The organism is Sphingobacterium alimentarium (assembly GCF_004342685.1).
GTDB classification, from domain to species: Bacteria; Bacteroidota; Bacteroidia; order Sphingobacteriales; family Sphingobacteriaceae; genus Sphingobacterium; species Sphingobacterium alimentarium.
This window is the reverse complement of sequence record NZ_SMBZ01000009.1, coordinates 1-57,671: the sequence shown is the minus strand read 5'-3', so window position 1 is coordinate 57,671 and position 57,671 is coordinate 1. Positions and strand designations below refer to the sequence as shown.

51 protein-coding genes (1 of these 51 running past the window's edge) are annotated in these 57,671 nt (G+C 39.6%); 24 read left to right on the top strand and 27 right to left on the bottom strand.

Features of this window, described 5'->3' with window-relative positions; translation table 11 throughout:
- From EDC17_RS05135 to thrA, 5 genes are all read right to left on the bottom strand, one after another.
- A protein-coding gene (locus EDC17_RS05135; protein WP_132777077.1) for a RagB/SusD family nutrient uptake outer membrane protein crosses the window boundary here: on the bottom strand, positions 1-217 show its 5' portion. The gene continues 1,208 nt to the left of window position 1, outside the view; the window shows 217 of its 1,425 coding nt (coding positions 1-217); it begins with the start codon at positions 215-217; its stop codon lies off the left edge, out of view.
- A gap of 35 nt (positions 218-252) precedes the next feature.
- The gene (locus EDC17_RS05130; protein ID WP_132777076.1) at positions 253-3,396 is read right to left on the bottom strand and encodes a SusC/RagA family TonB-linked outer membrane protein; all 3,144 of its coding nucleotides are present in this window, start codon (positions 3,394-3,396) and stop codon (positions 253-255) included.
- 116 nt (positions 3,397-3,512) lie between these two features.
- Positions 3,513-4,820 (bottom strand): threonine synthase, encoded by a 1,308-nt coding sequence (gene thrC / locus EDC17_RS05125; protein ID WP_132777075.1) that lies wholly within the window; start codon positions 4,818-4,820, stop codon positions 3,513-3,515.
- A gap of 6 nt (positions 4,821-4,826) precedes the next feature.
- Complete coding sequence (locus EDC17_RS05120; protein ID WP_132777074.1) at positions 4,827-5,825, bottom strand: homoserine kinase; 999 nt, start codon at positions 5,823-5,825, stop codon at positions 4,827-4,829.
- A gap of 29 nt (positions 5,826-5,854) precedes the next feature.
- Complete coding sequence (gene thrA, locus EDC17_RS05115) at positions 5,855-8,302, bottom strand: bifunctional aspartate kinase/homoserine dehydrogenase I (RefSeq protein ID WP_132777073.1); 2,448 nt, start codon at positions 8,300-8,302, stop codon at positions 5,855-5,857.
- 451 nt (positions 8,303-8,753) lie between these two features.
- Between thrA and EDC17_RS05110 the strand changes: the two genes are divergently transcribed.
- Positions 8,754-9,317, top strand: a complete 564-nt coding sequence (locus EDC17_RS05110) for a C40 family peptidase (protein WP_132777072.1) — start codon at positions 8,754-8,756, stop codon at positions 9,315-9,317.
- An 88-nt stretch (positions 9,318-9,405) separates the two neighbouring features.
- A complete protein-coding gene (locus tag EDC17_RS05105) occupies positions 9,406-9,921 on the top strand; it encodes a phosphoribosyltransferase family protein (RefSeq protein WP_132777071.1) in 516 nt (171 codons plus the stop codon).
- Positions 9,922-9,959: 38 nt separating this feature from the next.
- Here EDC17_RS05105 and EDC17_RS05100 read toward each other — a convergent pair whose 3' ends face one another.
- The 5 genes from EDC17_RS05100 to EDC17_RS05080 all read right to left on the bottom strand — a co-directional run bounded on the left by EDC17_RS05100 (position 9,960) and on the right by EDC17_RS05080 (position 15,604).
- Positions 9,960-11,393: a LysM peptidoglycan-binding domain-containing protein gene (locus tag EDC17_RS05100; protein ID WP_132777070.1), complete on the bottom strand. Its 1,434-nt coding sequence runs from the start codon at positions 11,391-11,393 to the stop codon at positions 9,960-9,962.
- A gap of 105 nt (positions 11,394-11,498) precedes the next feature.
- A complete protein-coding gene (locus tag EDC17_RS05095; protein ID WP_132777069.1) occupies positions 11,499-11,702 on the bottom strand; it encodes a twin-arginine translocase TatA/TatE family subunit in 204 nt (67 codons plus the stop codon).
- An 81-nt stretch (positions 11,703-11,783) separates the two neighbouring features.
- Positions 11,784-13,049: a murein hydrolase activator EnvC family protein gene (locus EDC17_RS05090; RefSeq protein ID WP_132777068.1), complete on the bottom strand. Its 1,266-nt coding sequence runs from the start codon at positions 13,047-13,049 to the stop codon at positions 11,784-11,786.
- Between the two features lie 91 nt (positions 13,050-13,140).
- Positions 13,141-13,917: a DUF4292 domain-containing protein gene (locus tag EDC17_RS05085; protein WP_132777067.1), complete on the bottom strand. Its 777-nt coding sequence runs from the start codon at positions 13,915-13,917 to the stop codon at positions 13,141-13,143.
- Entirely contained in the window at positions 13,907-15,604 is a 1,698-nt protein-coding gene (locus EDC17_RS05080) for a tetratricopeptide repeat protein (RefSeq protein WP_132777066.1), read from the bottom strand. The genes EDC17_RS05085 and EDC17_RS05080 overlap by 11 nt, the downstream gene beginning before the upstream one ends.
- 230 nt (positions 15,605-15,834) lie before the next feature.
- On the opposite strand from EDC17_RS05080, the gene rplM reads away from it, so the two are divergent.
- From rplM to tsf, 4 genes are all read left to right on the top strand, one after another.
- Positions 15,835-16,278: a 50S ribosomal protein L13 gene (rplM, locus tag EDC17_RS05075; RefSeq protein WP_132777065.1), complete on the top strand. Its 444-nt coding sequence runs from the start codon at positions 15,835-15,837 to the stop codon at positions 16,276-16,278.
- 11 nt (positions 16,279-16,289) lie between these two features.
- Complete coding sequence (gene rpsI / locus EDC17_RS05070; protein ID WP_132777064.1) at positions 16,290-16,676, top strand: 30S ribosomal protein S9; 387 nt, start codon at positions 16,290-16,292, stop codon at positions 16,674-16,676.
- Positions 16,677-16,694: 18 nt separating this feature from the next.
- Complete coding sequence (gene rpsB, locus EDC17_RS05065) at positions 16,695-17,498, top strand: 30S ribosomal protein S2 (RefSeq protein ID WP_132777063.1); 804 nt, start codon at positions 16,695-16,697, stop codon at positions 17,496-17,498.
- Between the two features lie 164 nt (positions 17,499-17,662).
- Positions 17,663-18,499, top strand: a complete 837-nt coding sequence (gene tsf / locus EDC17_RS05060) for a translation elongation factor Ts (protein ID WP_132777062.1) — start codon at positions 17,663-17,665, stop codon at positions 18,497-18,499.
- A gap of 83 nt (positions 18,500-18,582) precedes the next feature.
- Here tsf and EDC17_RS05055 read toward each other — a convergent pair whose 3' ends face one another.
- The 8 genes from EDC17_RS05055 to EDC17_RS05020 form a co-directional block, all read right to left on the bottom strand.
- Complete coding sequence (locus EDC17_RS05055) at positions 18,583-21,225, bottom strand: glycoside hydrolase family 78 protein (RefSeq protein ID WP_165894366.1); 2,643 nt, start codon at positions 21,223-21,225, stop codon at positions 18,583-18,585.
- Positions 21,226-21,349: 124 nt separating this feature from the next.
- Positions 21,350-21,553: a dodecin family protein gene (locus EDC17_RS05050; RefSeq protein ID WP_132777061.1), complete on the bottom strand. Its 204-nt coding sequence runs from the start codon at positions 21,551-21,553 to the stop codon at positions 21,350-21,352.
- Between the two features lie 224 nt (positions 21,554-21,777).
- Positions 21,778-22,419 (bottom strand): hypothetical protein, encoded by a 642-nt coding sequence (locus tag EDC17_RS05045; RefSeq protein ID WP_132777060.1) that lies wholly within the window; start codon positions 22,417-22,419, stop codon positions 21,778-21,780.
- Between the two features lies 1 nt (position 22,420).
- Complete coding sequence (locus tag EDC17_RS05040; protein ID WP_132777059.1) at positions 22,421-23,503, bottom strand: aminotransferase class V-fold PLP-dependent enzyme; 1,083 nt, start codon at positions 23,501-23,503, stop codon at positions 22,421-22,423.
- Positions 23,469-24,149: a leucyl/phenylalanyl-tRNA--protein transferase gene (aat, locus tag EDC17_RS05035; RefSeq protein WP_132777058.1), complete on the bottom strand. Its 681-nt coding sequence runs from the start codon at positions 24,147-24,149 to the stop codon at positions 23,469-23,471. Before aat ends, EDC17_RS05040 begins: the two co-directional genes overlap by 35 nt.
- A 20-nt stretch (positions 24,150-24,169) precedes the next feature.
- Positions 24,170-24,541, bottom strand: a complete 372-nt coding sequence (rbfA, locus tag EDC17_RS05030) for a 30S ribosome-binding factor RbfA (RefSeq protein WP_132777057.1) — start codon at positions 24,539-24,541, stop codon at positions 24,170-24,172.
- Positions 24,542-24,862: 321 nt separating this feature from the next.
- A complete protein-coding gene (locus EDC17_RS05025; RefSeq protein ID WP_132777056.1) occupies positions 24,863-25,921 on the bottom strand; it encodes an AI-2E family transporter in 1,059 nt (352 codons plus the stop codon).
- A gap of 1 nt (position 25,922) precedes the next feature.
- Positions 25,923-26,321, bottom strand: coding sequence for a hypothetical protein (locus tag EDC17_RS05020; protein ID WP_132777055.1), 399 nt, complete (start codon positions 26,319-26,321; stop codon positions 25,923-25,925).
- 317 nt (positions 26,322-26,638) lie between these two features.
- Here EDC17_RS05020 and hemA point away from each other — a divergent pair, with 317 nt between their 5' ends.
- The 8 genes from hemA (at position 26,639) to EDC17_RS04980 (ending at position 36,477) form a co-directional block, all read left to right on the top strand.
- On the top strand, positions 26,639-27,880 hold the full coding sequence (gene hemA, locus EDC17_RS05015) for a glutamyl-tRNA reductase (protein WP_132777054.1): 1,242 nt from the start codon (positions 26,639-26,641) through the stop codon (positions 27,878-27,880).
- 112 nt (positions 27,881-27,992) lie between these two features.
- A complete protein-coding gene (gene hemC, locus EDC17_RS05010) occupies positions 27,993-29,582 on the top strand; it encodes a hydroxymethylbilane synthase (RefSeq protein ID WP_132777053.1) in 1,590 nt (529 codons plus the stop codon).
- Between the two features lie 52 nt (positions 29,583-29,634).
- Positions 29,635-30,606: a porphobilinogen synthase gene (gene hemB / locus EDC17_RS05005; RefSeq protein ID WP_132777052.1), complete on the top strand. Its 972-nt coding sequence runs from the start codon at positions 29,635-29,637 to the stop codon at positions 30,604-30,606.
- Positions 30,607-30,797: 191 nt separating this feature from the next.
- Positions 30,798-32,105, top strand: coding sequence for a glutamate-1-semialdehyde 2,1-aminomutase (hemL, locus tag EDC17_RS05000; protein ID WP_132777051.1), 1,308 nt, complete (start codon positions 30,798-30,800; stop codon positions 32,103-32,105).
- 69 nt (positions 32,106-32,174) lie between these two features.
- Complete coding sequence (locus EDC17_RS04995; protein ID WP_132777050.1) at positions 32,175-32,987, top strand: hypothetical protein; 813 nt, start codon at positions 32,175-32,177, stop codon at positions 32,985-32,987.
- 142 nt (positions 32,988-33,129) lie between these two features.
- Positions 33,130-33,552, top strand: a complete 423-nt coding sequence (locus tag EDC17_RS04990; RefSeq protein ID WP_132777049.1) for a hypothetical protein — start codon at positions 33,130-33,132, stop codon at positions 33,550-33,552.
- Positions 33,553-33,773: 221 nt separating this feature from the next.
- A complete protein-coding gene (locus EDC17_RS04985; protein ID WP_132777048.1) occupies positions 33,774-35,954 on the top strand; it encodes an ATP-binding protein in 2,181 nt (726 codons plus the stop codon).
- A complete protein-coding gene (locus EDC17_RS04980; protein ID WP_132777047.1) occupies positions 35,947-36,477 on the top strand; it encodes a biliverdin-producing heme oxygenase in 531 nt (176 codons plus the stop codon). Before EDC17_RS04985 ends, EDC17_RS04980 begins: the two co-directional genes overlap by 8 nt.
- Before the next feature lie 6 nt (positions 36,478-36,483).
- Here EDC17_RS04980 and recN read toward each other — a convergent pair whose 3' ends face one another.
- Positions 36,484-38,142 carry a DNA repair protein RecN gene (gene recN / locus EDC17_RS04975; RefSeq protein WP_132777046.1) on the bottom strand — a complete coding sequence of 553 codons (1,659 nt, stop codon included), beginning with the start codon at positions 38,140-38,142 and terminating at the stop codon, positions 36,484-36,486.
- Between the two features lie 121 nt (positions 38,143-38,263).
- Here recN and EDC17_RS04970 point away from each other — a divergent pair, with 121 nt between their 5' ends.
- The 3 genes from EDC17_RS04970 to EDC17_RS04960 are packed head-to-tail and all read left to right on the top strand — an operon-like array spanning position 38,264 to position 41,060.
- Positions 38,264-38,878 carry a SprT family zinc-dependent metalloprotease gene (locus EDC17_RS04970; protein ID WP_132777045.1) on the top strand — a complete coding sequence of 205 codons (615 nt, stop codon included), beginning with the start codon at positions 38,264-38,266 and terminating at the stop codon, positions 38,876-38,878.
- 60 nt (positions 38,879-38,938) lie between these two features.
- Entirely contained in the window at positions 38,939-40,594 is a 1,656-nt protein-coding gene (locus EDC17_RS04965; protein ID WP_132777044.1) for a M28 family metallopeptidase, read from the top strand.
- A gap of 49 nt (positions 40,595-40,643) precedes the next feature.
- On the top strand, positions 40,644-41,060 hold the full coding sequence (locus EDC17_RS04960) for a hypothetical protein (protein WP_132777043.1): 417 nt from the start codon (positions 40,644-40,646) through the stop codon (positions 41,058-41,060).
- 44 nt (positions 41,061-41,104) lie between these two features.
- Here EDC17_RS04960 and EDC17_RS04955 read toward each other — a convergent pair whose 3' ends face one another.
- Positions 41,105-42,715, bottom strand: a complete 1,611-nt coding sequence (locus EDC17_RS04955; RefSeq protein WP_132777042.1) for a DUF4139 domain-containing protein — start codon at positions 42,713-42,715, stop codon at positions 41,105-41,107.
- Between the two features lie 326 nt (positions 42,716-43,041).
- Between EDC17_RS04955 and EDC17_RS04950 the strand changes: the two genes are divergently transcribed.
- From EDC17_RS04950 to EDC17_RS04930, 5 genes are all read left to right on the top strand, one after another.
- Entirely contained in the window at positions 43,042-43,890 is an 849-nt protein-coding gene (locus EDC17_RS04950; RefSeq protein WP_132777041.1) for a transketolase, read from the top strand.
- 111 nt (positions 43,891-44,001) lie between these two features.
- Positions 44,002-44,958 carry a transketolase family protein gene (locus EDC17_RS04945; protein ID WP_132777040.1) on the top strand — a complete coding sequence of 319 codons (957 nt, stop codon included), beginning with the start codon at positions 44,002-44,004 and terminating at the stop codon, positions 44,956-44,958.
- A gap of 3 nt (positions 44,959-44,961) precedes the next feature.
- A complete protein-coding gene (locus tag EDC17_RS04940; protein ID WP_132777039.1) occupies positions 44,962-45,507 on the top strand; it encodes an RNA polymerase sigma factor in 546 nt (181 codons plus the stop codon).
- A gap of 35 nt (positions 45,508-45,542) precedes the next feature.
- The gene (locus tag EDC17_RS04935) at positions 45,543-46,514 is read left to right on the top strand and encodes a hypothetical protein (protein WP_132777038.1); all 972 of its coding nucleotides are present in this window, start codon (positions 45,543-45,545) and stop codon (positions 46,512-46,514) included.
- A gap of 53 nt (positions 46,515-46,567) precedes the next feature.
- Complete coding sequence (locus EDC17_RS04930; RefSeq protein WP_243646050.1) at positions 46,568-46,939, top strand: hypothetical protein; 372 nt, start codon at positions 46,568-46,570, stop codon at positions 46,937-46,939.
- Positions 46,940-47,147: 208 nt separating this feature from the next.
- On the opposite strand, the gene EDC17_RS04925 is transcribed toward EDC17_RS04930, so the two are convergent.
- On the bottom strand, positions 47,148-47,699 hold the full coding sequence (locus EDC17_RS04925) for a hypothetical protein (protein WP_132777036.1): 552 nt from the start codon (positions 47,697-47,699) through the stop codon (positions 47,148-47,150).
- A gap of 132 nt (positions 47,700-47,831) precedes the next feature.
- Between EDC17_RS04925 and EDC17_RS04920 the strand changes: the two genes are divergently transcribed.
- Together EDC17_RS04920 and EDC17_RS04915 are read left to right on the top strand one after the other, a co-directional pair.
- The gene (locus EDC17_RS04920; RefSeq protein WP_132777035.1) at positions 47,832-49,670 is read left to right on the top strand and encodes a DEAD/DEAH box helicase; all 1,839 of its coding nucleotides are present in this window, start codon (positions 47,832-47,834) and stop codon (positions 49,668-49,670) included.
- A gap of 72 nt (positions 49,671-49,742) precedes the next feature.
- The gene (locus tag EDC17_RS04915) at positions 49,743-51,512 is read left to right on the top strand and encodes an AMP-dependent synthetase/ligase (RefSeq protein ID WP_132777034.1); all 1,770 of its coding nucleotides are present in this window, start codon (positions 49,743-49,745) and stop codon (positions 51,510-51,512) included.
- A gap of 32 nt (positions 51,513-51,544) precedes the next feature.
- Here the strand turns inward: EDC17_RS04915 and EDC17_RS04910 are convergent, their stop codons facing one another.
- From EDC17_RS04910 to EDC17_RS04885, 6 genes are all read right to left on the bottom strand, one after another.
- The gene (locus EDC17_RS04910; protein WP_132777033.1) at positions 51,545-53,068 is read right to left on the bottom strand and encodes a glutamate racemase; all 1,524 of its coding nucleotides are present in this window, start codon (positions 53,066-53,068) and stop codon (positions 51,545-51,547) included.
- Between the two features lie 72 nt (positions 53,069-53,140).
- Positions 53,141-53,743 carry an HPP family protein gene (locus EDC17_RS04905; protein WP_132777032.1) on the bottom strand — a complete coding sequence of 201 codons (603 nt, stop codon included), beginning with the start codon at positions 53,741-53,743 and terminating at the stop codon, positions 53,141-53,143.
- A 3-nt stretch (positions 53,744-53,746) separates the two neighbouring features.
- Complete coding sequence (gene rlmB, locus EDC17_RS04900) at positions 53,747-54,526, bottom strand: 23S rRNA (guanosine(2251)-2'-O)-methyltransferase RlmB (protein ID WP_132777031.1); 780 nt, start codon at positions 54,524-54,526, stop codon at positions 53,747-53,749.
- An 82-nt stretch (positions 54,527-54,608) separates the two neighbouring features.
- Positions 54,609-56,390, bottom strand: coding sequence for a DNA polymerase III subunit gamma/tau (locus tag EDC17_RS04895; protein WP_132777099.1), 1,782 nt, complete (start codon positions 56,388-56,390; stop codon positions 54,609-54,611).
- Between the two features lie 110 nt (positions 56,391-56,500).
- Positions 56,501-57,226 carry an MIP family channel protein gene (locus tag EDC17_RS04890; protein WP_132777030.1) on the bottom strand — a complete coding sequence of 242 codons (726 nt, stop codon included), beginning with the start codon at positions 57,224-57,226 and terminating at the stop codon, positions 56,501-56,503.
- Positions 57,227-57,250: 24 nt separating this feature from the next.
- A partial coding sequence (locus EDC17_RS04885; RefSeq protein ID WP_165894365.1) for an IS66 family transposase occupies positions 57,251-57,671 on the bottom strand: 421 nt, incomplete at its 5' end.

Below are 57,671 nucleotides of genomic sequence, written 5' to 3'. Positions count from 1 at the left end.
AAAGTACTTCGTCCGATACGATGGCCGCAGCCTCTATCAGGGAGGTGGACAATGGCGCATACGCACCTAGCACACCCATATTGACATCTTCTAAATTTCGGAAAGCCTTGCTGGGATCGATAGAATCCGTAGGCGCAAGGTTCAACTTATTACAGGACTGTAATACCAGCCCTACAATAGAAAATGCAATTAATATATTCTTATTGACACTAATCATACGTTCAATTCATTAAAGTTGAGCAATTCATGCTGTTAAAAATTAACATTAATTCCAGCCGTATATTTTCGAGCATTCGGATATTCGAAGCGACCATACTGGCGGTTATTTTCAGGATCTAAACCTCTCCATGTGGTCCACGTAATGAGATTCTCACCCTGCGCAAACACAGATACGGATTTCAAAAATTTCTGGTTAAGCAAGTGTACCGGAACTTTATAAGCTAACTTAACATTCCTCAACCGCATAAATGCCGCATCTTGAATATCTTTGGAAGTAAAATTCCGCGGAATATCTATCCGTTGCAGATCCACTATATCACCTGGTTTCTTCCATCTGTCGTACAACATACGTTTACTTTGATTACTCGTCATATACGCTTGATTTTCATTGTAAAAATCAATATTGTTCCAGCGCTGCACGTCAGAAACAAAAGAAAGCAATCCGCTTAATGTCAACTCTTTCCAACTCAAGGAAGTTGAAATACCTCCAGTCAGCTTTGGATAGAGGCTGGCATCTAATGGCACGGCTTGATCCTCTTCATTGTATACATTCACGATGGTTCCATCAGCATTATAATATTGTGCTTCTCCATTTTCTGGATTTACACCCGCCCATCTTGGCGCAAAATAAGTTCCATACGGTAATCCAACCTTGATGATACGCGTATCGCCATCCGGCAATTCGTCTGTAATGTCTGTAACGCGCAATATCGTATTGCTATTATATCCGCCGTTGATACTCACGTTCCAAGTTAACTGGTCATTTTTGATAATATCTGCACTGACCTTTAGTTCAATACCTCTGTTACGCATCTTACCTGTACTTAGCAATGCCGACGAAGCTCCGGAAGTAGCAGACAATGGTTGGTCGATAAACATATTTTTGGTAATACGATTGTACCAATCAAACTCGATGTTAATTCTGCGGCTTGGCAATAGGGACAAATCAAATCCCGTATTGAATTCATCCACATATTCCCAATCAAAATCCGGATTACCAATATTATTTGGACGAATACCTTGCTGACCACCATAACTCGTGTTCACACCATAGGTCGGCAAATAGGCAAAACTGCTTCCAAAAGGACTCGCCGTCTGTCCAAAACTAGCGCGGATGCGTAAGTCTGCGATAAGATCCGATGCTTGCAAAAATTCTTCTTGCTTCACATCCCACATAGCTCCCAAAGAATAGAATCCATGCCAACGGTTCTTGTCAGGCACCGATGATAAGGATGCACCATCATAGCGGTAACTGCTTGTAAAAGTATATTTATCCGCATACGTATAACGCGCTGCACCGATGTACGACATCATCGCACTAGCCGACCGACTTCCACTTAGCGAAGGAAGAAATGTTTCGCTCACCGTGATTCCAGCAGGAGTTTCCGGCAATCGATCATCTAAGCCGTAGCCGCGGTAGCTAAATGCGCGGTAATTGTCAAATAAATACTCGAAAAAACCAGAAATCTCAAATTCATGTGCATCAAGCTTTTTCTTGTATGTAATTCCTGTGGTAGACACGAAATTCACATTACGTCTATATCCTTCGCCAAAAGATCCTTTCTGTCCGGATTGGCGACTGCCAATATAGGATAATGGATTGATAAATACCTGATCGGCAGAGTGACGAAAATCAACACCAGCACGCGTGCTCACACTCCATTCAGGCGATATCTCATAACCCATATTAAAGCCCACAATGGTTTTTACCTGTTCAGTTTTGTCAGATGTTCCGAAAAGCACGTCCAAACCTCTACTTCCTTCCCGCGTATCCAGAAATGATACATCCTCGTTGGTAGCATGAAAAGCCCCATCCGGCGTATATGGATATTCATAAGGCAGTCCATAATAGACAGAAGCCATCGGGGTACCTACGCTAGTACCTCCCTCATTATAGGTAAATCTAGAGTTCGAATAACCTAAATTCAGGTTTACCCCGGCGGTGAATTTTCCATATTTTATGTTCGTATTGCTACGAAGTGTATAGCGCTCCATCCCAGTCTCCCGCACGATACCGTCTTCTTTCCAATAACTTAATGCATTGTACGTTTGTACATTTTCATTTCCTCCGCTCAGGTTTACCTGCTGTTCCATGAAGTTAGCATTCTGGAAAAATAGATCTCTCCAATCGGTATTGATACTACGAAGACTGTCTAATAGTTGATTTGCATTTTGCTGCCATGCAGCATCCTGTGTATTATAGAACGGATTACGGGAGGAATAACGCCAGCCCGGACCGATGTCTTTACCTGTTTCTAACCCAATTTCCTCCTCAAAACGCAAGCGTTCTCGGCCATCCATCATTTCAAAATTCGGTCTTGTCAGCGTTGAAGTACCATATTGCGATGAATAATTGACAGCCAATCGACCTTGCTTCCCTTTTTTTGTCGTAATCAATATGACCCCGTTCGAACCTCTCGAACCATATAAGGCTTTAGCTGAAGCATCTTTCAGCACATTCACGGATTCTATATCTTGAGGATTTATCGTCTGAAAATAGCCCCCTTCAATGGGTATACCATCCATAACGTATAAAGGAGTATTGGAACCACTAATTGAGCCAATACCACGGATGACTACAGCAGCGCTTTGCCCAGGCTGACCGGAGCTAGAAATCACACTCATTCCCGGAACCTTCCCTTGGAGAATCTGATCCAACGAACTCATAGGCACCTGATTGATATCTTCAGCACGCACTATAGAGGACGAACTCGGACTTTTGCCTTTTGAATAATTGGTATAGCCTGTTATGGTCACCTCTTCTATCGCCGTATTTAAGTCATCGAGCGTAATGGTCACGTTGCGATCTCCGCCGAGTGTAATAATTTTTGATTGATAGGCCAAATGTTTAACCTCAATTTCATCACCGACATTGGCTTCTATTGTAAACTGTCCATTGGATGAGGTTAATGTTTTGGTGCTTTTACCTTTGATGGCAATAGATACACCAGGTATGGGATTTCCGGCTGCGTCAACTACTCTTCCCGAAAAAGAACTTTGTGCCTGCTGCACGAAAACGGTTCGACTAGTGGATGACGAAACATTCAAACTGTTGGTCTTCGCGAATACCGAAAAAGAAGGAGACAGCAGAAGTCCACACAGCATAATACCTATCGGTATCTCGCCTTTATAGGGCACACATCCTCCATATCTTTTGATAAATTGGTTAATTTTCATATAAGCTTTATTGGTAGTATTATCAACCTCTAATATAAAGTTTTATTAATTAGAAGTTTAAAAAAATAACAGTAAAAGGATTTTCTGTGGCTACAGAAAATCCTTTTATCACTTTCCTATTTATTTTTCAACAAATAGTCTTTAAAATCATCATAGTTAACGGCTAGTGATTCCGCCAATTTTGGCTTGTCTGCCAACAGTTCAGCTCCTTCAGGATATTGCACTGCGGAGAAAATATCCGCATCTATGCCTTCGGGAAATTTACATGGATGTGCCGTTGACAAAAATATGGAGGCATACTCACCAGGGTTAGTATCTTGGTAAGATTTAGCCGCTAAATAAGCAATAGCTGTATGCGGACAAGCCACATAATTATATTGTTCAAAAATATCCCGCATTGCCACAAGTGTCTCTTGATCATCGTAGGTGTAGGAAGTAATGGTCTGACGCAACTTCTCCAGATCGTAATCAAATAAATCTTGAATGCGCACCCAATTGCTTGGATTACCTACATCCATAGCATTTGCTAATGTTTGTACGGAGGGCTTCGGATCGTAGGATCCGGAAGTCAGGAAGCGAGGAACGGTATCATTCACATTGGTACCCGCGACAAAATGCTTCACTGGCAAGCCCATCTTATACGCTAACAGTCCAGCACCAATATTTCCAAAATTGCCACTTGGCACGCTGAATAGCACCTCATTGACGCCTTGTGACTTCAATTGTGCATATGCCCAGAAATAATAAAATGTCTGCGGAATCAGACGCGCAATATTGATGGAATTGGCGGAAGTTAATCGAAGTTCTTGATTCAACGCTGTGTCATTAAAAGCTTGTTTGACCAATGCTTGACAGTCATCAAAAGTCCCGTCTACTTCCAAAGCACGAATATTCTGACCGTTTGTTGTCAATTGCTCCTCTTGCACTTTGGATACTTTGCCTTTAGGGTACAGAATCGTAACACGTGTGCCTTCTACGCCTAAAAATCCTAACGCCACAGCTCCACCTGTATCTCCTGAGGTAGCCACTAATACGTCCAATAGTTTGTCATCTTCTTGTGAGAAATACCCCATCACACGACTCATGAATCGCGCACCAAAATCCTTGAATGCGTAGGAAGGCCCATGAAACAGTTCCAGAACAGCCGTTTTGGAATCCAAAAATTTGACAGGCGCATCAAAATTTATTGCATCATCTATGATTTTTTTCAAATCTGCTTTTGGAATATCGTCACCTATCAATGCCGTTGCAACAGTCAGCGCGATTTCTTGGAGGGAATATTGCTGGATATTCCGTATGAATAATGGATCCAATGCAGGAATATGCTCGGGCATATATAATCCTTTGTCCTGAGGCAAGGAATTGAATACCGCTTCCTGAAAGGAAACGCTTAAATCTTTATTATTTGTACTATATAATCTCATTGCTTATTAATTCGTAAATGGTAATACCTTAGGGCCTTCAACATTGACGGCAGATACATATTTAAAACTTTCTATTCCCTTTTCAGAAAGATGAGCCTGGATTTTAGCGGTCACCACTTCAGCAGCTTCTGGTCCTTGGGACATGGCTACGACAGAAGGACCTGAACCCGAAATACCAAAACTCAATGCACCATGCGTCAGTGCGATCTCCTTCATCGTATAAAACTCTGGAATAAGAATCGCACGTGAAGGTTCGATAATCACATCTTGCATGCTTCTGCTGATCAATCCATAGTCAGACTGAAATAAACCCGCAACAAGCCCGGCAATATTCCCCCATTGCGTCACCGCATCTTTGAGCAAAATTTTCTCTTTGATCAATTGACGCGCATCACGTGTAGGTACATCTACTTGTGGAAACACAATGCCTGCATACAGGTCTTGCGGCACCGGAATTTTGACAATGTCCAAATCTGAACCTCCTCGCACCAACGTTATTCCTCCCATCAAAGCGGGAGCCACATTATCTGCATGCCCATGTCCACAAGCCAATCTTTCGCCTTCTACACAATAGGGCATCAATTCGTCTTTATGCAAGGGATTACCCAGCAAACTATTGATCGCGTAGAGTCCAGCCACCGTACTTGCGGAACTCGACCCTAAGCCCGAACCGATGGGCATATGTTTGATGAGCTCTATTTCTACACCAATATCCGCTAAAATTCCTAAATCGCTGAGCAACATCTTGACGCAGGCACTGACCGTATTTCGATCCGGATCTAAAGGCAAACGACCGCCATCACCTTCGATAGAGCGAATACGAACACCCTTCTCCTCCGATCGGTACATCTTGACCTCATCACCCGGCTCATTCACCGCAAATCCCAAAATATCGAATCCACATATCATATTAGCAACAGTGGCTGGAGCGAATACGCGAACTTTATCCAGGATACGGTCGAAATCTATTTTCTTGTCTCGTAGTTTATTTTGATAACTGGGCATATGATCCTTTTAAATATTCCATTAATCTATTAAGCTCCCACATTGACTAAATCCGCAAACACACCTCCTGCTGTTACTTCCGCGCCTGCCCCTGGCCCCTTCACGACTAGCGGACGCTCTTTGTAACGCTCCGTCGTAAAGGAAATAATATTATCACTACCTGATAGCGCATAGAACGGGTGCTTCTCATCCACCATTTGCATGGAGATAGAAACCTTACCATCTTCCAACTTACCGATATAGCGGATGACTTTGTTTTCTGCAGCAGCTTTCTCTTTAAGAGTGTTAAAATATTGGTCAGCTTTCAATAGTTCTGTATAAAACTCATCTACAGAGGTGGCACTCAAGCACGATTCCGGAAGTATGGCACCCAAATCGACGTCTGAAGCCTCGATTTCGTGTCCTGCATCACGAGCCAATATAAGCATCTTGCGCATAAAATCTACTCCTCCTAGATCGTCGCGTGGATCGGGCTCGGTATAGCCTAATGCTTGCGCATTTTTGACCACATCATAAAAGGAAGCATCCCCCACAAAATTGTTGAATATATAAGAAATCGTGCCCGATAATATGGCTTCGATTTTTAAAATGCGGTCTCCACTAAGCATCAAATCCCGCAACACCCGAACGATAGGCAGACCTGCGCCCACATTCGTCTCATAAAAGAAGTCGACGCCATGGCTGCGCGCGGTATCGCGCAATAACTTGTAGTTGGCGTATGACCCGCTGTTGGCAATTTTATTACAGGTTACAATAGATATATTGGATTTAAAAATATCTTCATAATATGTGGACGGCAATTTACTCGCTGTATTATCGATGAACACACAGTTTGGCAGATTCATTCCTTTCATTTTATCAATGAAACTTGCTAAATCCGCAATCTGTCCATCCCCATCCAATTTCTTCTGCCAGCTCTGTAAGTCTATACCGTTTTCGTCAAACAGCATTTTACGGGAATTAGCAATGCCGACCACTTGGATTTCAATATCATTATTCTCCAGCAAAAAGTCGTGTTGCTCGGCAAGTTGTCTGAATAGAGTAGAACCGATATTACCTGTACCTAAATTAAAGACATGCAATGTTTTCTTTAATTCAGCGAAGAAAGCATCATGCACCGCATTCAAAGCTTTCGACAGGTCTTCTTTCGAAATGATAACCGAAATATTAAATTCCGAAGAACCCTGCGCTATCGCACGGACATTGATACCATTTCTTCCTAATGCAGCGAATAGACGTCCCGACATACCTGGCGTACGTTTCATATTCTCGCCTACAATGGCCAATACCGAAAGATTTTGTTCTACTTCTGGCATTATCAGTTTGTTGGCTTCCAATTCCAATTCGAATTCCGCGGAAATCAATTTCAGCGCGCGCTCTGCATCACTTGGATTGACTGCGAATGTAATACTGTGCTCAGAAGAGGACTGCGTAATTAATACGACATTGATCTGTTCACGGGCCAATAGCGTAAACAACCTACCTGAAAATCCTGATTTACCAATCATGCCCGATCCCGACAAATTGATAATCGAAATATCCGAGATAGATGATATCCCTTTAATGGGTAGCTGGGTACAGTCTGATTCAAATTGGATGATAGTACCCGGAAATTCTGGATCGAAAGTATTGCGGATAGCAATAGGAATTCGTTTTAAGAATGCCGGAATCATTGTCGGTGGATAAATGACTTTAGCCCCGAAATATGACAATTCCATAGCTTCAGTGTAAGATAAGATAGGCAACGAAAAAGCTTTTTTCACGATACGTGGGTCAGCAGTAAGCATCCCATTGACATCCGTCCAGATCTCTATAACCGAAGCATTGAGCACGGAGCCAAATATCGCCGCTGTATAATCCGAACCTCCACGACCCAATGTGGTGATTCTCCCCGCATCATTAGAACCTATAAATCCAGTGACAAACATCAACTTGTCCGCATGCGAATGTGTCAAAGACATAATCAATTGCGTAGTCAGTGGCTCGTTCAGATGTGCATTTCCAAAATTGGAATCCGTTTTAATATAATGTGAAGCATCGAGATAAATGGATTCGGGAATATACTGCTCCATGATTTTCGACACCATATAATTGGAAAAACGCTCTCCAAAAGATATAATCAAATCCTTACTTTGCAGACTCAGCTCCTTCAAGGCATATACACCCTGCAAGATTTCTTCTAGCTCGTTAAGCATCAATTTCAACTTCGTGAATACAGGATTTTGATACTTTATCGCTATCAACTGCTTCACCACTTCAAAATGCTTATCCTCGAGCAACTGTATATCCTCCGCAAAGGAAGCACGCTCTGCAGCATTTTCGGCCATTTGCGTCAGCAAGTTGGTCACACCAGACATAGCCGACAACACGACCAATGGTTTTTCTCCCTTGTCATACGAAGTTTTTACAACTTCCAATACAGATTTGATACTTTGAACTGTTCCTACAGATGTTCCTCCAAATTTTAGAACTTTCATTGGTTTATTTTATGTTTTAGTTTGTTTTAATTATTCAGGCAAAAAGAAAAGCCTTCCCCGTATTGGAGGAAGGCTTCTTTATATTTACATTCAATTGTACACACAAGTTACTTCCTCCGAGAATTACCCCCCGTAGTAATAATAATTGTTGAAATAATTGAGCTAAATGTTTTCATATTTTTTAATATCTGGTCCTAATATAGAGTATTTTTCATATTAAAATCAAAATTATTTTAAAAAACTAATAAAAATTTAATGTTACTGCGTACTAACCGCATTATTGCACGTATTACGATAATTACTGCGTACTTATCCTTAAGCATATGTTAAAAATACGTTAAAACCTACGTATTTTATTTGGATTGTAGATATCTATCTATTATCTTCGTAACATCTGCTCCTTGGAAAAGAGTAGGAAGTAAGGAAAGTTGTAATTAAAAAAAGCGATTTAATGAACACAAAAAAACTAATAGCATCGGTGCTATTTATAGGCTTTTGTCTAGTGTCGCAAGCACAAACTACCAAAAAAAATGAGCAAGACAATCTTGCTAAAGAGTATTTCTCGCAAATCATGGGTGTAGCTGTAAATGCTACCACAAACACCAAACTCTATCAATTTGTGTATGATTGGTTGGGTACACCATATAGATTGGGTGGTGATTCAAAAAGAGGTATCGATTGTTCAAAATTCTCACTTGCAGTTTACGAGAATGTTTTCAACACCACAATAGGTTTTAACAGCAGAAATCAGTACGCAAACGTTACGCCGATCAATAAGAAAGATCTGCAGCCGGGCGATTTAGTGTTTTTTAAAATCAGAAGTAAGTCTATTACGCATGTAGGTGTTTATTTAGGTGATGATAAGTTTGCACACGCCTCTTCTAGCAAAGGTGTAATGGTGAGCAATCTAAACGAAGCCTATTGGAAAAGATACTACTATAATGGTGGTCGTCCAAAATCAGAAGAAAACCGTACTATGGTGGCGGATGCTTCGATGCTCAATACCGACAAGTAAAAGTAACTCCATAATACCAACAAAAAGTCCGAATGAAAATTAATCATCCGGACTTTTTTATTTAATTTTGCTACATCAATTTTGAATTATGTCAACAAAAGCAACCTTAATATTAAATAAAGAACAGATATTTCAAAAATCTAAACGCATTGCTTACCAAATCATCGAAGACAATTTTGACGAAAAAGAAATTGTATTGGTAGGAATTGCCGACAGAGGATATGTATTTGCCCAAAGACTCAAAAACATCATAGAGGAACTTGTTGATAACAAAGAAGTGATCCTCATCAAGGTTACTATCAAAAAGAATAAACGCAGTCTAGAAGCAGTCACGGATTTGCCTATCGAAACAGCGGCCAACAGGGCTGTCATCGTGGTAGATGATGTCTTGAATAGTGGAAGAACATTGGCTTATGCATTGGGTGCATTTATCAACGTACCGCTAAAGAAAATGCGTACAGCCGTACTCATCGACCGCAGCCATCACCAATTCCCTATATTTAGTGACTACTACGGACAAAAGCTTTCTACTATATTAAAAGAAAATGTGCGGGTGTATTTGGAAGAGTTTGACAATAAAGAAGATGCCGCTTGGCTCGAATAATAAAACAGGAAAATAAGAAAGGGTTAATCGATTGGCGATTAACCCTTTCTTATTTTAAGCTTCATACCGGGTTTTATCCGTGTATTACTCAAACCGTTGTCTGCTTGTATTTTGGCTACGGTACTTCCTTCTCTTCTCGCTATGCGGCCCAGAGAATCTCCCTTTTTGACGACATAATATGCCGTTCGGGAGGATGTACTTTTGCTGTTTGTCTTGCTTACGTTTTTGGCCAAAGTAGCATTGACAGGTTGGCTAACCACAAGTGATCTTCCTACCGTCAGACTGTTGCTATTTAAAGCATTCCATGCTTTGAGATCCTGAACAGTGACATTAAATTTTCTAGCAATATTTGATAGCGTTTCACCTTGGCGTACGCGATACTTTTGTGTAGAAGTACCTGCTAACAGCGTCTTGGGCTCATCCATTGGCAAAGCAATCGACGAGGGTGAATGCAATGCCAGATAAAGCAGACTATCATTTGTATTGGCCGTAATCGGCAGAAACAACCTTCTCGGCTTTTCTTCTGTACCGTTTAACACCAATCGCTTCGCCGCAGGATTGAAATGTTTTAACTGCTCTATATCCAGATCTATAGCTTTGGCCACATGACGAAGGTCCACCGTCCGATTCACCAAGATGACTTTGAAATCCATATCCAATTCATTGGCTGCTGGGTCTATATTGTAATATTCTGTATTATTCAGGACGTATGTCATAGCGACATACTTGGGAATGTAATTTTGAGTCTCTTTGGGCAAGAAAGGTGATAATTCCCAAAATGTGGGACTTTGCAATCCGGAACGTTTGATAGCGCGCTGTACACAGCCACGTCCACAATTATAGGAAGCCAAAGCAAGCAACCAATCATTGAACTGATCATATGACTCTTTCAGGTACTTCGACACAGCATACGTAGACGAGTAGATATCTTTGCGCTCGTCGATATGCGCATTCATATCCAAATCATAGATGCGTGCGGTGGTATAGATAAATTGCCAAGGTCCTACTGCCCCTGAAGTCGAAACTAAATGCGGATTGAGTGATGATTCTACTAGCGAAAGATATTTGATCTCTTCTGGAAGTCCCATTTCCGCAAAAATCTGATCATACGCTTTAAAATAATGTTTGCTCAGACCGTGTAATCGATTCATATAAGGTCGATAATTCGACGAAATATATTTATCAATAAAATACTTCACATTGGAATTATAATCCAGTGGAATAGTCTTGGTGCTCGCCTTCATTCTTCGTAGAATCACGGCATCATCGAGGGAGACCGCCACTTTATCATCAACGTTTTTGCGGATAGAATCGAGTTCGACCAACATAGCCAATTGCTCTTCCATAGGTGTCGCAAAGGAATATGAACTGTAATAGTCATCACCCAAAGGATTCTCTATAGAAACTTGAGCTTGCAAAGAAAACGCACTGATTAAAAATGTTGATAATGCGGCGCAAATGTGTTTATTCATATTGTGCTAGTTTTGGATACTAGTGGGCAATATTTAGCCAGTATTTAGGCATAAACTATAAAGATTACATTTCTTGTCGAAAATGTAATCTTTATAGTATTTTGTTTATTGATTATTTGTTTTTTCCGTGTTGTTTGGTGCTGATTTTTCAGCTGGGTCTTCACGTTGACCATCTTTAAATTCCTTCACACCTCTACCCAGACCGCGCATTAATTCTGGAATTTTTTTACCCCCAAATAAAAGAAGAACTAAAACCACAATAATGATGATCTCTTGTGTTCCTATAAATAATAAATTAGATGTATACATTTTCGAATTATTTCTTAAATAACTTTATATTCAACTCCTTGTACTTACAAATATATATAATTAATTGGTATTCCAATGTAACTATCTTGCTAACCACGGCGCCGGATTAAATTCATTTTGTCCCTGTGACAAGCCAAAATAAACTACTGTATAGCCCAGCTCAGGATCCTTATCGGCTACCCCGATTTGTTGCCCACGGCTTACCTTTTGTCCTCTTCTCACCGATACCGATGCCATATTGGAGTAGAAACTAAAATACTCACCGTGCTTGATCACGACTACGCCTGCTACCGCTTGCACCACTTCACCTTCGAACACTGCTTTTACGCCGGCGCCATCCGCCGTGCGGATACCGATATCTGGTGCCGAACTGGTGATACCATCTACGGTATATGAACCATAATTGCGCACAATATTACCTTGTGACACTGGCCATGGAAGACGTCCGCGATTGGACTTGAAATCCGCCGATAGACGAGCTGCCTCTGGTGTAGAACGTAAGATTTCGCTATCCGTTTTCTTCGGCGTGGCTTTCTCTACCTCGGCTACAGTTTTACCTGTACGTTTGGCTTCTGCTTCAGCTAGACGCTTGCGCTCAGCCTCTGCCCTACGGCGCTCCTCAGCAATCTCTCTGTTAATGGCTGCACGGATAAGCGCTTCCATCTTTTTCTTCTCTTGTTGTTTTTTAGACAATTGTCCTTTGAACGTACGTTCTTGACTTACCAATACGTTCAACTGGCTTTGGTGAGCCGCTCTATCTTTGCTGATGATATCGCGCTCTTTCTGTTGATCTGCAAGCAACGCACGCTGGGTCTGACGGTCAGATTCCATCTGTGCGATCTTCAACTCAATATTTTTTTTCACTTTCTCAATCTCAGCAGCTTTCGCCTTACGCGCATCAGAGAATTGTTGCAAATATTTAATCCTCTTGAATGCTTGATTGAAATCCTTAGAAGCGAAGATAAACATCATCTTATTATAACCATTGCGGTTACGGAAGGCAAACAAAATCATCTTCTCATAATCCTTACGCATCTTTTCCAACTCCGCCTTCAATTCATTGACAGCTTTGGTATTTTGATTGATTTGGGAAGTTAGATTGTTTACTTCTTTATTGATGACGGTGATTTTCTCCTCCCGTAAGCTCAACTGCTTACTTAAGGCCGTCACTTCCTTTTGGGATAATAACTTTTCTCTAGTCTTAGCGACCAATTCCTTATTCAGATTAGCAATTTCAATGTTAATCTTCTCCAATTGCTTTTTCAATTGAGCACTACTTTGCCCAAATGATAACTGTCCGCAAAAGACTACAAAGAATATGCTTAATAATATATATTTGAAATTCATGAAATGAGTTCAGCTTTCTCGTTTTTGTACAACTTCCAAAAATAATGATATCTATACGACTTGCCTAATAAAAAGATTTTTTTAACATCTATTAGTTTATCACCTTATATCGGGATGGTACCGTAAAAGGCATCTCCAATTCTTGATTGAACTCAATTTTGTTATAATTCAACAAGGCATTAATCTGCATTTTATCAGCATTTAATTTAATGTTTTGATTTTGAGGAAAATTATACCCTGTCACATCATTAAAGGAGCTATAGAAAGCTTCCAGACTTTGACTACTTCCCGTAGGGGTAATACGAATCACTTTTGGTCTATATTTTCCATTCAGGCTGTACTGAAAAGATAAATCATCCTTCACTCCTACCAATTGCACGTCGTCCGTGGCCTGCGCAACAGTCATCTGGTCTGTACGCAATAGATCCGATGATACATTCGCAATCAACAAATCTTGCAATACCCTGAAGTTTACACCTTTACCCGTATACTGATGGATGTAATTAAACGGTTTTGCGGTGTACTCACCGTGCAACTTATTTAGTATTTTGATACTGTCGGGTGTGATAAGTACGCGAGCGCCCTCAACATTGAGGAATGTCGCAGTCAAAGATATCCATATTGCCTGGTCACGTTTTATGCGAACGTGCATGGTAACATCCTGATTGTCCTTTCCCAACTCCACTTTGGCTTTAGCACGTCCTGAAAAGGTATGAAAATCCAGATTATTAATTAAAAAATCCGCAATATTATTCGGCGAAGAAGGAACAGAAACCCCTCCGTTAGATTGCGTAGCAACCTGTCTCTTCGCCCCACAGCTTGTCAATACAGCCAGTCCTATTCCTAGTATTAATAACTTATTCCACATATTTTCTCTCTTGTATCTTTTGTTGAATTTTAGCCAGATTTTGTTGGCTATCGTTTTTTATCTCTATATCCAAAGCTTTTTGCCATTGCACAATAGCTTCTTTATCGCGCTTCAACTTACTTAGGATATCACCATAGTGCTCATACATCACGGCGGATGTTTTATTTAATTTCACAGCTTCTTCTATCCATCGTAGCGCTTCCTGATAATTGCCCTGTTGGAACAAAACCCAGGCATAGGTATCTTTGAAAGTCGCTGAATTTGGCTCTAACTCATTGGAAAGCTTAGAGAATTGCGCTGCCTTTTCTAATTCTTTTTTACGAACAGCCAAATAGTATGCATAGTTATTTAATGCACTCACGTTGGTGCTGTCGAGAGTGATGGCTTCTTCATAGGCTGCATCCGAAAGATTTTCCATCTTCAATTGATGGTACAGATCCCCCAATGAACCATATATCAGCGAGCGGATGGAATTATTTTCATTCTCCGAATAGTTGAGCGCTTGTTCCAACAATTCTCTACTCTTGTCATAATCAGGCTGCCCTGCATAGGCCAGACTAGTAAAATATAAGAGGTGCGAATTATTCGGATTGTGCTTTAGACCTTCTTGACCATGCTGGATGGCCTGATCCACTTGCCCCAACTCCAAATCCGATAAAATTACCAAACGCCACGCATTGACATGCCGCGGATTAGACGATAGCACTTTTAAGAAAACAGATCGAGCTTCTTCGACATGGCCTCGTTTTCCAAGCAATTCGCCTTTGAGAATCTGTGCCTCTAATACATCCGGATATGTACGTTCTAAGGTATTGGCCAGTGTCTGTAGCCTATCATCCGCCTCTATCGCTGGATCATTCATTAATTCGATTAAGAATTTATACTTATCCCAAAAAGGCACCTCCAGCTCATCAAAAGGTATTTTTAATGCACTGTACATAGCTGCGTACTTTTTGGAATCTCTGTGAATATCCGCTAAGTCTAGATACAGACTTTTGTCACTTGTGCGCTTGATACCGCGCTCGATAGCGGCAATGGCGTCCTTTTGCTTGCCCTCATGATTATAAATATACCCAAGATAGCCATATACATCAGGTATCATGGTCTTGCCATCAAGGCGGGTTAATATCTTTTTGGCAGGAGCCAACTCATTTTTATTCATATAGATTTCGGCCATCACCAGATTCAATGTGTCCGAATGCGACTTTTGAATCAATTCTTGGTACACTCGCTCGGCTACCTCCAGTTGATCGTTGGAAGCATACATGATTAATAACTCACGGTGCAGTCCTTCGTGCCCCGGATATTGTGTCTTCAGGCCTTCCAAGAGTTGAATGCTACTTGGATAATCTTTTTGGGATTTATACAATTCCAAAAGATGGTTCGCGTAGAATAGGTTGTTACTTTTCTGAAAAGCGAGCGATGCATTTTCTACCGCACCAGCATAATTGCCCAATTGTCCATTTATCAACGACTTGGCATAATAGATATCTGCCGCGTCAGGATGCTTTTCGGATATTTGATCCAAAAGTTGCAAGCCCTCTGTAAAATTACCCTCACGCAATTTGCTTTCCACCAGCTTTAGCTCCTCTGTATATGCTGTCTGCGCCCAACTTGCCGTCGACACAAAAAGCATGATAAAAAGCACTAAAAAATAACGGAAGCTATATATAAGCTGTATTCTCATTGTATTTATATTAATCGTATATCCTCATCCCTATGCTACTAAGGTAATAATCTATACTTACAAAAGAGTAAATTCTAGACTAGAAGTTTAACAACTAAAAGCATAAAAAACGTTAAAAAATATTTTAGCTGCGATATGTTTTAATATTGAAAATAAAATCGCTACCTTTGCAATCCGATTGTAGTGATTACAATCTGATTAAACATTATTAATTAATTAAATAAAAGCAAGTGAATACGTTAAGTTACAAAACTGTCTCTGCCAACAAAAACACCGTTAACAAAGAATGGATCGTTGTTGACGCTGAAGGCGAGATCTTGGGACGCTTGGCAAGCGAAATTGCAAAAGTAATTCGTGGAAAACACAAGCCAACATTTACCCCACACGTAGACTGCGGAGATAACGTAATCGTTATTAATGCAGACAAGGTTAAGTTGACTGGAAACAAATTAGGCGACAAAACATATGTTCGCTACACAGGCTACCCAGGTGGTCAAAGATTTGTATCTCCAAAAGAATTATTGGCTAAACATCCTGAGCGCATCATCGAAAAAGCGGTACGTGGTATGTTACCTAAAAACCGTTTAGGTCGTCAGTTATTCAAAAACCTTTTTGTTTATGCTGGAACAGAGCACAAACACGAAGCGCAAAATCCAAAACCAGTTAAATTTTAAGGAGAACAAACATGTCAACAACTAACACTTCAGGAAGAAGAAAAACTGCTGTTGCTCGTATCTACTTAGGAGCAGGTAGCGGAAACATTACCGTAAACGGTAAAGACTACAAAGAATATTTTCCAACATTGCCATTGCAATACATCGTTACGCAATCATTGAACGTAACGGAGTCATTAGCAAATTTTGATGTGAAAGTTAACGTTCAAGGTGGTGGAGTTAAAGGTCAAGCAGAAGCTGTGCGTTTAGCAATCGCTAAAGCATTAGTAGAACTAGACCCAGAAGTAAAACCAGCTTTACGCGCTAAAGGTTTGGTAACACGTGATGACCGTATGGTTGAGCGTAAAAAACCAGGACGCAAGAAAGCTCGTAGAAGATTCCAATTCAGTAAACGTTAATCAAAGGAGGAACACAAAATGGCAAGAACTACTTATCAAGATTTATTGGATGCAGGTGTTCACTTCGGTCACCTTACTCGTAAATGGGATCCGAAAATGGCTAAGTACATTTTCATGGAACGCAACGGTATCCACATCATTGACTTGAACAAAACTCTTACGAAATTAGAAGAAGCTGCTTCAGCTATCAAACAAATCGTAAAATCAGGTCGTAAAGTTTTATTCGTAGCAACGAAAAAACAAGCAAAAGAAATCATCGCTCAACAAGCTAAGGCTGTAAACATGCCTTACGTAACTGAACGTTGGTTAGGTGGTATGCTTACAAACTTTGCAACAGTGCGTAAGTCTATCAAAAAAATGTCTAACATTGACAAAATGCAAAAAGATGGTACATACGATGTATTATCTAAAAAAGAGAAATTGATGATTCAACGTGAACGTATTAAGTTAGAAGCACTTTTGGGTGGTATCGCTGACTTAAACCGTTTGCCAGCAGCTTTATTCATCATCGACGTGAAAAAAGAACACATCGCTGTAGCTGAAGCTATCAAATTGAACATCCCTACTTTTGCAATGGTAGATACAAACTCTGATCCTACAAACATCGACTTCCCTATCCCAGCTAATGATGACGCTACTAAATCTATTAGCCTTATCGCTGGTATCATCGGTCAAGCGATCGTAGAAGGTTTAGAAGAGCGTAAACGCGACAAAGAAGAAGATGCGGAAAAAGAAGCTGCTGCTGCTAAAGCTGCAGTAGATAATGGTGACGCTGACGCGACTCCAGGAAAACGCACTCGTAAAGCAAAAGACGTAGAATAATATTCTATATATAAAGCCGGATAGACAAGTGTAGGTTTCTGGAAGTTTGCTTCCTTACCCACGCACGTCTTTCCGGTTTTTTTGTTAAATGAAACCAAAAACTTAACAATAGCTCGTCGCTTTGTTAATCACAACGTAGTAATTTTATTAAAAAAGAAAATATCATGTCAGTACAAATTTCTGCATCAGATGTAAACAAATTGCGTCAACAAACAGGCGCAGGTATGATGGATTGTAAAAAAGCTTTAGTAGAAGCTAACGGTGACTTCGAAGCTGCTGTTGACTACTTACGCAAAAAAGGCGCTAAAGTAGCGGCTAGCCGTCAAGACCGTGATTCTAACGAAGGTGTTGTTATCGCTAAATCATCAGCTGATGGCAAAACTGGTATCGTAGTAGAAGTAAACTGTGAAACTGACTTCGTAGCTAAAAATGCTGATTTCATCGCTTTAGCAGACAAAATTGCAGAAGCAGCTTTAGCAAACACTCCAGCTACAGTAGAAGAATTGAAAGCTTTAACATTAGACGGTCAAGTAATCTCTGAATTATTAATCGAGCAAACTGGTGTTATCGGTGAGAAAATCGACGTTTCTAAATATGACATCGTAACAGGTGAAAAAGTGGTTGCTTATATCCACGGTAACTACCGTTTAGGTGTATTGGTAGGTCTTTCAGCTGACGCTGAAGGTGCTGACGAAGCGGGTAAAGATGTAGCTATGCAAATCGCTGCAATGAATCCTATCGCTATTGATAAAGATGGTGTAGATCAAAATACTATCGAGCGTGAAATCGCTATCGCAAAAGAACAAATCATTGCTGAAGGTAAACCAGCTGAAATGGCTGAGAAAATTGCTCAAGGTAAATTGAACAAATTCTTCAAAGAAACTACTTTGTTGAACCAAGAATTCGTTAAAGATTCATCTAAAAATATCGCTCAATTCTTAGATTCAGTATCTAAAGGATTAACTGTAACTGCATTCAAACGCATACAATTAGGAGCATAATTTTAGTATACTAAGTTTTGCTTAGTATATCATATAAAAAATCCCTTCCTGAATATCAGGAAGGGATTTTTTTTTGATTAAAACTACCGCAATTCCATTTTTATCTGATGCTTGCCCGCCGGCAGTTTAATTTTTCTTTCTCCTTTGACATTGTCAGGTCCATAGAATGTCGCTGTCGTATTCGGCGGAATAATTACATCATAAATAATTTTTTTCTTATTTCTAGTCCATTTGGAGACTATTTGACCATACGGCGAATGATGTGAAACTTCACTATGTGTCAATCCATCTGGAAAAATGGGTTTTAAAATAATATGCTTAAATCCAGGTTGCGCCGGATCAGGCAGAATACCGCCAATAGATTTAAAAAACCAACCGCCGATTTCGCCGAACATCATATGATTCTCCGAAATATCTCGTTTCGCTTGCAAATCCCAATTTTCCAAAAGTGTCGTAGCACCATTGACAGCCCACCAGCCCCACGAAGGATAAGTATCTTGTACCGCAACTTTATAAGCCGATTCGCTGTAGCCGTTATTGTTCAAGGCATTCAATAAAGTCTTTGCTCCGAGTACACCCACATCCAGATGAAAATTAGTCTCTAGCACTTTTTGATTTAAGTTAGTCGCGACTTGTGCCTTAAACTCTTCAGGTACCACACCCCAATGCAAGGGCACACTCAACTCGGTTTGGGTTCCACTCGCATAAATTCCCTTTTCACGGTCTAGATACTTCGTATTGATGGCCTGTTTAATTTTTTCGCTAAGTGCCCAATACTTATTATAATCATCTTTATGACCAAATAGCATAGCCGCTTGTGCCAATATCTTCGCATCCACATAAAAATAGACGGACGAAGTCAATTCCAAATTGGATGTAGATTTTACAGGAACCCAATCTCCTCGACCAAATGTGGTGAGTCCATTGACACTAATGCGGTCCACGTAATCCACATAGCGTTTGATATTTTCATAACAATCGCGCAACAACCGACTATCCCCATAATATTGATAGATTTCCCAAGGAATAATAGCAATGGTACTTGTCCAATCCAAACCATTTGCCGTGCCATAGCCCCATCCCCCAGTCGGAATAATATCAGGCAATACGCCATTTGGCTGCTGCTCGTCACGATGGTCTGCCAACCATTTTTCATAAACCGTAATACCATCATAGTTGTATAGCGCAGTTTCAATAGCCAAATGCCCATCTCCTGTCCATCCATTTTTTTCACGCTGTGGACAATCCGTAGGATAGCCCATCAAATTGGACAAATAAGCATTATTCGTAATCCGCCACAAATCATTTACCAAAGCGGAAGAAGTATGAACAAAGCCTTTTTGAGCTACATCGCTATGCACAAAATAGGCTGAGATATGAGAGTCGTCGAGCATAATAGGCTCGCTACTCGTCACTTCTATATACCGAAAACCCTTGTAATTAAATTTTGGCATAAACTCATCTTCCTTCTCCCCGCTGAGAATTAATATGTCCGTCTGGAATGGATCCTTTTCCTTGTCACCAAGGTAGTACACATCTATATTGGAAAGATCCAGACGACCGTTTTCAGCCAATCGCTCGCCATGCGCCAGCTTTACCACCGTGCCCGCTGGCCCTTTGACTTTTATTTTTGATATACCAGCCATATTTTGACCCAGGTCAAAAAGATATGTTTGTGCATCATGTTTGGTCACTTTGATGGCTTTGTATTCATTAATCAAACGAATAGGATTCATCTGCTGGGCAACAATATTATTAGAAGGAGCACTTCGATAGCGCACCCCTTGCCATTTGGAGTCATCGAAATTTGGCTTATCCCATCCTGCCTGCTCTAGTCGTGCGTCATAATGTTCACCCGTGTAGATACTATTGGAGACGATCGGCCCTGAAGATGTTTTCCAATCGCGTTCGCTGACGACAGTTTCCGTTGAACCATCTGTATAGACAATTCGCAAGTTCAGACAAAAAGTAGGTCTTCCTCGCCATGGTGCGTGATGAAAGTCCCACACAGCCAGAGACTGATGGTTATACCATCCATTCCCCAATATCAATCCTACGACATTCTCCCCAGACTGCAAATGCTTCGTCACATCATGGGTCACATACAAGATCCGCCTGTCATATCGCGTATACATAGGATCCAAAAAATGATCTCCCACCCGTTCACCATTGATAGACATTTCGAATAGTCCCGCCGACGCAATATAAGCACGCGCAGATTTTATTTGCTTTTTTAATGAAAATTCCTTTCTGAAATAGGGAGCAGGCTTATAGTGTATATCCTTATTATCACTAATCCAACTGCCTTGCCATTGAGCAATCCCCAGCATGCCCGTTTCGAAAGTCGCAATTTCCGAAGGTTGTGGTTCTCCATTCAAATCATAGGATATTACTTTCCAATAATAGATAGTAAAAGGATTTAGTTTATTGCCCGAAAAAGAAACCAATCTATCCGATCCATTCCGCTTCCCTGTATCCCATATACTTCCTTTGTCATTTATGAGTGCAAGGGAATCTGTGTCTACAAGGACACGATAAGCAGTCTGTACCGCTCCTCTGCGGCTATCATGCATACGCCAAGATAGTCGAGGATCCTGCACATCGATGCCGATAGGTCGGAATAAGTGCTCACATTTTAAATCAACGGGCATGCCGTCATTCAAAGCCCCAAATGAAGCCAAGGGAATATATAGACAAAAGAAGAATAGAATATGGAACTTTCTCATAATCAAAGTTTACAGTAGGTAGTTAGATATATACTAAAATAAACAATTGCCCCTGCTATTCAAGCAAAAAAAAACGCTTCGATTTATTAAATCGAAGCGCCAGCATTTTAAAAATGTATAAGTTCTATTTCTCTACTAGGAAGGATACTTTGCAATTCACACCGTAGGTAGAGATTTTTCCATCTTTCACATGACATTTCATATCCTGTACCCACACAGAATCAATACTTTTAACGGATTTCGAAGCTTCTGTGACTGCCTGTTGGACTGCATCATCAAAACTTACAGTAGACGAAGCTATTAATTCAATTTCTTTTACGATTGCCATAATATAAAGTTTAAAATTTGAAATGATAGGTACGACACTTCATACCCTATCTGACAGTATGATTAAACTTAAAGTTATAACAATTGATTTTCAATCAAGAATAATTCGCTCATCGATCCACCTTGTTGATCCAAACGTAATGGAAACTCTACAAATACTTGTGAACCAGCGGCTCCCGTTCTCTGGAATCAAAAAGTCCGAATTAATTCGGACTTCCATTTAAACTATCTTCCCTTTGGCCTATGCGATATGAAATGAGATTTCAATTTATCCAGACCAATATCTTCCTCGATTTTATCAATTTCGTACAGCCAAACTTTATCATTTAACATTTCCACGCGCTCTTTGGAATTAATCAAATCCAATGGTTTCACACGAAACTCTTTACTTATAGGTTGCGTTTGTATCTGTGCAAGACGCGTATGGCGAATGATCTGCAATTGAAAAGTTGGCCACTTCCCTACTGCCGAAAAATTGGCTGTATAGAATTGTGCAAAATCATGTTTAGGCACAGCATTGGCAAAAACTCCAGTCGTCTTCGTCCCCGAAACTTCGGATACGGACACCAATAACTCGTACGATGTTTCATTAATAATAAAGAACTTTGCTAATCCCTCTTTCTGCTCACCTGCTACCCCTAAAAAAATTCCCTTGCTGACAAATGGTAAATTAGAAGGCGCCACGACATCATCCATGTCATCTTCTACGGTACGCATATTACCATGTACAAGCGTTACTTTCGAACGCAATACAGGAATCTCAAATCCTGTATCATCCGTTACGCCTATAATATCATTCGCTTGAATAGAGGTAATATGGCCCTCTATAGGTTCATCCACAAAACGTACTAAATCTCCTATTTTCATCTTATCTATTAATTTTCTCAATCACTTCTATTAATTTATCCACATCCTGCTGTGTATTATACACATGCAGACCGATACGAATCCCTGTTCCTCTCGGAAAACATTTTATGCCATTAGCCAATAATAAATCATAATTTTTGGGATCGATTTGCAAATTTACCAAAGATGAACGCACATTTCTACCGCGTATTTCTGGCAATAACCATCCTCTTTCATCGAATTGTCCGTAAGCATAAGCACGCAATTCAATAAGATAGGTTTGAATATGATCTAATCCATGGGTCTGCATAAAATTTAAGGACCGCAATAAAGTGCCATGGCTAAGCGTATCCTGATGCCCCGGCTCGAAAAAAGTATCCAGAATACTTTTCGAAGACCACATGGCTTCATGCGGACGTGGACCTGCTTGCGCCTTTTGATACAAGATAGCTTGCAATTGATCAGACACCATCATATAGCCATTCCCAAATCCTGCCATCATCCATTTATAGCCTGAGCCCCCTATTGCGTCAAAACCAGAATCCTTAAAATTCAAAGGCTCTGTTCCCAGATACTGCGTCGCATCACCAATAATAATTAAGTCAGGAAACTCCGCTTTCAGCTTTTTTATGAAGTTTAAATCAATCATTAATCCATTAATATATTGAACCACACTCAGCAGCAAAACATCAATATGTTGATTCCGAATAGTGTATTGTATATGCTCTTCGACCTGGTGACCGACTTTTATCTTTACATAGTCCAATTGGCGGCTAATCACTGGAAAATTCAATGATGGGTAATCTTCTTCCAAAATAGCGTATTTCAATCCGGAAGGTAAGCCATCCAGCAAAGTATACATCGCGAAGGAGAAATTGGGTGTCAAATAAACCTGCTCGGTCGAGCAATTGAACAGCGCACCAAACTCACGCTTAACTTGAGCTATAAACGCCGGCTGCTGATCTCGTATATCTCCCGTTACATCAAAAAATTCCATCTCCCACACTCTACGCCATGCGTGATGCGCACGTGGCATCAATCCATTGCCCGGCGTATTGAGATAAGTTATATTATCCGGAATATCGAAGTAGCTTTTGTAATCCATATCGTGTATATGCTTGATTGCTGAGCAATTTATAAAATATTTGTGAATCAATTTCCTTTGCTCCCATTGATTCGAGATGTTCGGAATGAATTTGACAATCGATAAGTTGCAGGTCAAATTGATGACATAAATAGATTAATGCCGCTTTGGAAGCATTTGAAACTTTAGAAAACATACTCTCTCCACAAAACACTTTCCCAATCAACATCCCATAGAGTCCACCCACAAGATCCTCGTGTAGCCACACTTCAATACTGTGAGCAAAACCTTGCTGGTGTAATTGTATATAAGCTTCCTGCATCTCACTTACAATCCAAGTACCGTCTTGTTCCTTACGTTCGACAGTAGCACAATGTTGGATTACTTGCTCAAAAGCCTGATCAAACGTAATTTTAAAATCTCCCTTACCCATAATCTTTGCCATCGATTTATGCACTTTCACTTCTTGCGGGTATAAGACAAACCGCTCGTGAGGTGCATACCATAGAATGGGGGTTTCTTCCGAATACCAAGGGAATATGCCCCTCGCATACGCTTCCAACAGACGCTCAATACGCAAATCTCCTCCTATGGCTAATAAACCATCTTCTTCTGCTAAAGTTGGATCGGGAAATAAAATAGATGTATCATCTAATCTAAAAATCATAATCAAAAAAGCCAGATTGATTAATCTGGCTGTCTAGGTTCTTTACTTATTTCTTCGAATATCTTATCCATGTGCTCGACATACTCATTGGTATCATCCAAGAAAAATTCCAGTTGTGGAACTATCCTTGCCTGATTTTTAATCCGCACACCTAATTTATATCGTATTTCACTTGCCTTAGATTTTATCGAAGCAATATCGTCCTTTGCAGTCTTTGTATTCAAAAAACTTAAAAATACACGTGCTATAGCCAAATCTGGTGTGACACGTACTTTCGTAACCGTGATAAAAGCACCAGGAGCCCAAGCTCCACCTTCGCGCTGGAATAGCTCCGCCAAATCTTGTTGAACTACTCCTGCAAATCGTTGTTGTCTCTTACTCTCCGTTCCCATATGTTTTCCTCGTGGATTATTATGTAGACATATTGTCAATTACAAATATAAGCAAAACAATTTTTTTATTTGCATGCCATAAAAAAAGACTTGTCGAAGGTTAACCGACAAGTCCATCATTAGTCTAATATAGTTTTATAATTGGATAGAAAATTTCTTTTTGAAGTTTTAAGACATTGCAGGTCTATCATTATTCAATGTTTTGTTGGTTATATATGTAAGTAAATACTCACATAGCTTTGTTTTTTCATCTCCCTTAGTGATACAAACATAGTGAGATCAAATGGATTACAAAAGAAAAATTTAAAAAAAAGTAAGTGATTACTTATTCATGTCTTCTGTATCCAATTCGATTACTTTTCCTTTACCATATTCATTGGTGTAAACTTTTATAAGTACGCCCACCGAGGAAAGTATTAACGGACCAAAGATCAAGCCCAACATCCCGAACATATTTAGCCCTAATAATACCCCAAATACAGTAATCAATGGAGGTACATCACCTAAGGTTTTTAAGATTGTAAATCGTAATATATTATCAATTCCACCGACCAATAGAAAACAGTATAAAGTCAGTCCAATACCATTTCCAAGCTGTCCTGTAGCAAATACGGTAAGACAAATCGGAATATATATTGTCATAGTTCCCAACACTGGGACGATAGAAGAGACGCCAGTCAACACACCTAAGAGTATGAAATTTTCCACACCAAAAATATAATAGCCCAACATCGCTACCAATCCTTGGCACACACCCAAAATCGGAATACCTATCGCATTCGAACGCACCATCAAATCGACTTCCTTCCATATTTCGTTTTTACTGGTATTGGAAAATGGAATGGCCTTTTGAATATAATGTTCCATCTTACGGCCGTGAACCTGCATAAAGTAAAGCACAAATAGTGCTACCAAAATATTTACCCCCACCTCCACTACAGAATTTAGAATACTCGGAATGTACTTGGTCAATCGCTGCAGAAAATTGAGCAGTGCCACATCAGACATATCAATATCTTTTAGCAGGGGCTTATCCGCCATAAATTCTTTGACTTGGTTGAATTGAGCTATAATCTTATCCGTATTGGTCAAGAAACCACTGATCTGTGGAATCAAGTAATCTACAATGGCCCAGATAGGTAAGACAATAAATACAATCGAAATAAGGATATAAACGATGCTCGCTATCGTTTTGTTCCATCTACGTTGTTCCGTCAGCTTGAAGTACGAATTGCGGAATAAGATATATAGTGTTATAGCTCCTAGAAATCCAGGTAAATAATACGACAGATTTTTAAATATCAAGATGCAGATAAGGATGATAATCAAGATCAACATTATCTGATTGATAGGTGTATTATTTATCTGCTTGTGTCTCATATTAATTTATCTCCTTTACTTTTTTTACACTGAACACTACTATTAGGGCACTACCTATAAGCACAGCCCATCCCCACTGTATATGCAAGGTTTTGGCGAGTAGTCCATCGACCAATTTCATACCGAAATAATTATTAATCTTGAAATAAACAGCCACCAAACCCAATACCGTCCAGCATAGATACAATATAGCTGTAAAACGAAACAAAGTGATTTTTCGCAACACAAAAAATAGCACCAGCAAACCGAGTATACCCAGGGTGATCAAAAAGAGGCTTGTGTCAGTTTCATACAAGTTCCAATTGCCCTTGATGGGAACTTTTAAAAATGGACAAAAAATAGTGGATAAAGCCGATAAAGCAATACCCAATAATGCGGTGTATTTTCGTAATATTAACATAATGGTAAAGGTAATTTTTCCTACTTTAGCAGGCAACAAAAATTATTTGATTTATTATACAGCTCTTTATGAGACCAAAATAGGCTACTGCAGTCATGTTTAATAATGATTGTCATTACAAAGAGATATTGAATTATATGACTACCATCATTATTTCACAAAATTTAGTTTTCAATTCATTATATATCAAATAGTTAAATAAATAAAAACATCTATTTAGAGTCTTTCTAAATTAATTCGTTTGACAGATTTTTGACAGAATACCCAAGGTTTTAGCATACATTTGCAACAGTTATTTGAGCTAGAAAGTTAAAGCGTTGAAGAATTTAAAAGTTATAGCGTTCACCCACAAGCATGTCGATCTGAAAGACTTGGGGAATTTGGTTATCTGCAACGAAGAGTTAGATGCTAGATTAATCAATCTTAAGAATTCACTAGATATTCCTGAAATATTCTATATCGCAACATGCAACCGTGTGGAATTTGTTTTCTACGGAGCACATGAGTTGACGGATGAGTTTATTACAGAATTCATCGAAAAAATGAATTTTTGTGTGCCGGCAGAAAGACTTCAGTGCTACTTAGGCCAAGTAACTCGCTATGCAGGTATGGATGCACTCAACCATCTATTCCGCATGTCCTGCTCTTTAGAGAGTTTGGTAGTCGGCGAAAAAGAGATTCTAGCACAGGTACGTCGCGCCTACGAAAAATGCCGCGAAGCAGGGTTTACAGGAGACTTTCTTCGCTTGATGATGGACAGATTGGTAAAAACTGCCAAAGAAGTCTACACCAATACCAACATTTCACGCAATCCTATTTCTGTTGTTTCCCTAGCTTACCGTAAGCTGAAAGAAATCAAATTGGCGGAAAACCCGAGAATATTAGTAATTGGATCAGGTGAAACCAATCAAAATTTTGCTAAGTATCTTAAAAAACATAAACTTTCCAATTTCGTTGTTTTCAACCGCACGCTGGAAAATGCTAAAAATTTAGCACAAGAATTAAGCTGTGAAGCTTTTCCTTTGGCCGAATTGGCAAATTACAAACAAGGTTTTGATGTAATGATCACGTGCACGGGTGCAGCGGGCTCTATTATTGACAATACCTTATATGAAAGTTTATTGAACGGAGACACAGACAAGAAAGTAATTGTGGACTTAGCTGTTCCTACAGATATTGATGCGGAAGTGTTAGCCCACCATTCTATTCATTACATTGAAGTAAGCGGTCTGCAAGCCATTGCAGAGAAAAACATCCAAGAAAGATACAACGAATTAGAACACGCAGAGGCTATCATCGACGCCAACATTCAAGAGTTCCTTCCTATTATCAAACAACGCCGCGTAGAAGTTGCTATGCGTCAGGTACCTGATAAGATCAAGGAAATCCGTGCTACGGCTATGAATGAAGTTTTTGCTCAGGACCTTAACAACCTGGATCCACAGGCACGTGAGCTCTTGGAAAAAGTGATCAACTATATGGAGAAAAAATACATCAAAGTTCCTATGGTGATGGCTAAAGAAATTCTTGTTAAAAACGCTGAATTCGAAAAGAATTAATTCATTTTATTTTTACTTAACAAAAGATACTTTATTCTGACACTAAAAGAGCTGGAAAGTGGTTCTATTTGGCTAAATTTGCAACGTTAATTCATAACGTAAATAAGTCTCAGTGAACAGAAAATTAATTATCGGAACTAGAGGTAGCCAACTTGCGCTTTGGCAAGCCAACTTCGTAAAAGATAGATTAGCAGAAATCGGCGTAGAAGCAGAATTAAAGATTATTAAGACACAAGGTGATATTATCCAACACCTGCGTTTGGATAAATTAGAAGGCAAAGGATTCTTCACCAAAGAGCTCGAAGAAGAATTGCTTTCCGCAAAAATCGACCTCGCTGTTCACTCCCACAAAGACTTACCTACTGTCAATCCTCCTGGACTCATTATAGCCGCTGTATCGGAGCGTGAAGACCCCTCAGAAGTGATCATTATCCACAAAGATTGCGTCGATGTGACCAAACGACTTTCATTGAAGCATAATGCAAGTGTAGGTACTTCATCCAACAGACGTAAAGCTCAACTTCTGTCGGTACGTCCAGATCTTGAATTTTCAGACTTACGTGGTAATTTACAAACGCGTATTCAAAAATTACGTGATGAGCAATACGATGCTATCGTATTGGCCAAAGCAGGTGTCTCCCGTATTGAAATGGATTTGTCCGATTTTCACCTCGAAGAGATTGCACCTGTCGACATCATCCCTGCGCCTGCGCAAGGCGTGTTAGCGATTCAAATACGTGAGACAGATCAAGAATTATTCAATCTATTGCAAAAGATAAATTGCGAAGCTGTGGCCAAAACTATTGCCGTAGAACGCAAAGTATTGAACATGTTTGACGCAGGATGTCATGCGCCTCTAGGCTCTTATTGCCGCGAGCGCAATGGCAAATATGAAGCTTGGACATCTATAGCGGAAGACAACGAAGATTTTCCGGATAGATTGTACATTCAATCCGACACAACTGAAGGTATGGCAGCACAGATCTTTGCTAAATTTCAGAAAGACCGTAAACTTCCTTCCTCGGTATTTATTTCCCGTGATCTGGACGAAAATTCGTACTTAGCCAAATGGTTGGCAAAACATAATATTGCAGTAGACGCACGTTCGCTAATTAAAATATTCCCGACGATCAATACATTAGATTCTTTCATTCTGAAAAGAGCGGATTGGATTTTCTTCAATAGCAAAAATGCTATAGAGCATTTCTTCAAATTGCAACCCTTGATCCTTAAGAAAACCAAAATTGGCGTATTGGGCAGAGGTTCAGAATCTACATTGCGCAAATTTGGTCGTGTAGCCGACTTTTCAGGAGATGATTTAGGAATAGGAACCGATGAAATCGCTCAAGAATTTGCAAAAGTTGTAGACGGAAAAACGGTGTTTATTCCACGTGCCAAAGACTCTTTAATGAGTATTCAGAAGGCTTTAACACCAAATACGCAGGTAATTGATATGCCGATTTACGAAACGGTATTGGATGAAAATGTGGATAAGACCAACGCCGATGTATTAATCTTTACCAGCCCAAGTAATGTACATGCATACTTTGCGGAAAATTTGGCTGAACCCAACCAACAGATAATCTGTATCGGTTATTCAACTGCTAAGGTGATTGAAGAAATGGGCTTACCCTACACATTACCCTTCTCTCCAGACGAAATGGGCTTAGCAGAAGCAATTTTTGGATTAGATTATAAATAACAGTACAATAAGCCATTTCCTTAGAAATGGCTTTGACATAAACACAAAAACCATGTTACAACGTCCTAGAAGAAACAGAAAATCAGCAGTCATTCGCGACATGATTCAAGAGACACATTTGTCCGCTTCTAACCTTATATTCCCTCTATTCATCATTAATGGCGAAAATCAAAAAGAGGAAGTGAAATCAATGCCGGGGATATTCCGGTATTCAATAGACAACTTACTGCGCGAGGTAGAAAGTTGTATGAATTTGGGATTAAAGGCTTTCGACTTGTTTCCTGCTGTAGAAGAATCTTTAAAAGACAAATACGCAACGGAGAGTTACCGAGAAGGCACTTTGTATCTACGTGCTATTGATGCCGTGAAGAAAAATTTTCCAGAAGCATGCGTGATTACCGATGTTGCGATGGATCCTTACAGCTCAGATGGGCATGACGGAATCGTTGAAAATGGAGAAATTTTAAACGATGAGACTTTAGAAGTTTTGGGCAAAATGGCTTTGGCTCATGCTCAAAAGGGTGCTGATATCATAGCGCCTTCGGACATGATGGATGGACGTATTGGTTATTTACGTTCAGTTTTGGACGATAACGGTTTTACGAATGTTTCCCTAATGTCTTACACCGCCAAATATGCTTCGGCTTATTATGGCCCATTCCGTGATGCATTAGGTTCTGCGCCAAAAAAAGGCGATAAAAAAACATACCAAATGAATCCAGCCAACAGCCGCGAAGCATTAATCGAAGCACAATTGGACATGGAAGAAGGTGCTGACTTCTTGATGGTCAAACCAGGTCTTCCATATTTGGATGTGATTAAATTATTACACGACAAATTTGATTTACCAATTGCTGCATATAATGTATCAGGTGAATATGCGATGTTGAAAGCTGCTATTGCGAATGGTTGGTTGTCCGAAGCTGTGATCATGGAGACTTTATTAAGCTTCCGTCGCGCTGGCGCTACTTCAATACTAACCTACCACGCGAAAGAGGTTATCGAAAAAGGTTGGTTGAAATAGGATACTAATTTTGCCGTCATATCGACTTTAGGAGATATCGCATTTAGATTTCTCATTGCATTCGAAATGAACAAATACAGTAAAGGCTCAAGAGATTCTTGAGCCTTTGTTATTTATAGCATTTCCTGACTTGGTAATGAATATAATTTACTTATAAATCTCTAACTTCGCAAGAATATTGATTATAGCACATGAAAGCACAGGATATATGTAGAGAAAAGTCTGCTGAACTTTTCGAAAAGGCAAAAAACTATTTCCCGGGTGGTGTGAACTCACCGGTTAGAGCATTTAAATCCGTTTATGGTACGCCTTTATTTATCGAGAGAGGTGATAAAGCACATTTATGGGATGCGGATGGAAACGAGTTTATTGATTTTTGTTGTTCTTGGGGACCGCTTATTTTAGGACACAACAACCCACAAATTCGCGAAGCAGTCGAGGCCCAGTTAGGGAAAGGATTAAGTTTTGGTGCACCTACAGCATTAGAAAATGAGTTGGCGGATTTAATAATTTCCAACAATAAATATATTGAGAAAATCCGCTTTGTAAGTTCAGGAACAGAAGCTGTGATGTCAGCTATTCGTTTGGCTAGAGGATATACAAAACGTGACAAAATTGTCAAATTCGAAGGTTGTTACCATGGTCACTCCGATTCACTATTAGTAAAAGCAGGATCGGGATTAGTGACATTCGGTGAAACGTCTTCTGCGGGTGTTCCTAAAGCTTTCGCGGATGAAACTATCGTTATAGGGTTAAATGACAAAGCTGCTTTAGAACAAGTATTTGTTGATTTCAAAGACCAAATTGCAGCAGTAATCATCGAAGGTGTTCCAGCTAATAATGGACTTTTGATTCAAGACAAAGAGTACATCCAATTTTTAAGAGACATCACCGCATCCAATGGTTCATTATTGATCTTTGATGAAGTGATTACGGGTTTCCGCTTAGGATTCGAGGGTGCTGCCAAATATTATGATATCCAACCAGATATATTGACATATGGCAAAATCATCGGTGGCGGTATGCCAGTAGGTGCTTACGGTGCTTCTGCTGAGATCATGGGACATATTTCTCCTGATGGAGGCGTATATCAAGCCGGAACTTTATCGGGCAACCCTGTGGCTATGGCGGCAGGTATTGCTGCGTTGAGTATATTGGCACAGCCAGGATTTTATGAAAAATTGGAATCTACGACACAAGCTTTTGTAGAAGAACTTCGTGGATTCATCGCGGATAACGATCTAGTAGTGAAGATATTCACAATCGGATCTATATTTTGGTTTGCGTTTACTGCGCAAGAAAATATCCAAACAGCTGCACAAATTGATCCGGCTTCTATGGAGAAATACAAAATCATGCACCGCGAATTATTAAACAGAGGTGTATACTTCGGTCCTTCGGGCTATGAAGTGGGATTTATATCTGCTGCTCATACAAAAGAAGACTTGCAGACGGCTTTAGCAGTTATTAAGGATTCGCTCTTAGTTGCCTTTGCATAAAACTTTTTTGATCGTGTTTTGTTATTAACCATTGAATACCACATCAATGTATAACAAAACACGATAATAATGAAAAAAACTACATCAACGCTACTCGCATTTTCAACTGCTTTATTAACAATGGTCAGTTGTAATCAGACGACCAAGGATACAGATGGGAATGTACAGGATTCTACTTTACTTTCAGATACAGTCGGAGCTATAGCGGTCAATCCATTATCTCATGCCAAGGAATTTCCTGGCGCGAGTCTTACGATGTCTTCCTTGACTTCCGAAAAAGTGGGAACGGATTCAGCAAGAATCACGGTAAAATATAAGGTAACTAACTTTAATCTTACCGAACAAACAGACCACGAACACCACATGGCCAACTCGGCTGAAGGGCAGCATATTCACTTTATTCTTAACAATGAGCCTTACGAGGCACTTTATAAACCAGAGCATACTAAAGTGGTGCCGATTAATTCCGAACATCACCTAATGTCTTTCTTATCGCGTTCATTCCACGAATCTATCAAGACTGCAGACGCCCATAAAGTCGTGAAATTTAAAGTGAATGCGGATGGCAAGATTGAAGAAATGCCTGCTCCTACCCAACCTGCATTATTCTACAGTAGACCAAAAGGCGAATATAAGAGTGATGATACGAAAACTGTTCTTTTGGATTTCTTCGTGACCAATACGACGCTAGGTGCTTCAGAGAATAAAGTGATGGCGCAGATTAATGGGCAAGAGTTTACTTTAGACCAATGGGTGCCTTACGAAATTATAAACCTTCCAATGGGAGAAAACATTATAAAATTGTCCTTAGTAGATAAAGATGGTAATGCGCTGACAGGAGATAATGTATCCATAGAGCGTAAGATTACCCTCACCAACTAGTGAACTTTTCCATCATAAAAGGAATAAGAAAGCTCAACGAAACCGTTGAGCTTTTTCTATGGCAAAATTTTTGCTATCATTTAAACTAATTACAGCCACGATTGTCAAACAATAAAAAACAATTAATTAAAACTATATAAATATGAAAAAGATATTAGTAGCTCTCGCTATTGCAGGCGCATCTTTCGCAACTCTAAGCTCTTGTACTAAAGAGTATATTACTGAAGAACACATCAATTACTTACCAGGCGTAAGCTATGTATATACTATCAAATCAAATCAGTGGACGCAATCAGAACCAAGAGTATATCGCTTTGAGCAAAATATTGCTGATTTAGACAGTAGATATTTCGAAGATGGTCATGTAAGTGTAGCTGTATCTTATGATAACGATAAGACGACATATGAATTAATACCAGCGACGATTGGTAATTATATTTTTTCCGCAAACTATTCCGTAGGTAAAGTAAGAATATTTGCAGAATACCGTGGGGCGGGAACACCGACTCCGCCAGCTAATATGATTACAAAAATTGTTCTTTCGGACAACGAAATTGGCAATTAATCAACACATAAAATAACGGGAAAATTGAAAAAATTTTCCCGTATTATTCTACAATATCCCTTCCTTCAGCTCCTCAATAGCCTATTACATCCACCAACATTTATTATCATTTCAATTTATTATCTATAATCTAAATTACAAACCGTCGCATTTTTAGGTGGTTATGCTAATATTATATTTGCTTTTCTTATATTTAAAAAAACATCTGCAAAATCTTCCTAATGCTAGAAATCTCAAAAACATTGAACTGTGAAGAAGAGGCTATTCACTTATGTGGTAAGGTTCAAAATTTCGGGTACTTATTAGTTTTTAACTCATTAGGAGAATGCGTGGCTGTCAGTGAGAACTGTACAGAATGGTTGAAATTGGATATTCCAACTGCACTTTCCAAAAAACTGGAATATTACACCAATTTCCTAAATCAAGAAAATGCTCTTCAAATTAATGCAAGCAAGATATTCTCCTTAGAAGATCGGACCTTGTCCTTCAAGACACAATTGAATAATGAAAATTATCAATTGACGATTTATCTAAATGAAAACCAACTTTTCTTAGAGTTCGAAAAAAATGAGAATATCATCATTGAACTCAGTCAGTTGAATGATTTCCAGATGATATTTGACAAAAACGAAAACACGTGGCAATCACTGTGCGACAATATCATGAAAATCATTGATTTTGACCGCATCATGATCTATCAATTTCTGGAAGACAGTAGTGGCATCGTTGTGGCTGAAAATGTAAAGGAACAAGGAGAATCTCTTCTCGGATATAGGTATCCTGAATTTGACATTCCTGTTCAAGCAAGGCAATTGTACCTCAAAAATTTATCGCGACAAACACCCGATATCGATGCCATGACTTTTGATTTACATGGTATTTCGCCAACACAGATCGACTTATCAAAATCCCAAATTCGTGCCTTATCACCCATTCATTTGCAATATTTAAAAAACTTTGGGGTAAGCGCGAGTGCAAGTTTTTCTATTATAATTGACAATAAGTTGTGGGGATTGGTTGCTTGTCAGAATTTCGAGCCTAAATACATCCCATACGACAAAAGAAGTCTCTGCGTATTTGTAACGCATTATGCAGCAAATAAGTATTTGGTACAAAGACAACGTATCAAAATGAGACAAAATGAAACCATCAAAGAGATTGAATTGGGATTGAAAGAAAAACTCTTCTATAGCCAATCTTTTCAAAAGACGCTAGGTGAATTTGCACATCTGTTCATGCACACATTGTCTTCATCGGGATTAATTATTACATCTCCTGATTATACATTGCGCTATGGCGATACACCAAACAATTCGCTTTTCAAAAAAATCCATCAGGAAGTCAATATCCAAGCCGCAAACGAAAATATTTATAGCACATTTGCATTCAACTTGAGTGAAGACGAAGACTTATCCAAATGGAAAGGTGTAGCGCGGATTAGCTTTAACAAAGAGCATGATTATTCGATTTATTGGTTTCGAAAAGAAATTCTTGTTGAAGAAAAATGGGCTGGTGTACCGGAAAAACTGCCCATATTTTCGGAAGCGAAAAATGCGTATGTTTACTCGCCACGCACCTCATTCCAGGTATGGAAAAAAGAAGTAAATGGGCAATCCGAGAAATGGTCCAAATTTGATTTGGAGTTTTTGTCGCGTATCCACAAATTGATACAAGATTCTTTGTTGAGGCAGATGACGGAAGTGAGGAGACTCAATGAGAAGCTCATAGAAACCAATAATCAGTTGGAAACTTATACACAAGAATTGGGTCACGATCTAAAAAATCCACTGTCGACGATCAAAACCTCGGCACAATTCATGCAAACGCGCAAAGATTTGCCTGTAGATATGATTGTGAAGTTTTCGAAGAATATTACGGAAGCTGCCAAGGTAATAAATGACATCATCGATCGTACGCTCGCTTCAGCGAAGTCGTCACCTCTATTATTTCAGCTTGAAGTCATTCATACTGAAAGTTTCATTAACCAAATAATTACCCAAGCTATGGAGTATTATAAGGTTACAAATATGGATCTGCGGCTGGGTGAGCTTCATCCTATATATGGCGAAAAAACATCCTTGTATCAACTGTTTATGAACTTAATCAATAATGCGATTAAATTCAGCAGTCAACAAGAAGCAACCATCTTGGAGGTGTACAGCGAAGTAAAAGCAGATAAGACTATTTACTATATCAAAGATAATGGAATTGGCATTGATGAATCGGAGAAAGAACAAGTCTTCGGCTTATTCAAAAGGCTTACCAATGCCTCGGCATATGAAGGCAGCGGAGTCGGGATGTCCATTGTAAAACGTATAGTGGATAGATTGAATGCTGAAATTAGTTTTGAAAGCAATATTGGCATAGGAACAACCTTTAAAATTTCATTTCCTAATGAATAACAGTTTACTAAAGACCGAAACGCAAGATTTGCACGATAGAATTGAGCATGTGATGCATGCTCATCTTTTATTTTCCAATCAGTTTACGGAAATACATTACCAGCATTTTATGCTCAAATCGTACAGTTATATCCACGCTATCGTCGATAAGGTAAGTATGGCATGGCCTGAATTTTCTGAAATATTGGAGCAGAAACGGCTTGCATTACGAGAAGATCTAGCACACCTACAGCTTACTCCCGATGAAAGTGCAGCGCTAGCGATCACCTCCACGGATAAACATTATAAGCTTGGTCTAATCTATATTGTGCTAGGCGCCATGCTTGGTAATAAGATGATTTTGTCCAAATTAAAAGAATATCCGGCCTTCGAAGGATTCCCATTTGCTTACCTTTCTAGACATCAAGACCAACTCTCTTCCATCTGGAAAGATTTTCAATCGCGCATCAATCAATTAGACGCTACTGAATTACAGCATGTGATCCAAGGGGCACGCGATGGTTATCTTTTTTTTGGTGAATAAAAATATTTAGGTCAAGAGACTCGCAGCATTGGCCAATGCTGCCTCCCCCGGTGAAGCTCCTGATAGCATCTGTGCGATCTCGTACACCCTTTCATCCCGATTCAAAAGCACGATATTGGAGCGTGTCTTCTCTTCACGATCTTCTTTATAAACTTTGAAGTGTGACGTTCCCTTGGAAGCAATCTGCGGTAGGTGTGTAATGGCCAATACCTGCATATTACCCGCCAACTCCTGCATGACCTCTCCTACCCTTAGTGCCACTTCTCCCGAAATCCCCGTATCGATCTCATCGAATATAATGGTTGGCAAAGAGGAATTGTGTGCCACCAAAGATTTAATAGCCAACATCACGCGTGATAGCTCACCGCCGGATGCGACTTTGTGAATGGGCTGTAAAGCCTGTCCTTTATTGGCCGAAAACAAGAACTGTACTGTATCTAAGCCTTTGGAAGAAGCTTTTTCTAACATTTGAGGAGTCAGTTGAATATTCAGTTTTGCGTTAGACATCCCGACATGAGCCAACGTGTCCTGCACAGCTTTCTCCACCTGAGGTATAGCGGATGTCCGTTTTTGGTGAATTTGTTTTCCAAGTGTCAGCACGACTTCTTCTTGTGCTTTCCTCTCATTTTCAAGTTTCGCTAATATTTCATCGTGATTCAGTGCTACCTGCAACTTCTCTTCCAATTCATTGCGTAGTTGGATCAGTTCTGCTTCGCTGTCCAGACGGTGTTTTTTCAACAAGCTATAGATATCGCTGAGCCTCGAATTGACTTCGTTCAACCTATTTTCGTCCAACTGAATTTCAGCCTCTTGGTTAGCAATCTCAGCAGCTACATCTTTTATCTCTATATGCGCACTTTGCAAACGGTTGGCCAAGTCTTCCGCGTCGGTAAAATACCGCGAAGCTTGTTGTATTTGCTGCATACTGTCTTTCAAAAGTGTCAACACATTTTGTTCGGCATCCGACAATAGGTAATTGGAGGATAATAAAGCACGTTTTATCTCCTCCGCATTCTCCAGCTGACTTTGTTCCGCTTCTAATTCTTTCATTTCACCTTCACGGACATTCAGCTTTTCCAATTCATCGAATAAAAATTGGTTGTAATCTAGTTCAGCATGAGCAGTACGCGACTCTTCTTTCAACGTTTTCAGTTTTTTGTCCAATTGTCGCAATTGCTGCAATTCGCTACGGAAGTTTTCGAGTAAAGGAGCATTACTTGCAATAGCATCCAATACAAACAGTTGAAATTCTTCAGTATTGATCTGCAAGGTCGCATGTTGGGAGTGAATGTCTATCAAGCGCTCGCCCAATGATTTTAGCGTAGTGAGATTGACGGGAGAATCATTTACGAAAGCACGGGACTTACCATCCAATGATATTTCACGTCGTATGATTGTGTCTTCTTCGTATTCTAGGTCATTTTCGCTAAAAAAAGCTGTCAAATCATAACTCGCAATTGAAAAATAGCCCTCGATTATACATTTCTTATCATCATTAAAAAACTGCTTTCCATCGGCACGATTGCCTAAGATCAAGCCTAATGCACCCATTAAGATGGACTTACCGGCTCCCGTCTCGCCCGTGATAATATTCAACCCTTTATCAAAGGAAATGTCTAAATTATCGATTAAAGCGTAGTTTTTTATTAATAATCGTGATAGCATAAAGTATGTTTTGAAGTAAATTTCTACTGAAAAACTAATCTCAAATATAGGGATTAGATTTAGGTTTGAAAACCACAAAAAGTTTAGTTTATATCATAAAAAATAATATGTTTGTAGCGATATGCCGGATTTCAGCACACAATTGAGTAAGTATATGCCCGTGGAGGCTGCGCCTATTATTTCGCAATGGCTTAATGCTACGGCCTGCCGGTTTAAAGTCACCAAAAGCCGTAGCACGAAATTAGGTGATTACCGCGCTCCATTCCGGGGAAGTCCTCACCAGATCACCGTCAACCACGACCTCAACCCTTATGCTTTCTTATTAACCACGGTACACGAGTTTGCACATCTCAAAACCTATCAGGATTTCAAAAACACAGTAAAACCGCATGGCGAAGAGTGGAAAAACAATTTCAAATCCTTGATTCAGCCTTTTCTGAAATTAAATATTTTCCCTTCAGAGGTAATTATAGCGATCAATGGCTATATGAACAATCCGGCCGCATCGTCCTGCACAGATCTAAATCTTTACCGTGTTCTCAAAAAATTTGACGTTGCCAGCAGCTCAATTATTCATGTGGAACAATTGCCCGACCAAGCCATTTTTCAATTAAAAAATGGTCGTGTATTTCAGAAAATGGAAAAATTGCGCAAAAGATACAAGTGTCTGGAATTAAACACGCAAAAAATCTATCTCTTTCATCCCATTGCGGAGGTATTTCCTGTCAAAGATTAGATAGAAGGCTATATATTTCTTTTAAAATCGTATTTTTAGTCGTTCACATTAAAATGAATTATGAATAAATCATTGCTATTATCTTGTGCACTGAGCTTAGGTTTACTTTCCTGCTCAGAGCAATCCTCCACATTTGACTCTAATTCCTTAGATAGCACGGCGCTTGCGGCAATCACAGCGGATTCGTACAAAGCGCACATTGCCCAGTTGGCATCGGACGAATTCTTAGGAAGAAAACCTTTTACCAAGGGAGATACCTTGACGGTAAATTACATTGAGCAACAATTTAAAGCCTTAGGCCTCGAGCCTGGAAATGGAGATTCGTATTTCCAAGAAGTACCCATGGTAGAAATCACATCAAAACCGATCGTCCCTTCCCTAACTTTTGAAGGATCAAAAGGTAGCAGTAAGTTCAACAACCTAGATGATTTTGTAATTGGAACACGTAAATTGAAAGAAAACGTTCAAATCGAAAACACCGAATTGGTGTTTGCTGGATTCGGCATCGTTGCACCTGAATATGACTGGAACGATTACGAAGGTTTGGATGTGAAAGGAAAAACGGTAGTCGTGATGGTGAGTGACCCGGGTCGATACGACAAAAACCTTTTCAAAGCGGATACCATGACCTATTACGGCAGATGGCGCTATAAATTTGAAGAAGCAGGTCGTCAAGGTGCGACAGGGATACTGATAATTCATGAGACGGGTGCCGCTAGTTATGGCTGGGATGTAGTTCGTTCAGGCTGGTCGGGTCCGCAATTGGAATTAACGACCAATAATCAGGATGAATTACCGGAATTCGAAGGTTGGGTTTCCTTAGAAACGGCTCAGAAATTATTTACACTTGGAGGTCTGGATTCGAAGCTAATGGAAGAAGCTAAAAAACCAGGTTTCAAGGCTCGCCCGATGAATATTAAGACCCAGATTGAACTAAAAAACACGTTTAGACATTCAAAATCCAATAACGTAATCGCTCAGATCAAAGGGACAAAACGTCCGGATGAAACTATAATTTATACCGCGCATTGGGATCATTTGGGTGTTGGAGAAGCTGTAAACGGCGATTCTATCTATAATGGTGCGATTGATAATGCGGCAGGAGTAGCTGCTTTATTCGAACTTGGAAAAGCATTCAAAGCGGCTAAACACCAACCGGAACGCACTATAGTTTTTATTGCACTGACAGCTGAAGAAGAAGGTTTATTAGGTTCATCTTATTATGCCAATAACCCGGTTTTTCCACTAAATAAAACAGTCGCTAACTTGAATATGGATGCATTCAATCCGCTAGGCGCGACAAAAGATGTTTCGATTGTTGGGATTGGACAAACAGAAATTGAAGACTACGTCGAGCGTTCGGCTGCAAAATTCGGAAGAACGGTTGCTGGTGAAAAAAATCCTACATCAGGAGGCTTCTACCGTTCAGACCATTTCAACTTCGTTAAAAAAGGTGTACCGGGATTATTTATGGGATCGGGTTCAGAACTTTTGTCGACAGATACTGACGCAATTGAGAAACGCAAAGCAGCATTAGCGAATCGATACCACAAACCTCAGGATGAATTGGACGACAATTGGGATTTCGAAGGAATACTTGCGGATATCCGCTTGTTCTTTGATATTGGGTATACCATGAGTCAGGAAAAAACATTCCCTCAATTCAAGGCGAAATCTGAATTTAGAGAATTAGGTGAAAAACGACTTTCAAAATAGTATTTTTGCAAGAATCGAACATTAAAAATCAAAATATATGTTAACAGGTATGAAACACTTACACTCGACTTTAGCCGTAATTTTATTACTTGCTTTAGTTATTTCTATTGTAATCACAGCGGTAAATTATTTTAAAGCGAATCCATACAACCGCAAAATCGCTTTAATCGGTTTTATCTCTGCGCACTTGCAATTACTTATTGGTTTTATAATTTATTTTGTTTCTCCGTTAGGATTTAAAAGTTTTTCGGGTGAAAACATGAGTAATAGTTTATCCAGATTATATTTCCTGGAACATCCATTAACCATGATTATCGCTATCGTATTAATCACTATTGGTTACTCGAAAGCAAAAAAAGCAAAGGAAGATTATGCGGCGAACAAAACAGTGTTCATCACCTACACCATTGCGTTAATCTTGATATTATCGAGAATCCCATGGTCTACATGGTCACTTCTTAACTAAAATAAAAAAACGCTCTTCGATACGGAGAGCGTTTTTTTGTTAGCCTAATTAAAGTTTACAATCTTATCCTTCGGATGCTTAACCGTGAAAGTAAATCGGTAAGTCTTTGTTTCTCCAGGCTTGACCGTTATCATCCATGTCAACACCCCCGTTTCCTTATTGACAGATGCTCCTCCTGCATCCACCAAATCAATTTCAATGGATTTGTCTGTCGAAATAGGATATTGATCTTTCAATAACATATTGATCGCTGTAGACTTCGAGTTGCGCACACGAAGTTCGTAAGTATACGTTTGACGTTTGGAATTACCACTGGTTTGAGAACTTTTTTCATCCATTATACGCTCTCTTTTGACTGAAATAGACTTATCACGTCCCATACTCAGATTTAATGTATCCGTAGTAATATTTGGATTAATAAAAGAAGTGCCTACAAACATATTTTCAAACAAGATATTCGCTTCACCGGGTACCAGATTCAGTTTTTCAAAATCTTTGATTTCAGCCAATAGAAAAGCATCTTTATCCAACTTAGGTACAGCATAATATTTGAATAAGGCAGGGTGTGCAAATTCTTTCAATGTCACACTATGAGGCTGACCATTAGAAGCAATATCATAAGGCACATCAATTTCGAATGTTGCACTTAATTGATTTTCCACAATCGAAGTATTAGGAATTGCCAATTGACTATTACCACTCGAGCCCACTACCGCTACCTCCTCCATGACATTGCGCGTTCCAAAAGTCTGCACTTTATTCTGCATTTGGTTGTTGATGGAAGAAGCTCCCCTGATCATAATTTGTGGAGAATAATATTGTGCATAGCTCGGATTCAATAATGGCGCATCGCCATTTTGCGCGGGATTTCCGGTAGACAAAGTTAATTTGACATTTTTCCAATCCACACCCGTATATTGAGTTACGCGAGCTTTATATAGAATATCCAATGGCGTCTCGATAGATTTAGCCCTGAGGTCATAATAAGCTTGCCAATTGGCTGAATAAGTCAGATAAGACACGTTCAATTCGCCCTGAATTGCTTTTGCATTATTCAATTGCACCACCAATTGCCCACCATTACCCGTATACTGACGAATTTGTTCGCTAAGGCGCGCGATAATTTTATTTTCGTTCGTAATATCTTTTGTCAATTTATCGATAGTAGCGTTTAACTCCACGGCTTTGATTTGGTAATAATCCACCAGTTTCGAAAGCTCTCCCAAATCTACTTTTCCACCACCACCGAGCAATTGGTCATTATTCAGAATCTTCAAAGCGCCTTGCGCAGCTTTTTGTTTATTATTCAACGACTCTAATTTCGCCATCGATATATCCAGACTATCCATTAATCTACGATGGCTGGGATTCAGTATCTGTGCTTCAGCAGCGTGCTCCTGACGCAGAGAAAGGACAGTGATGCCATCCGGACCGGAGAGTTGCACACTTTTGATATCCATATCGCTAGCGACATTTTGGATGTACAATGTGGTGCTCCCTTTAGGTAAATTAACTTTAACTTTATTCGTCAGCTCGGCACCATTGGTGTACACCGTGACTTCCCTGACTTCTGCCGAGGCATTTATTTTATCTTGTGCATAGGAGCCCGTAGTAGCATACAGTGCCAAAAGACTCACAAAAAGAAATTTTCTCATATTGTATCTTTAATTATTAATCGTTTACAGATGGATGCAGAAGATTCCCCTATTCCATAATTGAATTTAAAATTATTTTAGATGCTAAACTAATTTCCTAACAAGAAAGAATATAAACCACCTTTTGAGCATATCTTTTATCCATTTTCTATGCGAATTTTTAATACTTGTGTATAGTGCAATTCACATATCCGAATAGAATGGTTTTTTCGGATTTGATACTTAATCAAAAAACCCAAAAAATTTGAATTATCCTCAAATTCAGGTCTCTTAAAACATTTAATTTCATTAACTTTACACGCATAATTTGTATAACAACATCAAAAATGAGTGTAGATATCAATAAACTTGAACAGACTGCAACACAAGTAAGACGTGACATCGTGCGTATGGTACATGGATGTCAATCAGGACACCCAGGCGGATCATTGGGCTGTACAGACTATTTCGTAGCTTTATATTTCCATGCTATGAAACATGACCCAGCTTTCAAACTGAATGGAGAAGGAGAAGATTTATTTTTCTTGTCGAATGGTCACATTTCACCTGTATTCTATAGCACATTAGCACGTGCTGGTTATTTTCCAGTTGAGGAGCTTGCTACTTTCCGTAAAATCAATTCTCGTCTACAAGGACACCCTACGACGCACGAAGGATTACCGGGCATTCGTATTGCTTCGGGATCATTAGGACAAGGTCTTTCAGCAGCAATTGGTGCTGCACAAGCCAAAAAACTAAATAAGGACACGAACTTAGTGTACGTATTGATGGGTGATGGCGAGTTGCAAGAAGGTCAAGTTTGGGAAGCTGCAATGTATGCTCCGCACAACAAGGTAGACAATCTTATCGCGGCGGTAGATTACAATGGTGCTCAGATTGATGGCGCTACAGAACAAGTATTATCATTGGGTAATCTAAGAGCTAAATGGGAAGCTTTCGGTTGGGACGTGATGGAAGTAGAAAAAGGTAACGATATGGCTTCGGTTGTAGCGGGTATCGAAGAAGCTAAATCGCGTACAGGCAAAGGCAAACCAGTAATCATATTGTTGCATACCGAAATGGGATCTGGTGTTGATTTCATGATGGGTACGCACAAATGGCACGGTGTAGCTCCTAATGATGAGCAATTGACTATTGCATTGAATCAATTACCGGTTACATTAGGCGATTATTAATCATTCAGATTTACTATAAATATTAGACAATAGATATGCGCGATGAGGTACGATAAGACGAATTCGTTTTTCTCAAAGCCTCACTCTAATATCTCACATCTAAATATAAACATGAAAAAATATACTTTTACAGAATCTAAAGATACACGTTCAGGTTTCGGAGCGGGGTTATTAGAAGCCGGAAAACAGAACGAAAATGTGGTAGCATTATGTGCTGACTTGGTAGGCTCATTAAAAATGGATGCTTTCATTAAAGAATTTCCAGAGCGTTTTTTCCAAATTGGTATTGCAGAAGCAAACATGATGGGTATTGCAGCTGGTTTGACAATTGGTGGTAAGATTCCTTTTACAGGTACTTTCGCGGAGTTCTCTACAGCACGTGTATACGATCAGGTACGTCAATCTATTGCCTACTCACACAAAAATGTTAAAATATGTGCTTCTCACGCTGGTCTTACACTAGGTGAGGATGGTGCTACACACCAGACTTTAGAAGATATCGGTTTGATGAAAATGTTGCCAGGTATGGTGGTTATCAATCCTTGTGACTTCAACCAAACGAAAGCGGCAACAATTGCCATTGCACAATACGAAGGCCCTGTTTACTTGCGTTTTGGTCGTCCGGTAGTTCCTAACTTCACGCCTGCAGACCAAACTTTCGAGATTGGTAAAGCGGTATTGTTGAATGAAGGTAAAGACGTTACCATCATCGCGACAGGACATTTGGTATGGGAAGCTATCCAAGCAGGTGAAGAGCTAGAGAGATTAGGTATCGATGCCGAAATCATCAATATTCATACGATCAAACCACTGGACGAAGAAGCGATATTAGCATCTGTTAAAAAGACAGGATGTGTAGTTACCGCTGAAGAGCACAACCGTCTAGGTGGCCTAGGAGATAGCGTAGCTCAGGTATTGGCAAAAAATTGGCCAGCACCTCAAGAGTACGTTGCAGTAGATGACACCTTCGGTGAATCTGGCACTCCAGCTCAGTTGATGGACAAATATGGCTTGAATGCATCTAGCATTGTAGCTGCTGTACAAAAAGTAATTAGCAGAAAAAAATAATAAATGGAAGACGCGCAAATCATATCCATGTTTGCCGATGAAAGCACGCGTGAAGCAGCTTTCAAACATCTGTTGAATAAATATCAACAAAAAATATATTGGCATGTCAGACGCATGGTCCTCGACCATGACGATGCGGATGACGTGACTCAAGATATCTTTGTAAAGATTTGGCGTAATTTAGATAAGTTCAGAGAGGATTCGCAGCTGTACACTTGGTTGTACAGAATTGCGACGAATGAATGCATCACATTTCTGAATAAGAAAAAGCAGAAAAATAATGTATCATTAGATGATGATAATTCATCCTATCTTTCGGATACATTAGCGGACGGTTCGTATTTCAATGGGGATAAAGCACAATTGAAATTACAACAGGCACTGTTGACTTTGCCGGAGAAACAACGACTTGTCTTCAACATGAAATATTTTGAAGATCTGAAGTATGATGAGATATCGCAGATTTTAGGAACAAGTGTGGGAGCCCTTAAAGCCTCATACCATTTAGCAGTGAAAAAAATAGAGCATTTTTTTAATAGCCATGATTAAACCTTTGGTTATAAAAGTTATCTATATAAACACTTATGAAGGAAAATAACACATATAACGAAGAATTAGGAGGCAAAAATCTACCAGATTCATTGCGTGTAAATCCTTTTTTAGTTCCTACAAATTTCTTCGAGGAACAGGAAGCCCAAATATTCAGTCAACTTCGTTTTAGCAAATTAATCAAATCTTCTCCTGAAGATTCTTCAGCGCAAGATGCTCATTTGGATTCTGTTCCAAACGGCTATTTTAATACCCTTGCTGATAATATCTTTGCAAAAATTGCAGAACAAGATTTGAAAGATAAAGTAGCAACGGATGGCTTTGCAGTTCCTGATCAGTATTTTGATGCTCTCGACCAAGATGTACAAACACGCATCGCCGAAGAGAATCTGAAATCCATCGTTCCTACTTTGGAATTCGAGGTTCCGGAGCAGTATTTTTCGACGGCTGAAGATCAAATTTTTGCTCAACTAGCAGAAAGCAACCTGCGTGATCAAATCGGAAAAGATACTGGATTTACCGTTCCGACGCATTATTTTGAAGAAGCAAATGCCGCTATCCAAGCGCAGGTGATTACTGAAAAATGGAGTGCCGAAATAGGTAAAAACGATTTCACGGTTCCAACAGGATATTTCGATAAACTATCGGAAAATGTCTTAGCAAAAACGGTTCAACCGACTAAAGAGGAAACTTCCATTATTTCACTTCCAAGACGTACGAATTGGAAGAAATATTCTGCGGCAGCAGCCATTGCACTAGTGGTGGGGATAGGCTCTTATTGGGGCGTCCAAAATAACACTTCAACCTCCAATTCACTTGTAAAGACTGAGGTTAATCTGGACAATGTCAGCGACGAAGAAATCATTAGTTATCTAGCACAAGTTTCTGAAGGTGAAGATTTAATCCATTTGGCAGAATACAAGTCTGATAGTAATGATGATAATGTTCAATTAGATCCAGAGATTGAGAACAAGGAAATTGAAGAGTATTTAAATTATATGCTATAATGTTACATTTAAGATATATTTTGACCACTATTTGCTTTATTTTCGCTTTACATATGCCTTCTTTTGCACAGCAAAATTTCAAAGCTATTGAGAGTGAAAAGATTGCTTTTGTTACGAAAGAATTAAAGCTTACACCATCGGAGGCGCAACGCTTCTTCCCCATTTATAATCAATACAACAATGAGCTGTGGGATTTGAAGCGTGCAAAAAGAGGAAATAGTAAAGCACCGAGTCATGGAAATTCCTTGAATCCTCAAAGCCGTGACGTCATTGCTTTTGATACCAAAGAGGTGGAATTGAAAAAGTCGTATCGTGCGGAGTTTGCTAAAATCATTGGTCAATCTCGTGCATCTCAATTCTTTCAGGTCGAAGAAGATTTTTACGATAGGTTGAGAAATAAGATTCAGAATAATAGAAGAAGATAAAAAATAAGCCTGCTCGTGGAGCAGGCTTATTTTTTATATAGCTGTTATTGCTCTTCGGTACTTCTCGACATGCAATCCTGAAATGCGCATGCGTGCAAGAAAGATTATTCTATTCGTATCCAGATCCCAACCCTTCAGAGCTTTCCAAAGGAAATAAAGCCCCTAGCTGTACTAACACGAGGATCTCTCCTTCCCAAGACATCTATTTTTACCAAGGTTTATAGTCTGATTTTACAGGTTTAGTAAGGTCAAATTTCACTGTAAATACACGGTCTGAACCTATTCTGCGTAGATTGTACGTGTATGTCTTGCCATCCATCGTAATCCACCATACATTTTGGCAAGCATAGTCTATTAACTGGCAAGTTTCATTATCCGCAGGAAACATTTGCGAATGAATTGCTCCTTCGTTTGGGGCTGTTCCGCCGTAAAAAGTTACTTTATCCGCGGAACCATCTTCATGACGGTGATCATGTTTTAGTGTGAGGACATTATTAGAATAGCTTAAAATCCAAGTTCTCGACTTATCCTCTCCTACATAAAATGGAATTTTGACTTCTCTATCGTCATAACTCATCACCTCCAACATCATTTTTTTGCCCGTAAAGCCATCTCCTTCCCTGCTACCAGTGATAATTTCACCTTCAAAGTACTGACCAACGAAAGGTTTGAATTGTTCCAAAAATATTTTTGAAATGGGTTTTGTTTGAGCCTCAGCAAATTGAATCCCCAAAATCAGAATGAATAAAAGATATTTCATAATTTATGCGCACATATTAATTACATTTCTAATATAGCTTAAAAATCAATTGCTTACACTATTGCATAATTCAATTATTCTCCGTATCTTTGCAACGCCTTAGGCAATAGTGCCTATTGTATAATTTATTTCATGAACCCATTTTTAGAACTGGGAATCCGTGAGGAAGTTGTTAAAGCCATCTCAGAAATAGGTTTCGAAAAACCTTCTGAAATTCAGGAAAAAGCCATTCCTGTATTATTGACTGGTAGCGACGATTTTGTCGGATTAGCCCAAACCGGCACAGGTAAGACAGCGGCATTCGGTCTTCCATTATTAGAGCAATTAGACTTTTCACAAAAACACCCACAAGCATTAATTTTATGCCCCACTCGTGAGTTGTGTTTACAAATCGCTAAAGATTTAGAGAAATTTGCTAAATACGTTGACAACGTACATGTTGTTGCTGTATATGGAGGTGCGAATATCAGTGACCAACTACGTCAAATCAGACGTGGTGTGCAAATTGTAGTAGCGACCCCAGGTCGTATGTTAGATATCATTGGCAGAAATGCAATTGATTTTTCTAGCGTAAAATATGTTGTATTGGATGAAGCGGACGAAATGTTAAACATGGGTTTCCAAGAAGACATCAACAACATTTTATCAGAAACACCAGAAGACAAAAAAACTTGGTTGTTTTCAGCTACCATGCCTAGAGAGGTACGTCGTATTGCACAAAAATACATGACGGATCCTTACGAATTGACGGTAGGTACAAAAAACACAGGTAATGCCAATATTGAGCATCAGTATTTCTTAGTGAAAGCAAGAGATAAATATGCGGCATTCAAACGTATCGTAGATTCAAACCCTGACATCTTTGGTATTGTTTTCTGTCGTACTAAAATCGAAACGCAAGAAATTGCTGAAGCATTAATCAAAGATGGTTATAATGCAGATGCATTGCACGGAGATTTGTCTCAACAACAACGCGACAAAGTAATGAAACGTTACCGTGACCGTAGCTTACAAATGTTGATCGCAACAGACGTAGCTGCTCGTGGTATCGATGTGAATGACGTGACTCACGTAATTAACTTCTCATTACCTGACGAAATTGAAAACTATACGCACCGTTCTGGTCGTACAGCACGTGCCGGTAAAACAGGTATTTCAATTTCTTTGATCAATGTTAAAGAGCAAAGCAAAATCCGTCAACTTGAAAAAGTTATCGGAAAACCATTCGAGCGCAAGCAAGTTCCACAAGGTGAAGAAGTCGTTGCAAAACAACTTTTGACTATCATCGATAAGGTGAAAAATGTGGAAGTAAACGAAGATCAAATCAACAATTTCTTACCTGCTATTATGGAAGGTTTCGCCGATATGTCGAAAGAAGAAATTGTAAAAAGATTTGCTTCCCTTGAATTCAACCGTTTCTTAGATTATTACAAAAATGCTCCTGACTTAAACTTAGAAGCACGTGATATGGGTACGCGCGAGCGTGGCGAAAGAAGCGATCGTGGTTCTCGTGAAGGATCTAAAGGATATACACGCTTATTCATGAACTTAGGTTCAGTAGATGAATTCAGCCGTGGAGATATGTTAGGATTTATTTGCAACACAGCAAATATTTCAGGCAAGTCTATCGGTAAGATTGATTTGAAAGGTGTATTCACTTTCTTCGAAGTACAAGACGAAGAAGTAAATAAAGTATTCGAAGGCTTCAAAGGCATTGATTTCAACGGACGTCAAGTACGTATCGAAGTATCTGGTGAAGGTCGTTCAGATCGCGGCGGAGATCGTGGTAGTCGTCCAAGAAGTGCAGATCGTGGTGGAAAAGGTCGTAGCGGCGGATTCGGAGGCGAAAGAAGAGATCGCGGTGGTGACCGTCGTGGTGGATTCGGAGGCGAACGAAGAGAGCGCAGTGGCGATAACGGAGGTTTCCGTGACTTCTCTGGCAAGAGACGCGAATCAAAAAGCAGATATTAATCTTAATAATATTGTGTAAATTTGTAAGGCTACCATTTTTATGGTAGCCTTATTTATTTTGTGATATTGCCAATGAAATACGAGCCAACACGCCTATTTGACTTAGTCAAATACAGAAAAGACACCTACCCTAGTTCTCCAATATTTTCTTATAAAGACGGGACAACATGGACTGAATTATCCAATTCCATTTTTCAGGACAAAATAGACGAATTATCAAAAGGCTTAATTGCTTTAGGTGTAAAACCCCATGATAAAGTAGGTATTATCAGTGAAAATAGAATTGAATGGTCACTCTTGGACTTTGCTATTCAACAGATAGGTGCAGTAGTCGTAGCGCTTTATCCCAACATTTCGGATAATGATTACAAATACATTCTCAATCACGCCGAAATAAACCTTATTGTCATCAGTAATAAAGGCTTGGCCGAAAGGATTCAGCAGCTGAAACCTGAACTTCCACATATCAGTAATTTATTTGTCCTGCAAGAGGAAACGGTGTTTCCGCATTGGAGTATCATTGCACAAACGGGGCAGGTAATCACTGATCGTGAGCTCGACAATCGTAAAAATGAGGTTCAAACTGATGATATAGCGACTCTTATCTATACCAGTGGAACTACCGGTACACCTAAGGGTGTCATGCTCACACATCGCAATTTACTCGCCGATATGATGAGTAGCGAATATTCTTTCCCTGTCACATCTTATATGCGGGCCCTATCCTTTCTACCCGTGTGTCACGCATACGAACGTCTTTTCCACTATGTCTATATGTACAAAGGGTTGACGATTTATTACGCCAATTCCATGGAGACGATCGGTGCCGATATGAAAGAGGTCAAACCTCATATTTTTTCGGCGGTGCCTCGTGTTTTGGAAAAAGTGTACGAGAAGATAATGGCAACAGGAGAATCGTTGACAGGCATCAAACGCAAACTTTTCTTTTGGGCGATAGCATTAGGTGAGAAATACGAGATTGAACCGGAAAAACGGAATTGGTTGTATAATGCCCAACTTTCCATAGCCCGAAAATTGATTTTTTCTAAATGGAGAGAAGCTTTAGGAGGTGAAATAGTAGGTATATCTTCCGGCTCGGCAGCATTGCAGGAACGCCTTATACGGTTGTATATGGCTGCAGGAATTAGTATTTATGAAGGTTACGGATTGACAGAGGCAGGACCGTGTCTGGCCGTGAATGATTTCCGTCGAGGAATGAAAATAGGAACTGTGGGACTCCCACTAATCAATATTGATATCAAATTGGCTGAGGATGGCGAAATATTAGCCAAAGGTGATAATATCATGCTGGGCTATTACAAAGACGAACAAGCCACACAAGAAATCATCAAAGATGGATGGTTGTACACGGGCGATATTGGACAGTGGGTAGACGGCAAATTTCTTAAAATCATAGACCGCAAAAAGGAAATGTTCAAAACCTCGGGCGGAAAATATGTCGTACCACAATCCATTGAATCTAAAATGGTGGAATCGGGCTTCATCGAGCAATTTATGGTGATCGGCGAAGGCGAAAAATTCCCAGCAGCTTTTGTCGTGCCAACTTATTCCAACCTCTTAGATTGGGCTAAAGATTTCGCACGCGACATTACATCTCTTCCGAAAGATGCATTTTTGAAAAGTGAAAAAGTACAGGAAAAAATAACCCAGGAGATAAATCGAATCAACGCTAATTTTGGGAATTGGGAACAGATTAAAAAAATCAGCATCATCCCTGAGGAGTTTACGATTGAAGGTGGTGAACTCACCCCTACACTCAAGATGAAACGTAAAAAGATTATAGAAAAATATAGTGCGAATTACAAAGAGCTGTATGGATAAAAAATAAGTCCTCCGATTGGAGGACTTATTTTTTAAATTTTATCTGCTGCTTTGATATACTTTGTCTTTGGATTTTCTTTTGAAAAATTTTGAATTAACTTGTAGGTGTTCGGAATAAGTGATTCAAAACGCTGCAATGTTTCGCCTGAAATATTCTTTCTATCAAAAGGAACAACTTTAACATACTCCTGAATCTCGCCAGCATTTCTTCCATATTTATAATCGTACGTAAATCTTCCCTCCGCATCTAATTTCACATCTTTATTAGCCACATTCGGTACCGAAATATAAAATTCTGACTTAGCGAGCAAACCTTGGTTTTGGTTGTTGAATAGATTTTTGCTAGCCAACGCGCTATACAATTCCTGCGCGACATAGGTCGACGGATCGATGATATGGAGATTTTCAGAAATCAAATGTCTATACACATAGTTACCATCTTTCCCTCTATAATTTCGCAACTCGTTGAATACTTGTGTAATTTCTTTAACCAAATAAGGATAATGCGTACATCCCAAGATGATAGCTTTTAGGGGCTGCGCATTCTCCGATTTTCTCATCTGCTCCATTAAGGATACCAAATGATAGCGTACATAATTTTCTGCATCATTCAATTGAATAATGGAACAGTCATCTACATTTTGATTATCACACAGTAGGCTGTTATTATCTTTTTTGAAATTATAAACTTCTAATAAAGTACGGTCGATTCTGTAGTTTGGATTGTCTAACGATGGACCGCGATATTCGCCACGTGGCGCTTTTACATTTTGGCGAATAAAATCGGGCTCTTCGTCCACAGCTTCAGCTAAGCCATATCCTCCTTGATTATAGATTTGGATATCACCCGTATAATTGCCTTCCGCTATTTGTTGTCTCAATGTCCGCTCATAACCTTTAGAAGCTATTGTACCCACGGTGGCAAATACGGCAATAGCACCATCCTCCCTTTTATCAAAAAAGGAAAGCGTACCTCTAGCTGCAGCATTGATCACACCGATTACTGGGATATTCAAGCCTGTTCTATTTAAAAAAGATACCGCATCATCATATCCATATGCTGTAGCCGTATTACAAGCGATGACGATGGCTTTTACTTGTTCTTTATCTTTTTGAAATGAAGTCTGACCTGAATTTTGATAATATTTGTTACTTAACAGAAACTGAAAATCCTTGATTATATGTTCTTTCAACAAATCATCCTTACCTGTTGCGTTATAATTACCATAAGGCATATTCGCTTGATCTGCAAGATAAATGAATTTCTCGGAGGAAAAATCTAATTTTCCATCCTTACCTTTCTGTTTGGTATTATTATCAAATTGATCAAAATTCACGAGCGCATCAAGAACAGTAAGTCCCCCTGTCCCCGAATCAAAAACGCCAATAGGTAAGCTATTTAATGGTTGTGAATACTGACTAAAGTCAATATAATAGAAGTTATTTTGGTCCGTAAGAATATGCTTTTCAATTGCCAAGGAAGATTGAGCAATGGAAAATTGTGAAGAAAAGCATAAACCAGCAAGCAGAGCAATTTTGCAAAGATGATTATTCATATTTTATAGGTTGAGATAACTAAAATAAAATTTTTAGCGCTCAAACACGAACAAACATGCAAAAGAATTTATTTAATCTGAAAATCTTTTCCGCAACTGCATTCTTCGAGATTTTCTTAGTCGGGAATGTCTCACCGGGTAATGTCTGTCTTTGGTGATATTATTAAAAACTAACGCTACAGCTAACAGAATAACAGAGCCAACAAATACTGGAGAAAGTACATAAACATAGCCTAAAGCCGTAATTTTTGCTCCTCCAGACACTGCAATTAAAGCTGTAGCTCCGCCGGGAGGATGTAAGGTCCGTGTCACCTGCATAGCGACAATAGAAAGTGCCACCGCAAAAGGGGCTGTCAACCATATTACATCCGGCAATACCTTAGCAACAGTAACACCTACTATCGCAGATACCACATGCCCACCAACCAGATTGCGTGGTTGTGCTAATGGACTATATACAGCGCCATAAATTAATACGGAAGAAGCTCCGAAAGAGCCTATTAAGAAAATATTTTCGAGTTGAGGTAATTGAAGGGATTGCAAATAGGCTATTATTCCAATCCCTATAAAAGCTCCTACAAAAGACCAAAAGTGATCTTTAAAGTCAACAAGTGTTTCTTTATAAACGACATATTTATAAACACGAAATTGCCTGTGGAGCCTTTGCTTAAGCATTTGCTACGAAATATTTCGCTGACGAATGGCTTCGTAAATAACCACCCCGGCAGAAACAGATACATTCAATGAACCGATCTCACCGAACATCGGAATCTTAGCTAACTTGTCCGAAATACGAATTAAGTCATCCGATACACCGACATCTTCTGCTCCCATAATCACACATGTCGGAACCGTATAATCCACATCATAAACCGAATCTTTGGTTTTTTCAGTACTTACGACAAGCTGAACACCAGAATCAATCAAAAAACGGCCTGTCTTACCCAATGAATCTTGACGACAAACCGGGATTTTGTACAATGCCCCTGCCGAAGTCTTGATGGCATCCGGATTGATCTCTGCAGAACCTTTTTTAGGAACAATAATCGCATGTACGCCTGCACACTCTGCAGTACGAGCGATAGCGCCCATATTACGCACATCCGTCACACCGTCCAACATCAATAATAGAGGAGTCTCCCCTTTCTCGTAGATCGACGGTAATATATCTTCAATATTGTGATAAGTAATCGGAGAAATAACAGCAATCACACCTTGGTGATTCTTGCGTGTGATACGGTTTAGTTTTTCAATCGGAACTTGTTGGTAGCCGATGTTTTTTTCTTTGATTAATGCTTTCAACTCCAACAGCAAGCTGCCGCTTAATCCACGTTGAATAAAAAGAGATTCGATCTCTTTATCGCTATCTATGGCTTCGATGACAGCACGAATACCAAATACCATTTGATTAGTTTCTCTTTGTTCGCCGCGATCACGACGTTGGAAATTGTTTTGCATTATTCTAAATTATATGTAATGAGACAAATAGCAATTGAAAATGCTACCGTCGAAATTCTGTACAAAGATAAGAAAGAGAAAGTTAGCTCAGCCCTAAATTGAATGTTTTTCGTAAAGTTTCTAAAGAGGGATTCTTTTCGACCATGACTTGATATTTCTCCTGCGAAGTATAAGCCTTACGGATGACCGCTTGTTGGAGCTGATGCGTGGTCAAGTCTAAAGCAAAGTTTTTGAGCTCTACGCGAAGGTAATTGAGAATATCAATTTTTCCTTCTTTCAGCTGATCACTCTGCACCATATTCTCCACGTCGACCTCGATAATATTTCCGTTCAAGCGAGGTTCATTCGCAGTCATAATCGTATAGAGGGTAATTCTATTTTCTGCTTTCAACTGCTCAGCCAAAGTATTCCATTTGCCGATAAATGCATTGAATGTTACTTCTCTGAATTCACTTCCCTGAACTAAATCAGATTCTTCGCCTTCTTCAACGGATTTTTCCTCGAATACAGTATTCAGACTTGGAACCGCAACCGAAGGTTTGAAACTTCCCCAGCCTTTGCCCGAAGAAAATGATTTTTTCTCTGGATCCGCTGCTTTTACAGGTGCGGGAGGAGTTGGCGTATTCGGTACGGGTGCTTCGACTTTAGGCGTTGACATAGGCGTCGGAATAGCCTTTGATGCTGCTGCTGGAGCGGGTTTTACTGACTCAGAAAGTTTTTTTTTTACTTCTGCTTGTGCAGTTGATATCCCATTTACGCCCAGTTTGATGGCACTGGACAAGTGGCACATCTTCAGCAGGGCCAGTTCAATCTGAAGCCTTTGGTTTTTGCTTGAGCGGTAGGAAATTTCGCATTGATTAGCAATATTCAATGCGGATAGTAATAATCCAGAACTTAACGAATTGGATTGCTCAAAATATTTCTTTTTAATATTTTCACTGACATCCAAGAGCTTCAATGTACGCGGTTCCTTAGTTACCAAAAGATTACGTATGTGATTGGATAATCCGGCGATAAAATGTCCTCCATCAAATCCTTTATTCAGTACGTTATCAAATATTAACAAAGTCTCGGCAGCATCTTCTTGCGCTATAGCCTGCATTAGTTTGAAATAGTAATCGTAATCGAGAATGTTGAGATTCTCAATAACCGCTTGATAAGTCAAATTGCGGTTTGAAAAACTCACTATCTGATCAAACATCGATAAAGCATCACGAAGTCCACCGTCCGCTTTCTGCGCGATGACATGTAAGCCATCCGGTTCGAATGTCACATTCTCCTTGCTCGCGATATTGGCCAAATGCTTCGCCATATCTTCTACGAGGATACGGTTAAAGTCAAATATCTGACAACGGGAAAGTATAGTAGGCAGGATTTTATGCTTCTCGGTCGTAGCTAGAATAAAAATAGCATACGCAGGCGGTTCTTCTAATGTTTTCAAAAAAGCATTAAAAGCTGCCTGTGAGAGCATATGCACCTCGTCAATGATATATATTTTGTACTTGCCTGTCTGAGGTGGGATACGTACCTGCTCGATCAGATTACGAATATCGTCTACGGAATTATTCGATGCCGCATCCAATTCGTGAATACTGAAAGAAGCACCATTTTGAAATGATTTACAGCTTTCACATTCTCCGCAAGCTTCCGTTTGGGTGGAAATCTGCTCACAGTTGATGGTCTTTGCCAAAATACGAGCACAAGTAGTCTTGCCCACACCGCGAGGCCCACAAAACAAGAAAGCTTGTGCTAACTGATTATTGTGAATGGCATTTTTGAGTGTATTGGTAATATGAGATTGTCCTACTACCGAATCAAAGGTAACGGGACGATACTTGCGTGCTGAGACAATGAAATTATCCATCATCACAAAGATAGTTATTTCCACTTGTCATCGCAAATAATTAAAGTCCTATGAAACACAAAAGCTCCACCTAGTGGAGCTTCACGTGATAACCTATTAAAAAAAGAATATTATAGTTTTTCTGAATCGCTATAAACTAATTTCCAAGCGAGGGAGCCAACCACAGCACCCACAATAGGGGCTGCTATAAACAACCAGACTTGTGACAAAGCTTGTCCTCCTGCAAAAATTGCAGGTCCCAGGCTTCGCGCAGGATTCACCGAAGTACCCGTCACCGGAATTGCTACGAGGTGAATTAACAAAAGGGTAAAACCTATAGCCAAACCAGCCATCGTCCCATTGCCGACCTTAGAAGTAGTACCTAAAATCACAAATAAAAACAACGTAGTTAACACTGCTTCGGTGAGGAAGGCTGCACCTACGTTATACTCATTTTGATAACCTTTGCCCCATCCGTTGGAACCAAATGCCCACTCTCCTGCTGTAAATCCTCCAAGTTGTCCAGTAAGAATCTGAGATAATACAAAAACCCCTGCAATCGCGCCCAACACTTGTGCAACAATATATACTCCTGTATCTTTAAGGGAGATTTTCCCTGCTACTAGCATACCAACTGTGACGGCGGGAGTAATATGACAGCCCGAAACCCCTCCAATAGCATAAGCAAACACCACAACGGATAGACCAAATGCGATAGATATACCTAATAAACCCAATCCGGCTGTACCGGCCAGCGTTGTACCGCCAGCGATGGCTGCCGCACCACATCCAAATAAGACTAAACCAAATGTCCCAATAAATTCAGCAAAAAATTTTGATGAAGTTTTAATTTCCATATTTAAATCGTAATCACTCAGGTACTATAGAATAGCAATGCTGTAGAAAGCATCGAGGACAGATTGTAAGTTCTTAATACAAGTGTCGGCAACAGATCTTATTGTCGCATAGTTTTGTGCTCCATTGTTCGATTTGAACATCCCAGATACTTTTTGCTTGACCTTGATATTTCTAATTGCTTGCTCGGATGTATTGTTATCGGGAGGTACATCCTTATTGTAAAGAAATGTAAAGAGGTATTGTCTGTATTTAGTGATCCTTTTTTGGAAGATGATAACTTCTATCTGCTGTGGATCTATCTTCTGGTTGATTAAGTTATGGAGCGTGTTTTCCAGTTGAGCTCTTTCACGCATCGGTTCCAGATATTGGTCAAGAGGTATTGACTTTTTCAATTCCAAGGCTAGTATAAGCATCCGGCTAAACTGTGTAGCCCATTCAGATTGA

Bases quoted from the DNA above. Each gene is read 5' to 3' on its own strand.
- EDC17_RS05130 (WP_132777076.1), bottom strand. From the start codon at position 3,396: ATGAAAATTAACCAATTTATCAAAAGATATGGAGGATGTGTGCCCTAT.
- thrC (WP_132777075.1), bottom strand. From the start codon at position 4,820: ATGAGATTATATAGTACAAATAATAAAGATTTAAGCGTTTCCTTTCAG.
- EDC17_RS05120 (WP_132777074.1), bottom strand. From the start codon at position 5,825: ATGCCCAGTTATCAAAATAAACTACGAGACAAGAAAATAGATTTCGAC.
- thrA (WP_132777073.1), bottom strand. From the start codon at position 8,302: ATGAAAGTTCTAAAATTTGGAGGAACATCTGTAGGAACAGTTCAAAGT.
- EDC17_RS05110 (WP_132777072.1), top strand. From the start codon at position 8,754: ATGAACACAAAAAAACTAATAGCATCGGTGCTATTTATAGGCTTTTGT.
- EDC17_RS05105 (WP_132777071.1), top strand. From the start codon at position 9,406: ATGTCAACAAAAGCAACCTTAATATTAAATAAAGAACAGATATTTCAA.
- EDC17_RS05100 (WP_132777070.1), bottom strand. From the start codon at position 11,393: ATGAATAAACACATTTGCGCCGCATTATCAACATTTTTAATCAGTGCG.
- EDC17_RS05095 (WP_132777069.1), bottom strand. From the start codon at position 11,702: ATGTATACATCTAATTTATTATTTATAGGAACACAAGAGATCATCATT.
- EDC17_RS05090 (WP_132777068.1), bottom strand. From the start codon at position 13,049: ATGAATTTCAAATATATATTATTAAGCATATTCTTTGTAGTCTTTTGC.
- EDC17_RS05085 (WP_132777067.1), bottom strand. From the start codon at position 13,917: ATGTGGAATAAGTTATTAATACTAGGAATAGGACTGGCTGTATTGACA.
- EDC17_RS05080 (WP_132777066.1), bottom strand. From the start codon at position 15,604: ATGAGAATACAGCTTATATATAGCTTCCGTTATTTTTTAGTGCTTTTT.
- rpsI (WP_132777064.1), top strand. From the start codon at position 16,290: ATGTCAACAACTAACACTTCAGGAAGAAGAAAAACTGCTGTTGCTCGT.
- rpsB (WP_132777063.1), top strand. From the start codon at position 16,695: ATGGCAAGAACTACTTATCAAGATTTATTGGATGCAGGTGTTCACTTC.
- tsf (WP_132777062.1), top strand. From the start codon at position 17,663: ATGTCAGTACAAATTTCTGCATCAGATGTAAACAAATTGCGTCAACAA.
- EDC17_RS05055 (WP_165894366.1), bottom strand. From the start codon at position 21,225: ATGAGAAAGTTCCATATTCTATTCTTCTTTTGTCTATATATTCCCTTG.
- EDC17_RS05050 (WP_132777061.1), bottom strand. From the start codon at position 21,553: ATGGCAATCGTAAAAGAAATTGAATTAATAGCTTCGTCTACTGTAAGT.
- EDC17_RS05045 (WP_132777060.1), bottom strand. From the start codon at position 22,419: ATGAAAATAGGAGATTTAGTACGTTTTGTGGATGAACCTATAGAGGGC.
- EDC17_RS05040 (WP_132777059.1), bottom strand. From the start codon at position 23,503: ATGGATTACAAAAGCTACTTCGATATTCCGGATAATATAACTTATCTC.
- aat (WP_132777058.1), bottom strand. From the start codon at position 24,149: ATGATTTTTAGATTAGATGATACATCTATTTTATTTCCCGATCCAACT.
- rbfA (WP_132777057.1), bottom strand. From the start codon at position 24,541: ATGGGAACGGAGAGTAAGAGACAACAACGATTTGCAGGAGTAGTTCAA.
- EDC17_RS05025 (WP_132777056.1), bottom strand. From the start codon at position 25,921: ATGAGACACAAGCAGATAAATAATACACCTATCAATCAGATAATGTTG.
- EDC17_RS05020 (WP_132777055.1), bottom strand. From the start codon at position 26,321: ATGTTAATATTACGAAAATACACCGCATTATTGGGTATTGCTTTATCG.
- hemB (WP_132777052.1), top strand. From the start codon at position 29,635: ATGTTACAACGTCCTAGAAGAAACAGAAAATCAGCAGTCATTCGCGAC.
- hemL (WP_132777051.1), top strand. From the start codon at position 30,798: ATGAAAGCACAGGATATATGTAGAGAAAAGTCTGCTGAACTTTTCGAA.
- EDC17_RS04995 (WP_132777050.1), top strand. From the start codon at position 32,175: ATGAAAAAAACTACATCAACGCTACTCGCATTTTCAACTGCTTTATTA.
- EDC17_RS04990 (WP_132777049.1), top strand. From the start codon at position 33,130: ATGAAAAAGATATTAGTAGCTCTCGCTATTGCAGGCGCATCTTTCGCA.
- EDC17_RS04985 (WP_132777048.1), top strand. From the start codon at position 33,774: ATGCTAGAAATCTCAAAAACATTGAACTGTGAAGAAGAGGCTATTCAC.
- EDC17_RS04980 (WP_132777047.1), top strand. From the start codon at position 35,947: ATGAATAACAGTTTACTAAAGACCGAAACGCAAGATTTGCACGATAGA.
- recN (WP_132777046.1), bottom strand. From the start codon at position 38,142: ATGCTATCACGATTATTAATAAAAAACTACGCTTTAATCGATAATTTA.
- EDC17_RS04970 (WP_132777045.1), top strand. From the start codon at position 38,264: ATGCCGGATTTCAGCACACAATTGAGTAAGTATATGCCCGTGGAGGCT.
- EDC17_RS04965 (WP_132777044.1), top strand. From the start codon at position 38,939: ATGAATAAATCATTGCTATTATCTTGTGCACTGAGCTTAGGTTTACTT.
- EDC17_RS04960 (WP_132777043.1), top strand. From the start codon at position 40,644: ATGAAACACTTACACTCGACTTTAGCCGTAATTTTATTACTTGCTTTA.
- EDC17_RS04955 (WP_132777042.1), bottom strand. From the start codon at position 42,715: ATGAGAAAATTTCTTTTTGTGAGTCTTTTGGCACTGTATGCTACTACG.
- EDC17_RS04950 (WP_132777041.1), top strand. From the start codon at position 43,042: ATGAGTGTAGATATCAATAAACTTGAACAGACTGCAACACAAGTAAGA.
- EDC17_RS04945 (WP_132777040.1), top strand. From the start codon at position 44,002: ATGAAAAAATATACTTTTACAGAATCTAAAGATACACGTTCAGGTTTC.
- EDC17_RS04940 (WP_132777039.1), top strand. From the start codon at position 44,962: ATGGAAGACGCGCAAATCATATCCATGTTTGCCGATGAAAGCACGCGT.
- EDC17_RS04935 (WP_132777038.1), top strand. From the start codon at position 45,543: ATGAAGGAAAATAACACATATAACGAAGAATTAGGAGGCAAAAATCTA.
- EDC17_RS04930 (WP_243646050.1), top strand. From the start codon at position 46,568: ATGCCTTCTTTTGCACAGCAAAATTTCAAAGCTATTGAGAGTGAAAAG.
- EDC17_RS04925 (WP_132777036.1), bottom strand. From the start codon at position 47,699: ATGAAATATCTTTTATTCATTCTGATTTTGGGGATTCAATTTGCTGAG.
- EDC17_RS04920 (WP_132777035.1), top strand. From the start codon at position 47,832: ATGAACCCATTTTTAGAACTGGGAATCCGTGAGGAAGTTGTTAAAGCC.
- EDC17_RS04915 (WP_132777034.1), top strand. From the start codon at position 49,743: ATGAAATACGAGCCAACACGCCTATTTGACTTAGTCAAATACAGAAAA.
- EDC17_RS04910 (WP_132777033.1), bottom strand. From the start codon at position 53,068: ATGAATAATCATCTTTGCAAAATTGCTCTGCTTGCTGGTTTATGCTTT.
- EDC17_RS04905 (WP_132777032.1), bottom strand. From the start codon at position 53,743: ATGCTTAAGCAAAGGCTCCACAGGCAATTTCGTGTTTATAAATATGTC.
- rlmB (WP_132777031.1), bottom strand. From the start codon at position 54,526: ATGCAAAACAATTTCCAACGTCGTGATCGCGGCGAACAAAGAGAAACT.
- EDC17_RS04895 (WP_132777099.1), bottom strand. From the start codon at position 56,390: ATGGATAATTTCATTGTCTCAGCACGCAAGTATCGTCCCGTTACCTTT.
- EDC17_RS04890 (WP_132777030.1), bottom strand. From the start codon at position 57,226: ATGGAAATTAAAACTTCATCAAAATTTTTTGCTGAATTTATTGGGACA.